Here is a 56,051-nt window from a genome sequence, read left to right as displayed (position 1 = left end):
GGCCCCAGCGGGGCCAGCCGGACGACGTCAGGACAGCAGGCCGGTCAGCTTGGCGGCCAGCCCCTTCGATCCATCCACCTTGATCTTGCCCAGCGCGAAGGCGACCATCGCATCCATCTTGCCATCCATCAGCTTTTCCAGATTGGCCGAGGTGATGATGATGGTGGTGTCCGCCGGGCCATCATCCCGGCTGATCACCGCCGGGGTCTGAGTGGCGTCGATTCGCAGTATACCTTCGCCTTTAAGGTCGAACTTCACCACCGCCCGCAGGGCCCCGATATTGGGCAGAACATCACGGATACGCTCTTCAATCACGTCGATGGACATTGCGCTGCCTCCCGTCTGGCCGCACCGGAACAGCGGCGGCGGCCTCTTCCATGTCTTTGATCCGTGGCGGTTTTTTCTCCCGCCCTGACGGATGGGACCACGGACGTTGATACTTCTGGAACTGTTGTAACGCAGCGTGACGTTAACGTAAATAAAATATCGCAAAGGGAATTAACGCCCCTGCGGTGGACAGCCCCGGCCCCCGCCACCACACTCCGGCCCACCGAAGCGACCACCGCACACAGAAGGGGCCGTGATGCCGACCCTGTTTTACGTCATCGGCCCGTCCGGGGCCGGAAAAGACAGCCTGCTGGGCCACTGCCGCGCCGCCCTGCCCGATGGGGCCCCGCTGGTGTTCGCCCACCGCTACATCACCCGCCCGCTGGAGGCCGGAGGAGAGAACCACGTGGCGCTGACCCCGGCGGAATTCGCCACCCGGCAGGCGCACGGGGCCTTCTGCCTGCATTGGGATGGCAACGGCCTGCGCTATGGCATCGGGACCGAAGTCCGGGACTGGCTGGCCGCCGGGCTGTCGGTGGTGGTCAACGGATCACGCGGCTATCTGGATCAGGCCTCAGCCCGGTTCCCCGATCTGGTGCCGGTGCTGATCACCGTACAGCCGGAAATCCTGCGCGGACGGCTGGAAGGCCGGGGCCGCGAGACGGCGGCGGAGATTGAGCGCCGCCTGACCCGCGCCGCCGCCTTCACCGTCACGCACCCGCGCCTGATCCGCATCGACAATTCCGGCCCGCTGGATCAGGGGGCCGCTGCTTTACTGGCCGTGTTACAGGGACAATCAGGCTAATCGGACCTATTATTTCCTATAAAACAAATAAATCACCCCCAAGATTTTTTTGGCTTCCTTCAAAGTCTATATACGTAACAGCAGATATATCATTACAGAGGTCTTCAGATGAAACTGATCCTCCCAGATACAATATCAAACTTTATCTCTCATGCTCCGCTTCAGGCGGATGATATCGGAGAGTCTCCCTGTGCCGTTTACGCATTCACCCGGGGAAATGACCGCTTTTTCCTGAAAATCTCCCCCGCTGCGTTTGCCCCGACCACGTACAGCGTCAGCCGGGAAGCCGCCGTGCTGCGCTGGCTGGCGGGCCGCCTGTCGGTGCCGGAGGTGGTTGCCACCGCTGAAACCGACCACGGGGCCTTCATGATTACCCGTGCCCTGCCGGGAGACCCGCTGTTCACCCGTATTGACGCCGGAAAACCGGTGGAGGGACTGTTTCTGGAAGCCCTGCGGCTGGTGCAGGCGGTGCCGGTGGCGGAGTGCCCCTTTGACGCCGGGGTCTTCCCCCGCCTGACGGAACTGGACTATCTGCTGGCGCAGGGTCTGGCCGCCGAAGACATCGACCTCAGCCCATGGCCCGGCCTGACCGGACCGGAGGACCTGCGGGCGCACCTGCACGCCACCCGCCCGGCAGAAGATTCGGGGGAAGATCCGGTGTTCAGCCATGGCGATCTTGGCGACAGCAACATCCTGATCGACAGCCGGGAAACCCTGCACTTCATCGACCTCGGGCGCGGCGGACGGGCTGACCGCTGGCTGGATATCGCCTTCCTGTGCCGTAATCTGCGCGAAGAGGTTTCGGCGGAGGCTGAACAGGCGTTCCTCCGGCAGCTCGGCAGACCCGATGCCCCGGACCGGCGGCGCTTCTTCGAACAGCTTGATGAGCTGTTCTGAGCCTCAGGACGGTTTCAGCAACCGGGAGGCCCGCGTACCCCGCAGGGCCAGACCGGCAATCAGCAGGAAAATGATCCACTGCGGGGTTTCCATCAACGTGCCGAGATTACGGCTGCCGTAAGCGATGAACAGGCCCGCATAGGCGGCATATTGTGCGCACACCAGCCAGACCGGCCATGGCCCCATCTCCGTCCGCCGTGCGGCGGCCAGCAGGACAAGGCTGTTAATGGCTAAAATCACCGACACCGCATGCCACAGCACGGTGATGTAGGTTTGCAGGACCACGGACGGCCCGGCAGCCAACAGAGGGTCATGCACCTCCGACCCCCCGGCGAACAGATGGACCGCCAGTGTGACCGACGACAGGACTCCGGCGGCGGCATTCCAGTAATTCATGAGGGGTCCCCTGATCATTTCCATACGGTGCCGTATGGAAGCAGTTTTTCTTGCCCCGGTCAATACGGCAGCGTATGGATTCAGGATGACATCCCGCGACACCCTCTCTGACCAGCACTGGATTGAAGCCGCCTTCCGCGCCCTGAGTGACGGGGGCATTCAGGCCGTGCGGGCAGAAGCCCTTGCCCGCGCCCTGAAGGTCAGCAAGGGATCGTTCTACTGGCATTTCCGTGATGTTCCCGCCCTGAAGACGGCGATGCTGGCACACTGGAAGATCCGGGGAACACAGGAGATCATCGCGGCGATTGCCGATGCTGACACCCCGGCCCCCGCCAGCGCCCGGCTGCATCAGCTGACCCTGCTGGCCACCGACGACCGCAGCCACCCCTATGGGGGCGAGGCGGTCGAGATGGCCATCCGCCAGTGGGCCCGCCACGACCCGGACGCCGCCACCACCCTGCGGGAGGTGGATGACCAGCGGCTGACCTTCCTGACCGCGCTGTTCATCCAGCACGGCCAGACAGCAGAACAGGCGGGACGCCATGCCCGCCTGCTGTATGGTGCGTTAATCGGTCTGCCCTGCCTGCCGCCGGAAAACCCGGCTGACCTGCGGGCCGATCTTCTGGCCCTGCTCGACCGGCTTCTGGCCTGAGCCGCAGGCCCTGCCGGTCAGGTCGGCATGCGCGGCCGCAGACGGCGGGCCTGCGCCAGCAGCGCGAACGGCCCCGGCAGGTGGCTGAAGGTCTTTTCCACCTTCTTCTGGATCGACTGGCGGGTCTTGATGGCGGCCACCATGCCATCGAGACGGCGGTGCAGATAGTCCCAGGTGTCCACCGACTCCTCGGTGCTGTCATCCAGCCAGTACAGCAGGGTGGCGGCATAGATGCCGGTCAGCGAGGCCCGCTTGGTATACCAGTTGAAGTCATTCGAGCGGTCGCCGGCGGCGCGCCAGATGGCATCCGCCGTGCGGGCGGTGGCAGCAGCGGCGCGGGTCAGGTTGGTCGGCAGCGCATAGACCGACAGCGCACGGCGCACCGCTTCCTTATGGTCCTGCCACCGCATCAGCCGGGCCTGAATCACCTTGAACAGCCGGTCCCGCACCTTGTCATCGGCGCTCAACAGGGCTTCGGCATCCTCCGCCATCCGGGCATCGGCAAGGCGGGTGAAGTGTTCCACCGCATCAATCACCCCGTGCGGAAACAGCCGCTCCGGCACCGAGGCATCAAAATCGCAGTCCTGCGCGGCATGGCGCAGGGCGCGCAGGCTCCAGCCATCAAAGGGGATATGCGCCAGCGCCGCCAGCACCAGACGGTCCCGCATATCATCAAGGGTCAGCTCGGTCATAAGCCCCACTCCTTCCATCAGCTCGCCGCCGCCTTCCTGAGTTCCTCGACAAAGCCGAAGGTGGTCAGGTCGGTCATGCGCATGGGATACAGGATGCCGTCGAGATGGTCCACCTCGTGCTGCACCACCCGGGCATGAAACCCATAGGCCTGCACGTCAACCGGGGCGTTGTCCAGATCCACCCCCCGGTAACGGACCGCCGCCGGGCGCCGCACTTTCCCCGCCATTCCGGGCAGCGACAGGCAGCCTTCCACCTGATCGGCCAGATCATCGCCGATGGCTTCAATCACCGGGTTGATCAGGGTGGTCATCGGCACCGCCACACCGTTGTTGCGGTCCGGCGGCGCAAAGAAAATGACAATCCGCAGCGGCACATAGACCTGCGGCGCGGCCAGCCCGACGCCGCCCGCATCGCGCAGGGTGTCCTGCATATCAGCGACCAGACGGCGGATCTCCGGGCTGGTCGGATCTTCGACCGGCTGCGCCGCGGAGCGCAGGACCGGGTGGCCCATGCGGGCAATTTTCAGAATAGCCATATCCTGACTATGGAGTGGCCATGCCCTGCCGTAAAGGGGTACAATAGTGCGGAAAGTTGGTGGCAGGCCCCTTTGCTGACGCAAAAAGGCCGGTGGCTGGCCAATATTACGGTTTATAGACGATATTACGGTTCACAGGCCCGGATCACCGTGGTATAGAACCGCCCTTCGCGAGATCCCGGGTCTGTAAAGACCTGCCGGTCTCGCGGTCGGATCACAGGGTACGCGGGCAACTGCGCATCCTCCCAACCCTGCCGAGAGGGGGTGACTGTAGTGCAGGTTCTCGTTCGTGACAATAACGTCGATCAGGCCCTCAAGGCCCTGAAGAAGAAGATGCAGCGTGAAGGTATCTTCCGTGAAATGAAGCTGCGTCGTAGCTTCGAGAAGCCGTCCGAAAAGAAGGCGCGTGAAGAGGCGGAAGCCGTTCGCCGCTCCCGTAAGCTGGAGCGTAAGCGTCTGGAGCGTGAAGGCTTCTAAGGGTCCCTGATCGCGCTCCGTTGCGCATTGCGTAACGGGCACGAGAGTGCACTCTTGAGATAAAGGCCTGTCCCGGTTTCCCCGGGGCAGGCCTTTGTTTTTGTCTGCTTTTTCCGATCCACCCCTGACCACCCCCTTAGCCACCCCCCCGGATGGTAGGGGGGATGGTAGGGGGGATGGTAGGGGGGATGGTAGGGAGGATGGTATGAGGGGTGGTTTGCAAACCACCCTCCCCCCAGAAGCCAGAAGCCAGAGTCCAGAAGCCAGAAGCCAGAGTCCAGAAGCCAGAGTCCAGAGGCGAGACGCCAGCGCCACAGCGCAACGCTCCCGGCCCGGAGCAATGTGGCCTGCGGCGGCGGCGCTGCTGCTGCGGGATCCGCCCCCCTCTTGACGGTAAGTCTTTCCGCTGGCCTTCAGCCCCCCTGCCCCCTACCCTGTTTCCGCAGCCCATCGCCGGAGACCGCCGCCATGCCCCAGCCCCCGACCGGCTCAGCCCCCATTGACCTTGCCCTGCTGCGGGGCTGGATCGGCCGCAGCGACACCGCCGCCGAAACCGTGACGCCGGAGCTGGCCCGCCGTTTTGCCGCCACACTGGGGTGCGGCTGCGATCCGGCTGCCGGGGCTGCCGCGCCGCTGCTGATCCACCTGTGCATCGCCCCACCGGCTGCGGCAATGACCGATCTCGGCCGCGACGGCCACCCGGCCAAAGGCGGGTTCCTGCCACCGGTGCCGCTGCCGCGCCGGATGTGGGCCGGTGGGGCCTTCACCTTCCACGATGCCCCACGCATCGGCGAGGAAATCACCCGCCGCTCCACCGTCACCGATGTCACCCTGAAGCAGGGCCGCACCGGGCCACTGTGCTTCGTCACGGTTCAGCATGAGATCACCGGCCCCGACGCCCGCCCGCTGCTGACCGAGCGGCAGGACATCGTCTATCGCAGTGAAGCCACCGACACCGCCGCCAAGGCTGCCCCGCCTGCTGCCCCGGCGGGCCACCATCAGCGGCGGATCACCCCGACGCCGACCCTGCTGTTCCGCTATTCGGCCCTGACCTTCAACGGTCATCGCATCCATTACGACGCCCCTTACGCCCGGCAGGTGGAGGGCTACCCCGGGCTGGTGGTGCATGGGCCGATGCTGGCGACGCTGCTGTGCCACTTCGCCGCCGACCTGCACGGCCAGCCGCCGAAAACCTTCCACTTCCGCAGCCTGTCGACCCTGTTTGATGATGCGGACATTATCCTGCACGCCGAGGCTGGCGGCAGCACGCTGCGCCTGTGGGCCGCCCGCGATGGCGGCCCGGTGGCGATGGACGCCCGGGCGGAGTTTTAAAGAAGGGCGGCGTCAACGCCCTCCTCCGTTGGGTTACAGCTTTTCCGAAATCAGCCGCAGACCAAAAGCGGCCAGCAGCGTCCCGATCCCCCGTTCAATCCAGCGCCCGAAACGGTCATAGGCGGCCCGGGCCGGTCGGGTTGACAGCAGCAGGATGACAAAACCGTACCAGATAATTTCCAGCACAAATCCACCGGTCAGGATCACCGCCTTGGCCCAGACAGTGGTCTCCGGAGGGACGGCAACGGCATAAAGACCGATGAAAAAGGCGATGCCTTTGGGATTGGACAGGTTCACCAACGCCCCCATCCGCAACCCGCGCCGAAAACTTCCGGGATCAGCCTGCCGCTGCTGCGGGGCTTTCCCCTGATCAGACCGCCAGGCCATGACGCCGAGATAAAGAAGATAGCAGCCCCCCGCGATCTGGACGAAACCTGCCAGCCACCCGACCCGCGTCAGGATCAGGGCAAGGCCGGTCATCGACAGGGTGGCATAGAGTGTGGCGGCACAGGCCAGCCCGAAAATGGCCCCGGTGGCGGTGGACCGCGCCCCTGAGACCGCCAGACGGCTGATCAGGGCGAAATTCGGCCCCGGACTGACCAGAACAGCGGCGTAGAGCCCAAGGACGGTTATGACCGTGATCAGGTCTGCTTCCATCTGGCAACTCCCTCCGGCAGGCCCGGGCACACCCCCGCCCCTGCCAGAAAGCCACGGCATGACGCCGGAATCAAGGGCCCGGCACAGGCTGACGCGCCCTTTTCCCTACCGGATGAACGGGGGTTCCGTGCCCCCGTCCCTTTTCTCCGCCTCACGCCACAGCGGCGGCGATGGCGTCGGACAGGATGCTGATCCCCTGATCCACCTCGGCCTCCGAGATCGTCAGCGGCGGGGCAATGCGGAACACCCCGCCCATGCCCGGCAGCTTGACGATGTTCATGCTCAGGCCCCGCTGCATCGCCTCTTCCATGATCTTCGCGCCCAGCTCGAACCCGGCGGCCTTGGTGCTGCGGTCGGTAACGATTTCCATGCCCTGCAACAGGCCACGCCCGCGCACGTCACCGATGCAGTCGAAGCGCTGTTGCAGGTCCAGCAGCCCGTCACGCAGACGCTGCCCCCGGCTGACCGCCTGGGCCACCAGCCCGTCGCGGGCCACCACATCCAGCACCGTCACACCGATGGCGGCGGGCAGCGGATCGGAGACATGGGTGGTATAGAACAGGAAGCCGCGTTCAAATGCCGTCTGTTCAATCGCGCTGGTGGTCATCACCGCCGCCAGCGGCAGCCCGGCCCCCAGCGTTTTTGACAGGGTCATAATGTCCGGCGTTACCCCGTCGCGCTGGAAGGCGAACATGTGCCCGGTGCGGCCGATGCCGGTCTGGGCCTCGTCGAGGATCAGCAGCATGCCGCGTTCCTCGCACTTGCGCTTCAGGGCGGCGAGATAGCCGGGCGGCAGTTCCAGAATGCCGCCACTGGAGAGGATCGGCTCGGCGATGAAAGCGGCGAGGTTGCCGGTGGACTGGCGGTCAATCAGCCAGAAGGCATCATCCAGTTCCGTCTGCCAGTCCAGCGAGCCATCGGGATGGGTGAAGCGCGGGCGGTAAGCATTGGGGGCCGGGATCACCAGCGACCCCGCCGCCGCCGGGCCGTAGCCGCGCCGCCCGGCGCTGTAGGTGGCCGAGGCCGCCGAGCCGGTCATGCCGTGCCAGCTCTGGGCGAAGGCCACCACCTCGTGGCCGCCGGTGACCAGCTTGGCCATGCGGATGGCGGCTTCATTCGATTCCGCCCCGGTGGTGAGAAGCTGCACCCGGTCAAGGCCGGGAGCCAGTTCCGCCAGACGCTGCGCCAGATCGACCACCGGGCGGGTGAGCATGCCGCTGAACAGGTGCGCCACCTGTGCCATCTGCCGCTGCACGGTGGCGACGATATCCGGGTGGCCGTGGCCCAGCACCGCGCTCATCTGCCCCGAGGTGAAATCAAGGATCGCCCGCCCGTCGGCGTCATAGACATAGCTGCCCTCGGCGCGTTCGATGATCAGCCGCTCGAAGGCGGAACCGTAGCGGATCAGGTGGCGGTCAGCGGCTTCCCAGAAAGCGGGATCGGCATTGCGGGACATGGGGGCCTCCTTGCGGGCGATGTCAGAACCGGCTTTCAGGCTAGCAATTGCAGTGACTCAAGAAAAATTGATAATCTTGGAAACAGATATCAGAAATATTGATACAAATGTCCGAACCTGATCTGGCCCTGCTACGCCCTGTCAGACGGTCCCGCATCTGAAAGGCCGCCCGGTACCGCGACAGCCAATAGAGGCGCTGCCGACCTAGACCTTTGTCCGCGCGGCCAGATCCACGAGCCCGCGCATGTAATCGGGCCGCTCGCCCGTGCGCAGGCCAAGATGGATGGACTTGGCGATGCCTTGACCAAGGCGTATGCCCCGGACGCCCCTGGCCTCGCGCACCAGCCAGTCCGGCGTCGCGCTGACAGCTCTGCCCGAGGCGACAAGGCGCAGCATCAGATCCGTGGTCTCGACTGTGCGGTGCCGGCGCGGCAGGGCACCTGCCGGGACAAAAAACTGCGTGAAAATGTCCAGCCTCTCACGCGCAACGGGATACGTCACAAGCGTTTCCCCGGCCAGATCCTCAGGCCCGACGCTGTCTTTTCTTGCCAGAGGATGGGCCTCTGCCACGGCCAGCACCAGTTCGTAATCGAACACCGGCAGATAGTCCAGGCCGGGCCGTACAATCGGATCAGGGGTCACCAGCACGTCGATCTCATGACCCAGAAGCGCCGCGAGCCCGCCGAACTGAAAGGCCGAGGTAACATCAAGCTCCACATCCGGCCACTCAGCAAGGAAGGGATCTACGACGCGCATCAGCCAGTCCTGACAGGGATGACATTCCATGCCGATGCGGATCGCGCCGCGACGGCCGCGCGCATAATCCTCGACCACACTCAGGCCATGCTCAAGCTGCGGCAACACCCGGTTCGCCAGCGCCAGCAGGTATTGCCCCGCAGGTGTCAGGCGCAGCGTGCGCCCTTCGCGCTCCCAGACCTTGACGCCATGGCGCTCCTCAAACCGCCGGATCGCATGGCTTATTGCCGATTGCGTGAGACACAGTTTATCGGCAGCAGAGGTCAGGCTGCCCGTGCGGTCAACCTCGCGCAGGATCGCAAGGGGTTGAGTGTCTAGCATGCACATGACTCCCCGTCATGAAACACTGAGATAATCACATTTCCCGTCAAGGGAAAGTTCCGTCATACAGCCATGAAACCGCGCTTGAGAAGCAAAGAGACATGACCATGACGGCCCAGTTCGACTTCACCCTCAAAACACTGCGTTTCGACGAGGACTATACACCCGCCGAAAGCACCCGCCTCACCACCAACTTCGCCAATCTCGCGCGCGGCGAAAGCCGCCGGCAAAACCTGCGCAATGCCCTTCAGATGATCGACAACCGTTTCAACAGTCTGGCCCATTGGGATAATCCTCATGGCGATCGTTACAGTGTCACGCTCGATATCGTCTCGGTCGATCTGTCAGTGAACGGCGTGGCAGGGCGCTTTCCCGCCATCGAAATTCTCCAAACCACGGTTACCGACCACAAGACCGGCACCGAGATCCCCGGCATCGTCGGCAACAACTTCTCGTCCTATGTGCGTGACTACGATTTCAGCGTGCTGCTGCGCGAGCATAACGCCGGGCGCACGGGCTTCAGCGTTCCGGGTGATTTTGGCGATCTGCACGGGCGCATCTTCCGGGCCTTCGTCGCCTCGGAGGCCTACAAGGCACAATTCGCCAGACTGCCGGTGATCTGCCTGAGCGTCTCGGACGCAAAAACCTATACCCGCACCACCAATGCCCACCCGGTTCTGGGCATTGAATACACACCGGGCGAGACCTCGCTGACCGAAGCCTATTTCCGTAAAATGGGAATGGAGGTGCGCTATTTCCTGCCTCAGGGAAGCACCGCGCCCTATGCTTTCTATTTCTTCGGCGATCTCCTGAACGACTACACCAATCTTGAGCTGATCAGCACCATTGCCACGATGGAGACCTTCCAGAAGATCTATCGTCCCGAAATCTACAATGCGAATTCAGTGGCAGGCGAGGTGTTCAGGCCGCGCCTCAACCATCAGGACTTCTCGTACACGCGCATCACCTATGACCGCGAGGAACGCACGCAACTGGCAATCCGGCAGGGCGAACTTGCGCGCGACACCTTCATCGTGCCGCTGCGTGCGGTGCTCAAAGATGGGTCCGCGCACTACGCCGCCGAATGATGCGTCAGACCAAAAACACACTCAAGAAGAGGTAAAACCTGATGACGAAGCTCCTCCCCACCTCGACCGCCGGCAGCCTTCCCAAACCCTCCTGGCTGTGCGAACCCGAAAAGCTCTGGTCCGACTGGAAACTTGAAGGCGACGCTTTGGCCGAGGCCAAGCAAGACGCCCTGCGCATCACGCTGGCCGAACAGCAGTTTGCGGGCATCGACATCGTCAGCGACGGTGAACAGACGCGTCAGCATTTTGTGACAACCTTCATCGAGAGCCTCAGGGGCGTCGACTTCACCAAACGCGAGACAGTGACGATCCGTAAGCGCTATGAGGCGAGTGTGCCTACTGTGGTGGGGGCTGTGGCACGCACCAGACCGGTTTTTGTCGATGACGCGAAATTCCTGCGTGCCCAGACCAAATCGCCGGTCAAATGGGCACTGCCCGGGCCGATGACGATGATCGACACGCTTTACGACGCTCACTACAAAAGCCGCGAAAAGCTGGCATGGGAATTTGCCAAAATCCTCAACGAGGAAGCGCGCGAACTTGAAGCGGCCGGTGTCGACATCATCCAGTTCGATGAACCCGCCTTCAACGTCTTCTTCGAGGATGTGAACGACTGGGGCGTGGCTGCGTTAGAGCGCGCGGCCGAGGGGCTGAAATGCGAAACCGCCGTCCACATCTGCTATGGCTATGGCATCAAGGCCAATACCGACTGGAAAAAGACGCTCGGCAACGAATGGCGCCAGTATGAACAGACCTTTCCGACAATCCAGAAATCCAGCATCGGCATGGTTTCGCTGGAATGTCACAATTCGCATGTGCCACTGGACCTGATCGGGCTGATCCGCGGCAAAAAGGTGATGGTGGGGGCGATTGACGTGGCCTCCAACACGGTCGAGACGCCCGAGGAGGTCGCCGCGACCCTGCGCAAGGCGCTGCAATTCGTTGATGCCGACAAGCTTTATCCCTGCACCAACTGCGGGATGGCACCGCTCTCGCGCGAGGTTGCGCGCGGCAAGCTCAATGCCCTGAGTGCGGGCGCCGAGATCATCCGCAAGGAACTGTCGGCACAAAGACCGGCCGCCTGAAGCCAGCCCGAACACCCTTCAGTCGCCCGCATTGCCCGGCAATGGATCATCGGCGTCTTCGTTACCCCAGAACGGGCCGATGTTCCCTTGTCCGGTCTGATACCGTCTTGGCCAATGACCTGCCCCCGCGGGTCAGGTCATGCCAGACGGTAACGCTCAGGCACAGCATTCATCAGACGGTGATTCCGGCGTGGAAGCGCCAAGCCATCGCGGGAACGGTCGCAATGGTATCGGGAAAAATCAGAACCGGCCTTCAGGCTGGCATCTGGCTCTCCGCAAGAAAAAATGATACTGCTTCGGGCAGATATCAGGAAAGTTGATACTCATGTCCGAACCCGATCTGGCCCTGCTGCGCAGTTTTTCCGTGGTGGCCCGCACCGGCTCCCTCAGCACCGCCGCCGTACAGGTCGGGCGCACCCAGTCGGCGCTGAGCATGCAGATGCGGCGGCTGGAGGACCTGACCGGCCACATCCTGCTGCACCGCACCGGGGCCGGGGTGCGCCTGACCACGGCGGGGGAGCGCCTGCTAGGCCATGCTGATGCGCTGCTGGCCCGCCATGATGAGATGCTGGCCGACCTGCGCGGCACCACCCTGAAAGGCGCGGTCAGCCTCGGCTGCCCGGAGGATTATTCCATCACCTTCCTGCCCGGCCTGCTGAAAGGCTTCTGCGCCCGCAACCCGGAGGTGGAGCTGCGGATGGTCTGCGCCCCGACGCCGGAGCTGCGGCCCCTGCTGCACCGCCGCCAGATCGACATTGCGCTGGTGTCCCTGCCCGATCCGGCCCACCCGGAGGTGATCCGGCCGGAACATTTCGTCTGGGTTGCCGATGCGCCGGAACCCGCCGTGCTGGGGGCCGCCAGCCTGCCACTGGCCCTGACCGCGCCCAGCACGCTGGATTACCGCGCCGCCTGCGATGCCATGGATGCCCTCAACCGCCGCTACCGCGTTGCCTTCGCCAGCAACAGTCTGGCCGGGCTGATCGCCATCGCCCGCTCCGGTCATGCCATCGCCGTGCTGACCCGTACCGCCGTGCCGCCGGACCTGCACATTGTCACCGCCGGAATGCCGCCCCTGCCGACCATCGGCATCGCCGTGGAATACGCCGAGCCCCGCCCCGGCCCCGCCGTGCGCGCCCTTGGCGACCACATCCGGCAGGTGCTGCCGACGCTGGCCGACCGGCAGACGGTGTAGGGGCGCTGCCAGCAAACGTGAAGAACGGGGCTCCGCCCCGCTGGCGTCGCCAGCACCCTTAAAGAACGGGGTTCCACCCCGTGAACCCCGCAAGGAGGCGCGGCCTCCTTGACCTCTTTTTTCCGAAGACTCCCGGGATGGTCCCGGGGACGGCAAAGCAATCGCGGGCGTTGCCCGCACACCAAAAAGCGGAACCGCCCCCTCCGGCTTACGCCAGCAGGCCGCAGGCCAGCGCCCGGAAGGCCTCCTGCGCCTTCGGCAGCACCGCATCCGGGGTGCTGCTGGCGGCAACCCACAGGGCAGCGTTCAGCGCCGCGCCGTTGATCAGGCGGGCAGCGGCCTCCGGGTCCAGTGGCCGGACAATGCCGTCTGCCATCAGGGTGCGCAGCGCCTGCGTTGTCGTTTGCAGGCAGCTGTTCTGACTGGGCCACTGCGACGGGTCGCCCAGCACCGCCGGGCCATCCAGCAGCACAATGCGCTGCACCTCCGGGTCGCGGGCCATGTCGATATAGGCCGCCCCTTCCGCCAGCAGGGCATCCCACAGGCTGCCACACTGCTGGCCGATGGCATGGGCGCGGGCCGCCATCTCGGCGTCCATCTCCGTCACCACCGCCATCAGCAGGCCGCGCTTGTCGCCGAAATGATGGTACAGCGCCCCCCGCGTCAACCCCACCGCCGCCGTCAGGTCATCCATCGAGGCAGCGGCATAGCCCTTTTCCGCGAAGGCCGCCCGGGCGGCAGCCATCAGCCGGGCCCGGGTTTCCTCCATCTTTTCGGCCCGGCGGTTTGCCATGGCGGTTCCTTCCGACGCAAAAATTCACATACGCTGCGTATGCCAATTGACATACGGGCCGTATGCGACGATATAGATCACATACGCCGCGTATATCAACATCCCCCGGACCTGTGAAGCCCCCACACCTCCGGCAGCGCCCCTGTCTTCCCGACGCGCCGGGCCTGCCGGCGGGCGGAGCCTGACCACAGGACCCCACTCAGGACTGCCCCCGATGACCACCCCTGAAGCTGTTTTTCCCGCTGACCGCCATGCCCTGTACCGGCAGCACCGCTATTCCGCCGCCATCCGCTCCGGTGATCTGCTGTTTGTCTCCGGGCAGGTCGGCAGCCGCGCCGATGGCTCGCCCGAACCCGATTTCCGGCGGCAGGTGGAACAGGCCTTTGCCAACCTGTCCGCCGTTCTGGCCGCCGCAGGCTGCACCCTGCGCGATGTGGTCGATGTCACCACCTTCCACACCGACCCGCAGGGGCAGGTGGAGACCGTGATGGCGGTGCGCGACAGCGTCATCCCCACCGATCCGCTGCCCAACTGGACCGCCGTCGGCGTCACCTGGCTGGCCGGGTTTGACTTCGAGATCAAGGTGATCGCCCGGATCCCGGCAGCCTGACGGCATACGGAAAAGGGGCGGCAGGACACCCCGCCGCCCCTTTTTCCGGAGAACGACTCCCCGAAGACCGTTACGCCCCGTATCCAAACGGGTCGTCGATGCTGTGGCTGGGCTGGGTGAACCAGCGCGGGCCGTCTTCGGTCATGTAGAAGTGATCTTCCAGCCGCACCCCGAACCGGCCATACAGGCACAGCATCGGCTCGTTGGAGAAACACATGCCCGGCGCCAGCGGGGTCTGGTCGTTACGGACCAGATAGGGCCATTCGTGGATATCCAGCCCGATGCCGTGGCCGGTGCGGTGCGGCAGCCCCGGCACCGCATAGTCCGGGCCATAGCCCTGCTGTTCCAGATAGCTGCGGGCGGCGACATCCACCGACCCGCACGGTGCCCCGGGGATGGCAGCGGCAAAGGCGCGGGCCTGCGCTTCCTTCTCATGCTCCCACACCCGGCGCTGCTCCGGCGTTGCGGTGCCATAGACATAGCTGCGGGTGATGTCGGAGTTGTAGCCGTACAGCTTGCAGCCGGTATCAATCAGCACCATATCGCCGTCTTCCAGCACCTGCGGGTTTTTCACCCCATGCGGATAGGCGGTGGCTTCGCCGAACAGCACGATGCAGAAGCTGGAGCCCACCGCCCCCACCGCCCGGTGGGCCCGGTCGATAAAGTCCGCCACCTCGGTGGTGCTGATGCCGGGGCGCAGGATCCGCGCCGCCGCCTGATGCACCCGCAGCGTCATATCCTTGGCCCGCTGCATCAGCGCCAGCTCGGCGGCGGATTTCTGCATCCGGCATCCGGCGGTCACCGGTTTGGCATTCACCCACGTCATCGCCGGGGCCGCCTGCCGCAGCGCATCGAACAGGAAGAACGGCGTGCTTTCATCCAGCCCCACCGTGCCCCCGGTGATCCCGGCCTGCGCCAGCAGCCTGGCGAACAGCTCCGCCGGGTTTTCATGCTCCTGCCAGACCGCGATGTCGCCGCCGACCACCCAGTAATCGCGCAGGGTGTTTTCCTCAAACGCCGGGGCGATATAGGTCAGCGGGCCACGGGCCGGAATCAGCACCCCGACCATCCGCTCGCTGGGGTTCCAGCGGGTGCCGGTGAAGTAATACAGGCTGCTGCCCGCGTGAACATAGACCGCATCCAGCCCGTGTTCCTGCATCAGGGCCTGCGCCTTACCGATGCGGGCGGCGTATTCGTCGGCGGTGATCGGGGCAATGCCACCGGTCATGTCCGACAGGGCGGCGAGTTCAGTCTGCGGATCGGAGCCACCGACACCAAGGGCCATGGGGAGTGTCCTCACTGTGCTTGCAAAAGGAAAGGGCCGGAAAACCCGGCCCCCATCCTAGCACGCAGCCCTGCGGCAACAAGATTGTATCCAAAATCCAGAAGTATTACACCCCCGTATCCTTTAGAAAAACCCGCACCGCCGCGCTGACCTGCTGATGCACCTGCGCCCGGCTCTGACCGGCATCGTCGCACAGGAAGCGGTCGGAGGGGTCCGGCTCCTGCGCCAGCAGCGCCTTGCCACCCGGCTTGCAGTCCGGCAGCACACTGAAATGGCCGCCCGGCTGTTCCAGAAGTTTCGCTCCGGGGATCCGCGCCGCCAGCGCCGCCGCATTGGCGGCATGGGGCAGCAGTTCATCCCCGGTCAGGCCAACCACCAGCAGCGGCACCGGCCACGCCGCCAGACTGTCCGCCGCAAAGGCCTGCGCAAAGGCCGGGGACATCGCCACCACCGCCTTGATGCGCGGATCCCGGTACGATCCTTCCAGCTTGGCCCGGTCGAGGCTGTCAAAGCTCAGGCCTGCCGACAGGAAATAAGCGCAGTCACCCTGCTTCGGATTTCTCCGGCACAGGTCCCGGTACGCCTCGCGGTCCAGTCGCGCCCCGCCTGCCGCCAGCACCGTATAGCCGCCCAGCGAGTGACCGACGGCGGCAATCCGCGACGGATCCACCAGCGGGCCGATCTGCGGGTCCTTCAGCACCGCATCCAGCGCCGCCGACAGATCGCCGGGCCGCTGCCACAGCGCCAGCGCCTTCTGCGGCGAGGAATCCCCGGTGGTGCTGCCGGGGTGGGTCAGCGAGGCCACCACATAGCCCGCCTCCACCAGATCCCGCGCCAGCCACGCCTGATTGGTCATGTTGCCGCCGCTGCCATGCGACAGCAGCACCAGCGGCAGCCGCGCCCCCAGCGGGGCCTGCGGCGGGGCATCCAGCCGCACCGCCACCCCGGTCAACAGCGGACCATCGCCCACCATCTGTGTTGCCGGTCCCCGGTCAGCCGGATACCACAGGGCGACGGGAAAGGGACGCGGACCATCCTCCGTCCTCCACTCCACCATGATGCGTCTGGCCGCCAGCAGCGTTTCCGGCAACGGAACCGACTGGGATTCCGCCGCCTGCACCCGCCGCTCCGCCGGGGCGGTGATCAGTACCGCCCCCGCCACCGCCGCCCCCACCGTCACCGACAGCGCCAACCCCAGCAACGACCGCTTCATCCGGTTCATTCCCTGTACCCTTTCACGCTCTGCGCCCTCCGCACGGGCGCCCTCATTTCGGTTCCCCCTTCAGCACAGCGCGTGCCAAATGCAAAACCCCTGCTTCTGGCCGGTTCCGGCAGAGGCAGGGGTTTTGATTACAGCGAATTTCGCCACACTCAGCGAATTCCGTCAGCGAAAATCGCTATTCTATCATCTCAGACCGGAAATCCCGGCTCCGCCTGCTGGAGACGCCCGGCGATGCGCAGCGGCTGCACCGATACCGCCTTACCGCTGCGGTCGGTTTCCACCACCACCCCGCAGACGGTGGCATCGCCTTCCGCCGGAGACAGACGGTCCCCCGGAATCTTGCGGACGAAGCGGGCCATCGCCGCTTCCTTCTTCATGCCGATCACCGAGTTGTAGTCGCCGCACATGCCAAGGTCGGTGATATAGGCGGTCCCGCCCGGCAGCACCTGCGCGTCGGCGGTCGGCACATGGGAATGGGTGCCCGCCACCAGCGAAGCCCGGCCATCGCAGAAATGGCCCATCGACATCTTCTCGCTGGTCGCCTCGGCGTGAATATCAACAATCACCGCCTGCACCGCCGCCCCCAGCGGATACTTCTGCAAAATTGCCTGCGCGCTGGCAAAGGGGCAGTCCAGCGGATCCATGAACAGCCGCCCCATCACCTGCACCACCAGCACCTTACGGCCATCGGGCAGACTGTACAGCGTCGCCCCCCGGCCCGGGGTGCCATCCGGGTAATTGGCCGGGCGGACGATGCGCGGGTCGCGGTCGATATAGGCCAGCATCTCCCGCTGGTCCCACGCATGGTTGCCCAGCGTCACCACATCAACCCCGGCATCATAGAAATCCTGCGCGATGGCGGCGGTCAGGCCAAAGCCATGGGCGGCGTTCTCGCCGCAGACGGCGACAAAGTCCAGCTTCAGGTCCTTGCGCAGGCGCGGCACTTCCCGCACCACCGCATCCCGGCCCGACCGCCCGACCACATCGCCCAGATACATCAGCCGCATCACATGGTTCCCTTCACCGTTGCCCGCAGGCAACCACCGCCAGTTCCGTCACAATCCAGTCCAGAGGTTCATCATGGCCCTCTGTCGGCACCTCGGCAAGCGCCTGACCGGAAAAGGCCGCCCCGATGGTCAGCGGGGCCGATCCCGCCGCCCGCAGCCCGTGCAGGGTGCGGTCATAAAATCCGCCGCCATAGCCCAGCCGGAAGCCGGAAGCGTCAAAGGCCAGCAGCGGCACAAGCACCGCCGTCGGCGTCACCTCTTCCGCCGTTTCCGGCGGATGCACGGTCTTGAACGGGCCATCGGTCAGCCCCTGCCCCGGCTGCCAGCGACGGAAGCGCAACGGATCCCTCCGCCCGGTGACTTCCGGCAGGGCGGTGGTCACCCCGGCTGCCGCCAGCCGCGACAGCAGCGGCAACACATCCATTTCCGTCGGCAGCGGATGGTATCCGGCCACCACCGCCCCCGGGGCGGTCAGCTGCCCCCACAACAGCGGGTGCGCCGCCACCAGCGACGCCAGATCCTGCCCGGCCATCGGCGCCGCCGCTGACAGGGCGCGGCGCTGTGGGCGCATCGCCCGCCGCAGGGCATCTTTCAGAGGGTTCATTGCTGTCGGGTTCTCCGCGCGTCAGACTGTCTTCTGACAGACTTTCCGATGACAGGGGCCAGAGCCCCCAGAAAAGACAGGCTTAAAATGCCCGGAAATACAAAGCACCCGGAAACACAGAACACCCTGTAACGAAAAACCGGCAACCGCCACGAAAGGCCATTGCCGGTTTCAGTCACCGGATTTTCGCCGGTAGGATCACATCAACACCGGAGCAGCATCAGGATGCCGGTCCGGTCAGTAACAGTGCGAAGCCACCGTAGGCCGTTGGTCCGCAGACCCTCCACTAAGGCCGCGAGCACAAAGTGGGCGCCGTGTATAAAGGCCAGAGCCCTTACAGGGACAGCTCCCTCGTTTGAATATTATAGCCCCCGGGAGTAGTGCACCTGACGCACCGGGCAGCCTCGCACCCTATACTTAGGACGCCGCGAGGCTTCTTGCAACTGTTTCGATGCGCGCCGCCATTCTTTCCAGCGCAGAAGCAATGTCATCCTCGGCCTGACGCAGGCTCTGGTGTTCGTTACGGCGCTGTTCCAGATGGCTGCGGGCGGCTTCCAGCGCCTGTTTGGCGTCGGCCAGCTGCTTCTTCAGGGCGCTGCCCTCTTCCTCCAGCCGGGTCAGTTCAGCCTTGCTGCCATCGCCCAGACGGGCCGCTTCGGCCTGCGCCTCGGCAATCTGGCGGTCGGCGCGGGCCCGCACCTCCATCACCTGTTCCTGCGTCTGGGCGCGCAGGGCGTCCAGCTCCGCCTGAATCTCGGCGACCGAGCTGTCGGTTTCCTCGCGGATGGCGGTGATGGTGGTCTGCGCCTCTTCCCGCACGGCGGCGATGGCGGCTTCCGCCTCCGCCTGCGCTTCGGCGATCTTTTCCTCGACCATCGCCTCGGCTTCATGCGACAGGGCGTTCAGGGTCTCCTGCGCCTTGTCACGGGTGCGGCGGGCGTCGCCCAGCTCGTCGGCCAGCGTCAGGCTGGTCAGGACCAGAATCAGCCCCTCAGACACCGCACCGGTGGCTTCCGACAGTGACCGCGCCCGGCGGTCAAGCTCGTGCCCCAGCGCCTGAAGCTGCTGTTCCTGACCGTCCTCGCAGCCAATGCCGTAGGACCGCCCGTTGATCGTCAGTGTAACCTGAGCCATACCGCTCACATCTCCAGCACCGCCCGCAGGCGGCCAATAGCAGCATCAATACGCCCGGAAGCCTGCTGACCGGTCAGCTTCAGGGAGTGGTAATCGGACCGCACCGCCGACAGTTCCGCCGTCAGGGCAGCCAGACTGCCGCTGTCATGCCCTGACATCTCCATCCGGTCAAGCGCGGCCTGACCGACCTGCTCCAGCAGATCAACGGCATCACCCAGACGGGCAAGGGCCAGATCAATCCGGCGCGGTGCGGCAGTCGACGGCGTATCCATGGCAGCCTCTTCCAAAATCTCTTTTCTCATCCGGTGCCTTCATCCCCTCAGCACAGGCCCATAACACAGGCGTGACTCAGGAAGGGCACCCGAGCCTACTCTGCCCCAGCGGAACTTAAGGAAGTATGAATCGCCGGGTGGAAGCCTCCGGCGGTGCTTCGGTATTTTTCAAGCTGTTTCAGCATGCTATATAGCGACGTTAAAACAGGGTATAAGAATAGGCCTGTCCCCCGCCCCGGTCAACAGCGCCTTTGCCCCCGCCCCACACCTGCCCCACAGCGGAGTCCCCGCCCTGTCCGCCCAGCCCTGCCCGACCCTGCGCCTGCGGGTATGCAGCCACGACGATATCCGCACCGCCCTGCGGGAGGCGGCCGCACAGGGCTGCCCGGCGGAACTGTGGAGCGCCCCCGGGGCCGCCCGCTGGCTGGGTCCGCGCTGGCTGCGGCTGGCGGTGGCCGATGTCGCCGCCGGACTGCCCGATGCCCCGGCATGGACCACGGTGCTGGACTGCGGCGACGCCCCCGGTCTGGCGCTGGCGGCCTGGGCCGACGGGCAGACGGCGGTTGCTCTGTCCGCCACCGTGCCCGCCCCGGCCTGGCCGCGCCTGTCCGACATCGCCGCCCGCCATGGCGGCACCCTGCTGCGGGCCGAGGATGGCCCTGCCCCCGCCGGATTTTCCCCCGGCAGATGCCCCTGATCCACGGTTTTCCGTGATCCACAATTGAAGCGACGGCCAGAGCGGGCTATGAAAGGGGGACATGTCCGCTGTTTCAGCGCGTTTCCGCCCTCTGCCTGCCCTTCTGCCTGTATTGGACCCTGCCTGATGGCCAAAGCCCGTTCCTCTTCCTCCTCCGCCACCGATCCCCGGGACTGCCGCCTGTATCTGATCACCCCGCCCGCGTTGCCGGATGTGGAAGCCTTCGCCGCCACCCTCGCCGCCGCGCTGGATGCCGGGGACGTGGCCGCCCTACAGATCCGCCTGAAGGATGTGGATGACGATACCGTGCGCCGCGCCGTCGATGTGCTGCGTCCGGTGGCGCAGGACCGGGGCGTCGCCCTGATCCTGAATGACAACCCGGATCTGGCCAAGGAGACCGGCTGCGACGGCGTCCACATCGGCCAGAAGGACACTCCCTATAAGCAGGCGCGCGCCATTATGGGGCCGGATGCCATTGTCGGCGTCACCTGCAACGACAGCCGCCATCTGGCGATGATCGCCGCCGAAAACGGTGCCGACTATGTCGCCTTCGGCGCTTTCTTCCCCACCACCACCAAAGAAACAACCGCCGAGGCCGACGCCGACCTGCTGGAATGGTGGCAGGCGATGATGACCACCCCCTGCGTCGCCATCGGTGGCATCACCGTCGATAACGCCCGCCCGCTGGTGGAAGCCGGGGCCGACTTCATCGCCGTCTCCAGCGGCGTCTGGGGGCACCCCGACGGTGCCGCCGCCGCCGTCAAGGCCTTCGGCCCGGTGCTGGCACTGTAAGGGTCGCTTTGCGTGGAGAGTGCGGGTCCCCGGCCCGCACCCTGACAGGAGAGGGAAACGCGGGCCCGGCCCGCACCCGCCAAGGGCCATTGGCCCTTGGATCCCTTGCTATAAAGCCGAGCTTCCGCCCGGCAGGGGCCATTGGCCCTTGGATCCCTTCCCATAAAAAAGCCGGGCTTCCGCCCGGTTGGGGCCATTGGCCCTTGGATCCCTTCCCATAAAGACGGGCTCCCGCCCGGCTGGGGCCATTGGCCCTTGGATCCCACTTTTGGGCGATCCCGTTACTTGGGAGCCTGAGCGGCAAATCAAGGTCCCATCCCCATCCTGTTTGGTTCCGCAGGGCTTTGCCCTGCAAACAAAGTCTTCACAGCCCTCCGGGATCTCATTTCTTCTTAAAACAGAGGTCAAGGAGGCCGCGCCTCCTTGTGGGCCAGCGGGCAGAGCCCGCATGGTTTTTACATCTGCTGGCAAAGCCAGCGGGGGGCAAAGCCCACATAATTTTACGCCTTCTGGCAAAGCCACCGGGCGGGAAGCAGAGCCCGCCGGTTTTACGCCCGGTGCGGGCACAAAAAAGCCCCGGCGCGTTGGCTCCGGGGCTTTTTTGGCGTAAAGGCTTCAACCGGATCAGATCAGGTCGAAGCGGTCGGCATTCATCACCTTGGTCCAGGCGGCGACGAAGTCGGTGACGAACTTTTCACGGGCGTCATCCTGAGCGTAGACCTCGGCATAGGCGCGCAGGATGGAGTTGGAGCCGAACACCAGATCGACACGGGTGGCGGTGAAGCGGGTTTCGCCGCTCCTGCGGTCGCGGATATCATAGCTGTTGCGACCGGTCGGAACCCATGTGTAGGCCATATCGGTCAGGGTGGTGAAGAAGTCGGGGGTCAGCGCCCCGACCCGGTCGGTGAACACGCCGTGGCGGCTGCCGCCATGGTTGGTACCGATCACCCGCATGCCGCCGACCAGCACCGTCATTTCCGGCGCGGTCAGCCCCATCAGTTGGGCGCGGTCAAGCAGCAGCTCTTCCGGCGTCGGGGTGTAGGCGGCCTTCTGCCAGTTGCGGAAACCGTCATGCAGCGGCTCCAGCACCGAGAAAGAGTCGGCATCCGTCATCTCGGCCGTTGCATCGCCCCGGCCCGGCAGGAACGGAACGGTGACAGAGACCCCGGCAGCCTGCGCCGCCTGCTCCACCCCGACATTACCCGCCAGCACGATCACGTCAGCAACGCTGGCCCCGTGGGTGGCAGCAATCGGTTCCAGCACCGCCAGCACCCGGGCCAGCCGCTCCGGCTCATTCCCGGCCCAGTCCTTCTGCGGGGCCAGACGGATGCGGGCCCCATTGGCCCCGCCGCGCATGTCGGAAGCGCGGAAGGTGCGGGCACTGTCCCACGCGGTGGTGACCAGATCGCTGACGCTCAGGCCACTGGCGGCAATCGCCGCCTTGACGGCGGACACATCGTAATCGGTGCGGCCAGCGGGGACCGGATCCTGCCACAGCAGATCCTCCGCCGGAACATCCGGGCCGAGGTAGCGGGCCTTCGGCCCCATGTCCCGGTGGGTCAGCTTGAACCATGCCCGGGCAAACACCTCGGAGAAATAGGCCGGATCCTGATAGAACCGTTCAGAAATGGCGCGGTAGGCCGGATCCTTGATCATCGCCATATCGGCGTCGGTCATGATCGGGTTGCGGCGGACCGTCGGATCCTCCACATCCACCGGGCGGTCTTCCTCGCGGATCGACACCGGTTCCCACTGCCACGCCCCGGCCGGGCTCTTGCGCAGCTCCCACTCGTGGCTGAACAGCATGGTGAAATAGCCGTTGTCCCAGCGGGTCGGATGAGTGGTCCACGCCCCTTCGATGCCGCTGGTGACGGTATCGCGGCCCACGCCACGCCCGGACCTGTTCAGCCAGCCGAAGCCCTGATCCTCGACATCGCCGCCTTCCGGGGCCGGGCCGAGCTTCGCCGCATCGCCGTTGCCATGCGCCTTGCCGACGGTATGGCCGCCAGCGGTCAGGGCGACGGTCTCTTCGTCATCCATGCCCATACGGGCGAAGGTTTCCCGCACGTCCTGCGCGGTGCGCAGCGGATCCGGCTGACCGCCCACCCCTTCCGGGTTGACGTAGATCAGGCCCATCTGCACGGCGGCCAGCGGGTTTTCAAGGCTCTGGCGGCTGTCGTCGCCGTAGCGCTCGGCCCCCATCCAGTCCTTTTCATTGCCCCAGTAGATATCCTTTTCCGGGTGCCAGATGTCTTCCCGGCCAAAGCCGAAGCCGAAGCTCTTCAGCCCCATCGACTCATAGGCCATGGTCCCGGCCAGCACGATCAGGTCAGCCCAGCTGATGCGGTTGCCGTACTTCTTCTTGATCGGCCACAGCAGACGGCGGGCCTTATCGAGGTTGCCGTTATCCGGCCACGAGTTGAGCGGGGCGAACCGCTGGTTGCCGGTATTGGCCCCGCCGCGCCCGTCAGCACTGCGATAGGTCCCGGCGGCATGCCACGCCATGCGGATCATCAGGCCGCCGTAATGGCCCCAGTCGGCGGGCCACCAGTCCTGACTGTCGGTCATCAGCGCTTTCAGGTCGCGCTTCAGGGCCTCCACGTCCAGCGTTTTCAGGGCCTCGCGGTAGCTGACATCCGGCAGCGGATTGGTCTTGGTATCGTGCTGATGCAGGATGTCGAGATTAAGGGTGTTCGGCCACCAGTGGGTCGGGGTCGAGCCGGAAGCGGTGTTCGCGCCGTGCATCACCGGGCATTTTCCGGAAGAAGTGGTGTCCATTGTACACTCCGATCGTGGCTGAAAGTGGCTGGATACGGGGAAAATGGTCATGCCACAGGGGGCGCGCGCAGCGGCGTGCAGCCTGAAAGCGTGGAGACAAGTGTACTCCATCAACCGATTTTCCGCCTGAGCGGAAGAGGATATTGCGGGGAATTTCAGGCTTTACAGACGTCAGACCCCGGTTCATCCGGGGATCAGGGGGCCGGACGGCGGCTGAAAACCGCAGCACATCCGGCCCCTTTTTTCTCTCTTTGAGACAGACAGCGGATCTGTTTACGCCGGGTAGGCGGTGCGCAGCTTCTTCAGGATCGGTTCGGCATAGGCCGACAGATTATCCCAGCCACCGATGACATGGCCGTCGATCAGGATCTGCGGCACGGTCTTCGCACCCGGAACCCGCTCCTGCATCGCCGAGAAAGCAGCGGTGGTGCCGACGTCCTTCTCTTCGTAGGGGATGTTGTGTTCCGCGAACCAAGCCTTGGCCTTGTGGCAGAACATGCAGGTTTCCTTGGTGTAGATCTCGACCTTCATCGTCGGTGCCCTCTCTGATGTGCGGTGTGTCGCGGTGCGCCTCAGCGCGGTGAGAACACCATACCCGATTGAGAAAACCATTCCAGACGATAGTTCCGATACTTTCAATCGGTTTTGACGATTTTTAGAATTCCCCTGCAAAAACAAACCCCTCCCCCGGTGTGCCGGGAGAGGGGTCTGGTCTTTTCAACCGGAAAACCGGATCAGCCGAGCGACTGAACGATTTCTTCGGTCATTTTCTTGGCATCGCCGAACAGCATCATGGTGTTGTCGCGGAAGAACAGCTCGTTCTCCACCCCGGCATAGCCCGATGCCATCGACCGCTTGATGAACAGCACGGTCTTGGCCTTTTCGACGTCGAGGATCGGCATCCCGAAGATCGGGCTGGCCGGATCGGTCTTGGCCGCCGGATTGGTGACGTCATTGGCCCCGATGACATAGGCGACATCGGCGGTCTGGAAGTCGTTGTTGATCTCTTCCAGCTCGAACACTTCGTCATAGGGCACATTGGCTTCGGCCAGCAGCACGTTCATGTGGCCCGGCATACGGCCCGCCACCGGGTGGATGGCGTACTTCACGTCCACGCCTTCCGCCTTCAGCAGGTCAGCCATTTCCCGCAGGGAATGCTGGGCCTGCGCCACCGCCATGCCATAGCCCGGCACGATGATGACCTTGGAGGCATTCTTCATGATGAAGGCCGCATCTTCCGCCGACCCGGCCTTGACCGCCCGGTCGCCGCCCGGACCACCGGCAGAGGCCACGGCGCTTTCGCCGCCGAACCCGCCGAGGATGACGTTGAAGATGGAGCGGTTCATGCCCTTACACATGATGTAGGACAGGATCGCCCCGGAGGCCCCGACCAGCGCCCCGGCGACGATCAGCAGCGAGTTGCCCAGCGTGAAGCCGATGCCACAGGCCGCCCAGCCGGAGTAGGAGTTGAGCATGGAAATGACCACCGGCATATCCGCCCCGCCGATCGGCAGGATCAGCAGGAAGCCGAGGGCAAAGGCCAGAATCACCAGCAGGGTGAAAGCGAAGTAGCTTTCAGTGCTGACAAACCACACGATCAGGACCAGCAGCAGGATCCCCAGCACCGCGTTCAGCGGATGCTGCATCGGGAACTGCAACGGCTTGCCGGAAATCAGGCCCTGCAATTTGCCGAAGGCGATGACCGAGCCGGAGAAGGTGATCGCCCCGACGGCGACGCCGAGGCTCATTTCCACCAGCGACCCGGCCTTGATGTGGCCGACGGTACCGATGCCATAGCTTTCCGGCGCGAACAGGGCGGCGGAGGCCACCAGCACGGCGGCCATACCGACCAGCGAGTGGAAGGCGGCGACCAGCTGCGGCAGGGCCGTCATCTGCACCCGCAGGGCGACGACGGTGCCGATGGTGCCACCGATGACGATGGCGACGATGATCAGGGCATAGCTCTGGACCACCGGTGACACCAGCGTGGTGACGATGGCCAGACCCATGCCGATCATGCCGAGCATGTTGCCCTTACGGGCGCTTTCAGGGTGCGACAGTCCGCGCAGGGCGAGGATGAAGCAGACGGCGGCGATAATATACGCCGCCATGGTGAAATCCGTGGCGCTCATCTGATGCGGTTCCCCTTACTTGCCCTTTTTCTTGAACATCTGGAGCATCCGCTGCGTCACGATAAAGCCGCCGAAGATGTTCACCGCGGCCAGAAGCACGGCAAAAAAGCCGAGAATCTTCGAGCCGGTGAAATCCACCGGGCCGGTCGCGATCAGGGCGCCGACGATGATCACCGAGCTGATGGCGTTGGTCACGCCCATCAGCGGCGAGTGCAGGGCCGGGGTCACCGACCACACCACATAGAACCCGACGAAACACGCCAGAATGAAGATGGTGAACAGATACCAGAACTCATTCCCGCCATGGGCGGCCCCGGCCTGCGCCGAGGTGGCGGCGGCCTGCGCCGCCAGAACCTGCGCCTTCATCGCCAGTTCGCTGGCCTGCTGGGCCACCACCTTGGCGGCTTCCTGAATGGCCTGAACAGATTGATCCATTATCCCTGTCCTCCCTGTCAGCCTGCGGCGGCGGGCGTTGCCGCCAGCGCCGGATGCACCACCGCGCCGTCGCGGGTGACGCAGGTGCCCTTCACCAGATCATCGTCCCAGTTGATCTTCAGGGTCTTGTCCCCCTTGTCGGTCAACAGCTGGACGAAGTTGAACAGGTTGCGGGAAAACAGGGCGGAAGAATCCCCCGGCAGGCGGCTGGCGACATTGGTATGGCCGACCACCTTGACACCGTGGCGGATCACCACCTCCCCCGGCACCGTGCATTCGCAGTTGCCGCCCTGCTCAGCGGCCAGATCGATGATCACCGAGCCCGGCTTCATCGTCTTCACCTGCTCTTCGGTGATCAGGGTCGGGGCCTTACGGCCGGGAATCAGGGCGGTGGTGATCGCGATGTCGGCCTTCTTCAGGAACTCGCCGACCACCTGCTTCTGCTTGACGAAATATTCCGGCGGCATTTCCTTGGCGTAGCCACCGGCGGTTTCCGCCTCTTTTTCCATGGCTTCGTCAACGACGACAAACTTGCCGCCCAGGGATTCCACCTGTTCCTTGGTGGCCGGGCGCACGTCGGTGGCATGCACCACCGCGCCGAGGCGCTTGGCGGTGGCAACGGCCTGAAGACCGGCCACCCCGGCGCCGAACACCAGCACCCGGGCCGGGGCCACGGTGCCCGCCGCCGTCATCATCATCGGGAACGCCCGACCGAATTCCGCCGCCCCATCAATCACGGCACGGTATCCGGCAAGGTTGTTCTGCGATGACAGGATATCCATCGACTGGGCGCGGGTGATGCGGGGCATCAGCTCCATGGCGAAGGAGGTGACCTTGCGGGCCTCCAGCGCCTTGACCACACCCGGCTGGGTCAGGGCATCCAGCTGGCAGAACAGCACCGCGCCTTCTTTGTACGAGGCGGTTTCATCGGTGCCTTCCTCTGCGGTCAGCGGACGGCGGACCTTCAGGATGATATCGGCGTCAGACAGCGCCGCCGCATCGGCGGCGACGGTGGCTCCGGCTTCGGCGAACTGGGCATCGGGGAAGGAAGAACCCTCCCCGGCACCGGCCTCGATCACAACGCTGTAACCAAGGCCGATCAGCTTCTTCACCGTCTCCGGGGATGCGGCCACGCGCAGTTCTCCGGCGCGGCGCTCCTTCGGTATGGCGATCTTCATTTGGGCGTATCCCTTGTGCCTGTTCCAATTGTGTTGGAGTTGCAGCAATATGGGGGTAACCATGCCTGTAACGGGGGGCGGTTGTGAAGCCCTCAACGACAGGAAATTCCGATCTCCCCTAAAAAAACCGATAGAATATTACCTGTGGGTGGGTTCCGCGCGAAACAGGCCTACACTTTCCCTACCCCTCCCCCTACCCGGCGCTGGGGATAACCTGCGGTTCTGTATCCAATATGCGCGGCTTATACCGGAAAATCATCAGCAAACCTCTCTGTTTGTTGATGATTGATCAGGAGTCTGCGCCCCTCAGCTGACTTTCCCCCGCCGTCAATCCCCTGTACCATACGCCTGCCCGGGGATCCTCCGGCGGACTTTATCCTCCGCCGGAGGATCCCCGTTGTTTTGCGAAACCCCATTGTTTTGCAAAACACGGTCTGGGGGCAGGCCGGGCATCAGCGCGACTTTGGTGGGGGACCGGGATCTGATGTTTTCAGGGCACCGCAGCATTACCTGGACCGGCGAGTTCCGGAACCGCAGCCGGGAAAAGATCTTCCTGACCGTCTCGGTGCCCCGGGCGCTGGGCACGGCCAAACTGTGCGTGGCCGCCACCACCCTGACCAGTCTGGGCTTCCTGCCGTTTGACCTGCTGATGCTGTCCGGCGACACCCTGCTGTTCTTCACCTTCGACCGGCTGCTGATCGCCCTGATCGGCCTGTCGGCGCTGCTGGCCCTCAGCCGGGCCCGCACCAGCCGGGCCATCATCTGGACCACCTATCTTCAGCAATATGCCTTCCTGACCCTGAACGCGCTGATCTTCAACCATCCGGCGCTGGAACGGCACGGCGGCATCCTGCTGCCGCTGATGTCCATCGCCCTGTTCATCTGCCTGCCCGGCAGCTTCCGGGCGGCGGCGGCGGTGTCGGCCTATGGCCCGGTGATCAGCCTGCTGTTCTGGGGAGTGCTGCGCCCCGACCCGGAAAGTGCCTCCGATCTGGCGGTGATCGGCATGATGATCGTCGCCGCCTTTGTCGCCGGATGGGTGACCCGCAGCCAGTTCAGCCGCCTGCAACGGGAAGAATACCTCCAGATTGAGCGGGAGCGCCGCACCAACCACATCCTGAAGGAAGCCAAGGAGGCCGCCGAGGCCGGGGCCCGCGCCAAATCGGAGTTTCTCGCGGTGATGAGCCACGAGGTCCGCACCCCGATGAACGGCGTGCTGGGGATGATCCGGCTGGTGCTGGACTCTCCCCTGCCGCCGGAGGACCGGCGACGGCTGGAAACCGCCTGCCAGTCGGCGGAAGGGCTGCTGACGGTGCTGGATGACGCGCTGGATTATTCCCGTCTCGACAGCGGGCAGCAGACTGACATGGAAAAAGCCCCGCTGTCGCTGCGCCAGACCATACAGGCGGTGGTGGACCTGATGGAACCGCGCGCCCGCGACAAAGGACTGGTGCTGACCACCGATCTGCCGCCGCAGGGGCCGGACTGGATTCTGGGCGATGCTGCCCGGCTGCGCCAGATCCTGTTCAACCTGCTGGGCAATGCCGTCAAGTTCACCCTCAACGGCGGAATCAGCCTTCAGCTGCGGTCCGAGCCAACCGCTGACGGGCGCACCCGGCTGGACCTGACCGTCGCCGACACCGGCATCGGCATCGCCCCGGAGCAACAGGACCGGATTTTTCAGGCTTTCAGTCAGGCCGACACCTCGATCAGCCGCCGCTTCGGCGGTGCCGGTCTCGGGCTGGCGATCTGCCGCCGTCTGGCCGAGCAGATGGGCGGTGGCATCACCGTCACCAGCACACCGGGGGCCGGCAGCCGCTTCACCCTCAGCCTGCCGCTGGAAACCGTCGATGCCCCGGCGCCCGGTGCCCCCCTGACCGCAGCCGCCAGCCCCCCGGCCCTGCGACTGCTGGTGGTGGAGGATGACCCAGTCAACCAGCAGGTGACTGCCGAAGTGCTGCGCCGCGCCGGTCACCGGATTGATGTGGTCGCTTCCGGGGCCGAAGCGGTGGCGCTGGCCGGAGAGAACCGCTACGACGTCATTCTGATGGATATGCAGATGCCGGGGATGGACGGACCGGAAGCCACCCGCCGCATCCGGGCCCTGCCCGCCCCGTTCGGGCAGGTGCCGGTGGTGGCGCTGACCGCCAATGCCATGCAGGAAGACGTGCGCCGCTGCCGCGAGGCCGGGATGAACGCCCATGTCGCCAAACCGTTCAATCCGGCGCATCTGCTGGACACCCTGCACCGCACCCGCGCCGAAACCCCGGCTCCCGCAGCCGCAGCGGGGACTGAGACCGCATCAGATCCGGCAGCGGATCCAGAGACCACACCCCGCACGCTGGATATCCTGCTGCGCTGTGGTCCGGCGGATCAACCGGACTGGTCTGCCGCCCTGCACCGCCACGGCGACCGGGTCTTCCCCTGCCGCAGTGATCAGGCCGCGCTCTCCATGCTGGCGGCCCGTTCCTTTGATGCCATGCTGATCATCCCGGAGGGCGACCCGGCGGCACTGGTTCCGTTCCTGCGGCATCTGGCCACCATCAACCACAGCCACGCCCTGCCGGCGGAAATCATTGTTGTCCCGGGCGGGCAGGACACCGGGCATGGTCTGGAGGATCTGCTGATCACCGCCGGCGCCCATCAGGTCCTGCCTGCCGGGATCCTTCCGGATGACGCCCTGCCCCTGCTGCCACGCACCGCCCTGCCGGGGATGCCGGATCCGGTGGACGAACCACTGGATGTGCTGATGGGGCCGGAACAGGCCCGCCGCCTGCGTCACCTGATGCTGGACGGTCTGCGCGACCTGTCGGACCACCTGACCACCCCCGGGCTGGACCGCGACACCCTGCACCAGATTGCCCACCGCCTGAAAGGCAGTGCCGGAAACATGCGGTTCCGCGATGCCGCCGCCCGCGCCGATGCGGTGATGCGGGATCTGGCCCCCGCCACCCCCGGCCCTGACGGAGATCCGGGCGAGACAGCCGCCCTGACCCTGATCCGCTGCCGCCAGTCGTTACAGGCGACGATCACGGCGCTGATCACCGATGTTGAACAGACCCTTGCGGCCCCCGCCGCAGCCGCCCCTGACCTCCCCCCCAGCCGAAAGGCCGCCGGACCGTGAACACCATCCTTGTTGTCGAAGATTCTCCCGAAAGTCTGGAACTGGTTGCCGGGTATCTGGAAAATCAGGGCTTCCGCTGCCTGCGCGCCCGCTCCGCCGCCGAAATGCGCGATGTGCTGCTGCGGCAGGCCCCGGCCCTGATCATTCTGGATGTCAACCTGCCTGATGCTGATGGCATCGAACTGGCGCGATCGCTGCGGCTGGCGGAAACCAGCCGCCTTATTTTCCTGACCAGCCGCACCGGCGATGACGATGTGATTGCCGGTCTGGATGCCGGGGGGGATGATTACGTCACCAAACCGGTCAACCTGCGCGCCTTGCTGGCCCGCATCAACAGCGTGATGCGCCGCAGCGCCAGTGCCGAAACGGTTGTGACCTTCAACGGCTGGATCCTCGACACCGTGCGGCGGGAGCTGTTCCGCCCCAACGGCCAGATGCTGGAACTGACCTCCGGCGAGTTCAACATCCTCGCCGCCATGGCCGCCCAGCGCCCGCAGGCGGTCAGCCGGGATTTCCTGCTGGATGTGATCAGCAACCGCGATCCCCGCAGCGTCAGCAGCCACACCGTCGATACACTGGTCGCCCGCCTGCGCCGCAAGATGCGCACCGAGACCGAGGACGCCCCGATCATCACCGTGCGCGGGGTCGGCTATGCCCTGACGCAGGGATAACCCCCCTCTCCGGACACCCCCTTCAGAGAAAAACCGCCCGCCGGAGGACCCCGGCGGGCGGTTTTCTGTTCTCAGGACCGGCTGTTTCCGGGGCTTACCCGGCGCGGATCTGGGCAAGGAAGACGTTCATCTTTTCCGACAGGGTTTCCGCCTGACTGGACAGTTCGCCCGCCGCCGTCAGCACCGAGGCCGAGGCCTCGCCGGTCTGCTGGGCTGCCCGGGTCACCCCCTGAATATGTTCCGCCACACCCTGCGTGCCATCGGCGGCACGGTGGACGTTGTGGGTGATTTCCCGCGTTGCCGCCCCCTGCTCCTCCACCGCGCTGGCGATGGTGCTGCTGATCTCGTCAATCTGGGCGATGATGCTGCTGATCGCCTGAATGGCCGAGACCGCCTCGCCGGTTGCCGCCTGAATCCCGCCGATCTGCGAGGAAATTTCCTCGGTGGCGCGGCCGGTCTGGGTGGCAAGGCTCTTCACTTCATTGGCGACCACCGCGAAGCCCTTACCGGCATCTCCGGCACGGGCGGCCTCGATGGTGGCGTTCAGGGCCAGCAGGTTGGTCTGGTTGGCGATGTCGGTGATCATCGCCACCACTTCGCCGATCTTCTGGGCGGAGGTGGCAAGGCCCTGCACCATTTCATCCGTGCGCTGGGCCTGCTGCACCGCCTGATGGGCGATCTGCGAGGAATGGGTGACCTGCCGGGCGATTTCGGAAATCGATCCGCCCAGCTCTTCCGCCGCCGCCGCCACGGTCTGCACGTTGGTGGTGGCCTCCTCCGACGCCGTGGCGACCGACGTGGCAAGGGTCGACGCATCGTTGGCGCTGCCGCTCATCAGTTCCGCCGTGTCCTTCAGCTGGGCGGCGGAGGCGCTGACCGCCTCGATGATGTGACCGACGCTGTCCTGGAAATCGTTCGCCATGGTCTGCATCAGCTGGCGCCGTTCCTCCTCAGCCCGGACAGCCGCTTTCTGCTGCTCTTCCTCCAGCTCGCGGGCGCGCAGGGCGTTGTCCTTGAACACCGCCATCGCCCCGGCCATCTCGCCGATTTCATCGCCACGCCCCATGGCCGGGATCGCCACCGACAGGTTACCCCGCGCCAGTTCCTGCATGGCGGAAGTCATCCGGCCAATCGGGCGGGACAGACCGTTGCCCAGCACCACCGCCAGCACCACGCCCAGCCCCAGACCGGCAGCGGCCGCGGCAATCAGGGTGGTCTCGGTGGCGGTCATGGTCTTGCCCATGCTGTCCTGAATCTCACCCTGCTCAGCCACCGACTGCTGGACGATATCGTCAAACAGGGTATCAAGCTTGTCAGACAGGATTTTCATCGGGCCATCCAGCAGGGTGCGCAGGGTGACCAGACGGGTCGAGGCTTCGGTGAAGGCCTCGCGGAATTCGGTGTAATGGGATTTGGCGTCGTCGAAGAACACCCGGGCCGAGGAATCCTTGGGGATGGCATAGCCGATCAGGTCCATCGGCGTTTCCATATCCTTCAGCAGGGTATTGGTACGGTCCGACAGTTCCCGCTTGTAGCGGCCAAGGTACATGGTGCCATACAGGCGGGCCTGAAGCGCCTTGTCGGTGGCGGCGCGGACGTAGGAAATCGCCTCGTACTGATTGGCGGTTTCCAGTTCCGTCTGAAGCACCGACAGGTTTTCCACCATGTTCTGCCCGGCCGGATCAAAGGTCAGGGTGGTGGTGGCCTGAAGCTGGGTCTGATGGCGGACCACGTCGCCGAAATAGCGCATGTAGGTCTGAAGGTCGCCCTGGATTTCCTCCAGAACCTTGGCCTTCTCCGGGATGGCCCGGGCTTTCAGGGCATCAAGGGCATCGTTGATTTCAATGAACCGCTTGCGGGCATCGGCCGCATCGGCGTCCCGGCCGCTGACCACAAAATCGCGGATACTGAGCCGCATGGTCAGGAAATCAATCTTAAGCTTCTGAATGGCCGCCGCTTCTGTCGCGGCGGTTTCATAAGTTTTGACCGCGGTGCGGGTGGTGCGGGATGACGAAACCGCAATGGCAGCCAGAACGGCCACCAGCAGAAGCAACGTCACGAATCCGAGGAAAATCTTATACTTAATCCGCAGAGAGCTGAAAATGCCTCCACTCCCTCCGGACCTGACCCCGTTTTGACCACCTGCGTTGGTACGAACCGCTTTCATCATGCCTTTCAAGGCTATCCCTCCTGCCGGTCTGAGAAAAAGGCGTACCCCCTCGCTCCTCTCACCAGACGTGTCCTGCGCGACATATCATCGACGACTGGTTTAGAATTCCCCAATGCGCCACGGAGACGCAATATAATTCTCATTTTGCAGTGCAATATCAGAGCAATATTCACCGAATGTGCCGATCATCATACCAAAGCGCCGCGAATTTTATCGACCCGGCGCACCGACCTTAAGCCTTTTGGTGAATATGGCATCTATTTATGCGAGTAAGTCCCCCTATAAAATCAGTTTATAGTGGGTATTTCCCGACTCCGCCCCTCAGGAACCCCCTTGCAGAGTCTGAAAGACCGCTGCACCGGCCTGCGGCGGACGCCACAAAAAACCCCCGCCACAGGGCGTGGCGGGGGCATCGGCAGGCAACAGGCGGTATTTTCTTAGACCTCAGACCCCAGCCCTCAGACCTCCGCCTGCGGATGGCCAAGGTGATAACCCTGCCCGAAATCCACGCCGATCTCACGGATGATCTCGGCGCTGGCCTCGTCCTCGACAAATTCCGCCACTGTGCGCAACCCGAACTCCCGGGCCATGGCGTGAATGTGTTCGACCATAATGCGGTCCCGCGGATCGGTGGCCAGATGGCGGACGAAGGACCCCTCGATCTTGACGTAATCCACCGTCAGATACTTCAGGTACAGGAAGGAGGAGAACCCGGAGCCGAAATCATCCAGCGCAAAGGCAATCCCTTCCGCCCGCAGGCCTTCCATCAGCTGGATCACCGTATCAAACTGCGGCAGTGCCTCGCGCTCGGTGATTTCCAGCACCACCTGCGACGGGGCCAGCCCTTCGGCGCGGATCAGGTCCGGCAGGCTCCGCATCCAGCGGGTATCGCCGATGGTCCGGGCCGACAGGTTGAAGAACAGCTTACAGCCCGGAGGGAAGGTCGCGGCCTTCTGCAACGCTTTCAGGAACACCGCCTTGTCGATTTCCTGCGCCAGCCCCAGTTCCTCGGCGGTCTCAATGAACTGACCGGCGGACAGGATCACATCCCCCTCCCGGATCCGGGCCAGAACCTCGTAACCGAAGATATCGCGCTCCTTCATGCCACAGATCGGCTGGAAGTACGGCAGCACCCGGTCCTCATCCAGCGCCCGCTGTACCTTGCGGCCCTGCCGGAAGGCATCCTGCACCAGATCTTCTTCGGTGGAATCCAGGGTGGCGACGCGGTTTTTACCCAGCCGCTTGGCCTTGTACATCGCCACATCCATGGCAATGCTCAGCCGCTCGACGTCCTGCCCGTTTTCGGGGAAGGACACCACCCCCATACTGGCATGCAGGCGGGTGTTACCGACCGGCAGGTGGATGGTGCTGCGGGTCAGGTCCTCGCGCAGGCTTTCCGCCAGCACCCGCGCCGCCTCCACCGGGGTGTCGGACAGCAGAACCGCGAATTCATCCCCGCCCAGACGGGCGATCAGATCGGTCCGGCGCAGACGCCGGTTCAGCACCGCCGCCAGCTCCTTCAGGGCCAGATCGCCGACCGGATGGCCGTAGCTGTCGTTGATGGTCTTGAAGTTATCGACATCCAGCAGCAGCAGCGAGAAATGGCGGCTGTGGCGGCGGCCCCGCTCCACTTCCAGATTCAGGAATTCATCAAACTTGCGGCGGTTGTACAGGCCGGTCAGGGGATCCCGCTCGGAATAATTCTGCAACCGGTCCTGATAATCCTGAAGGGTGGACAGCAGGCGGTTGAAGTGCTCTGACAGCTTGCGCACTTCCCGCAGGTGGCTGCCCTGCGCATCCACCCGCCGTGACAGGTCGGTGTTGCGGATGATCTCGTCGATGATCTTGACGAACTCGGCGATCGGGAACGCGACGAAATAGCGCAGCTTGAAGTACAGGGCGATGCACATCGCCCCGATCACCACCATGAAATACACAATCACTGACTGAATGACAAAACCGAGGGAGACTTTCAGGTTGGTGACCGGGAAGGTGATATCCACCACACCGTTGACATCCCCCACCTGCGCCTCGTGGCACTGCTGGCATTCCGGCTTGACCCGCACCGGATAGAGATACCGCAGGGAGTCAAGCTCGGTGCGCATCTGCTCCTCACCGGTGGTCAGGGCGGTGCGCAGCATGGTGTCCTGCATGCGGATATCCGCCTCGCCGGTGATTTCGCCGTACTGGCGGATCACCGGGGTCCCCCGGAACACCCGGATCGTCGCATCGGGGCGGGTCTCATTCAGGCGCTGGATGATGTCGGCGATTTCCGCCTTGTCCCAGCCCTTGCGCATGGCGGAATACAGGGACTGGAAGATCAGCTCGGATGTCTGGCGGGCGTCTTCCCGCGCCAGATCCTCCACCGCCTTGCGTTCGATAACGCCTGACAGCAACAACACCGTCGATATCGCCAGCGCCATCGCCAGACCGGATACAACCAGCATAAACTGACCGATCGTAAGCACCCGAAAAGGGTGCATTATCCGTAAGACCATCCCCTGCCGTCCCCTGTGCGCCCTCCCCCGGAAGGCGTTTCTGCCCGGCGGTGCCCATCCCTATGGCAATCCGCCTGCGCTCAATACAAAACAGCCGGATCAGGCTCTTCCGCCGGATCCGGCAAGACCATATCAACAAAAGGGATAAGACGGTATCCCCAATTCCACTTTCCGCTACACTTCGGGGTCAGACCATTGTCGAGCCCGTCAGCAGGCAGAAAACTGGGTCGGACGGCTGGTTCCGCCCCGGCAGTCCGGCACCAGATACCCCGAAAGCTGGAACAGCACCGCTTTCGCCGCCGGGGCCTGCGCCCCGCCCGGGAACGCCAGATCCGGGCCGGAAGCCCGGACCTGCCGCAGGGACTGCCCCTTGTAACAGAAGCTGGCCAGCAGATCGCCGCCCTCCGCCGCCGGAAGTTTCGCCGGGGTGCCACCCGCCTTCAGGGCACAGGCATCGTCGCCGTCGAAGGCCACCGGGGCCGAGAACACCAGCACAAAGCGGTAATCGGCCAGCTCCTTGCGCGCATCGGCGGGCAGTGCGGTGACGAAGCGCACCGGGCTGAAACCGGCAGGCGGCGGAAACGCCGCAGCGATATCGGCAGCGGTGGCCGACGGCGGCGGGGCATAGACCTCCAGCAGCATCGGCCCCCCGACCGAGCTGACATAGCGGTAGGCCGAGGCCGCCTCGATCGACGGCGCGACCGGAATGACGTGGGTATAGCGGGTGGCGTCGCAGGCCGACAGCACGACGGTGGCCGTCAGGGCCAGCAACGGAACGGAAAACCGGGTTTTCATTGACAACGCACCTGCCGTAAGACCGGATCAGGGGAAGGGCTAAAGGAATAGTTCTAAAGAACCTTTGGGCCCTTCGGCTTTGTCCGGCGGTCAAAGACACTGTAGCATGCAGGTATAGCATGCCGGACCGCTGACAGCCACCCTGTGTCACAGCCCGGCTGCCAGCCCGGTCCCCCCAGCAGCCGGAAGACAGACCGTGCCCCATTCGCCCCTGCCGCCCCCGGCTGAAGATCCGCTGGCCCTGAACACCAAGGCCTACGACTGGTGCGTCCGCGCCTTCCGGGCGGTGGAAGGCTACCTCGGGCTGGGGGTGACCCTGCACGACCCGGAGCACGACACCGGGGCCGGGGACGGCGGCACCGGAGTTCTCGGGCGCGGCCATATCTTTCTGTTCAACCACTTCGCGCGGTTTGAGACGATCATTCCGCCCTACCTGATCTACAGCCGCACCGGGGCCTTCTGCCGCACCATCGCCGATACCGCCCTGTTCGGGCCGCCGGGGTCATCGTTCGGGGCGTTCCTGCGCGGGGTCGGGGCGGTGCCCAATGCCCTGCCCGGCCTGCTGCCGTTTCTGGCCGCCGAGATCCTGCGCGGGCGCAAGGTGGTGATCTTCCCCGAAGGCGGCATGGTCAAAGACCGCCGCGTCGTCGATGACGGCGGCGACTTCATGGTCTATTCCCGCACCGCCAGAGAGCGGCGGAAACACCATCGCGGCGCTGCCGTGCTGGCCCTGATGCTGGATGTGTTCAAGGAACGCCTGCGGGAGCTGGACACAGACGGCGATACCGCCCGGCTGGAACGCTGGCGCGCCGCGCTGGGGTTTTCCTCCACCGGGGCCCTGCTGGCCGAGGCCCACACCCCGACACTGGTGGTGCCGGGCAATATCACCTTCTATCCGCTGCGGATCGAAGACCACCCGCTGCCCCGGCTGATCGAACGCTTTGCCGATACCCTGCCGCAGCAGTTTTCCGAAGAACTGCTGGTGGAAAGCAACATCCTGTTCCGCGATACTGACATGGATATCCGGCTGGGCGCCCCCCTGCCGGTGCAGGCTGACTGGAACTGGTGGGAACGGCTGCTGCTGCGCCGCGCCTTCGAGGACACCGCCAGCCTGCATGACCTGTTTGACCTGAACCGCAAGGCCTCCGCCTGGTTTGACCGCCTGCTGGCCCGGCGGCTGGATGCCGCCAGCGATGCGGTGCGCGAGGCCTGCACCTATGGCATTTACCGGCAGGTGACGGTCAATATCGGCCACCTGACGGCACAGGCGATCCTTGACCGCATCGAGGACGGGGAAACCGGGGTTGACCGCGCCGTTCTGGGGCGGCAGGTCTATCTGGCCCTGAAAGGGTTGCAGACGGTACCGGAGGTGCACCTGCACCGCACGCTGGCCGAACCGGACCGTTACCGGGGCCTGCTGCGCGGCGTTAACCCTGACTTCAACCGGGTGCTGTCCACCGCCGTCAGCGCCGGACTGCTGGCCGAAGACGGCCCGTTCCTGCGGTTTCTGCCCAAACTTCTGGACACCCATGATTTTGACCGGGTGCGGCTGGAAAACCCGCTGCTGGTCGCCGCCAACGAAATCACCCCGATGCCGGAGGTGCTGGCCCATGTCGCCGCCAGCCGCCGCGACGCGCTCTCTCCGCCGGGAACGGCACTGGCCGCCCTGCGTTTTGATGACGAGGTCCGGGCGTGGCAACGGGCCCGGCTGGCGTTTTCAGGGCCCGACCACACAGCGGTGAATGCCGCCGAAACCGCCACCCGCGACCCCGCCCCCTATCTGCTGATCCCGGAGAACCACAACGGGCTCGGGGTGGTGCTGGTGCATGGTTTCCTCGCCTCCCCCGCCGAGCTGCGGGATCTGGGTGACAGGCTGGCCGCGCGGGGGCACCCGGTGATCGGGGTCCGCCTGCCCGGCCACGGCACCAGCCCGTGGGATCTGCGGGAACGGGGCTGGCCGGAATGGCTGGATGCGGTGCGGCGGGCCGATGACATTCTGGCCGCCCACTGCCCGCAGCGGGTGGCGGTCGGGTTTGCCACCGGCGGGGCGCTGGCGCTGGCCTACGCGGCGGAAGCCCCGCCCGGACTGGCCGGGGTGGTGGCGGCTTCGGTCCCGATGACCTACCGCAACAAGGCCCTGATCTTTGCCCCCTTGATGCACGGCATCAGCCGTCTGGCCGAATGGGTTCCGGCGTGGGAGGACAAGGCCCCGTTCCGGGAAAACACCAGCGAACACCCCGACATCAATTACCGCCATGTGCCGCTGCGCGGCCTGCATGAGGTGGCGGACCTGATGTCAGAAGTCCGCCGTCGCCTGCCGCTGGTGCGTTGCCCGGCGCTGATCCTGCAAGGGGATCAGGATCCGGTGGTCGATCCCGCCGGAGCGGTCACGCTGATGCGGCGGCTGGGCAGCCACCGTCGCCGTCTGGAAACAATTCCCTCCACCCGCCACGGCATCCTTAACGAGAACACTGCGGGATGTCACGATCTTGTCGCCCAGTACATCGCTTCCTTTTTACACCTTAAGGATTAGATTTACAGTCGATTACGGTTCTTTTCCATCCTGATAGCAGGAACGAACAAAATTTTATTCTCCTGTCATCTTGAAAACCGTTGGATCCGGCCTGCGAAATGGTAAGGTAACCGCCATTGGATTAAGCCCCCCTCTTAACCGGTCCGGACTACTGGGTTCCCCCGCCAACATGATGTTACATGTCCCGACACTGGCGATTGTTGCCGGTTGCATCAGCATTGGCTTCGCCCTGTGCCTGCCGCTGTCGTGGCGTCTGGCCAAGGCGGTGCCCGGCCTGCGCTGCCTGACCCTTGGCATGGCGATTGCCGGGCTGTCCCTGTTCCTGCTGCCGGTCTATGACCTGCCGCTGCCCCGGTTTATGCTGCTGGTGGCCAGCATCCTGATGATTCTGTCGGGTGTTCTGTCGTGGTATGGCCTGCGGGTGATGCTGCTGCCGGGGCGCCCCCCGGTGCTGCCGCTGATCCTGCTGATGATCATTCATCCGCTGCTGATTCTGTATTTCTCGGTGCTGTCCCCGCTGGTTGCCGGGCGGCTGGTGGTCAACAGTCTGGTCCTTGCCGGTCTGGCCCTTGCCATTGTCGTGGTGCTGGTGCGGTCGCGGGAAAGCTCCCCCGCCGTGCAGTGGGTGATGGCCGGGGTCCAGACCGTCCACGCCGTTCTGTTGCTGGGCCGTATGGGGCTGATGCTGCTGGAAGACACCCTTCAGCCCTACCCGGTGCCCTATGTGCTGATCGACCGCATCCTGTTTCTGGAAGTGGTGCTGCTGCTGTTCATCACCGCGCTGTGTACGGTGATTCTGGTGGCCGAACGCCTGCAAAAGGAACTGACCTATCAGGCCCGCACCGATCCCCTGACCGGCACCCTGAACCGGCGGGGCTATCAGGAACTGGCAGAACGGGAACTGCTGAAGGCCAGCCGCAGCGGGCGGCCCTTTGCGGTTCTGGTGGCGGATATTGACCACTTCAAACGCCTGAACGACACCTACGGCCATGCCGCCGGGGATATGGTGCTGCAATACTTCTGCGCCCTGCTGAACCGGGTGCTGCGCCAGACCGACATCCTCGCCCGCCTCGGCGGTGAAGAATTTGTCATCATGCTGCCGGAAACCCCGCCGCTGGAAGCGATGGACGTGGCCGAGCGCCTGCGCCGCACCGTGCAGGACACGCCGATGACCTTTCAGGAATTCATGATCCCGATCACCGTCAGCATCGGCGTCGCCCACTTCCCCGATGCCTCTGACAGCCTCGACGGCCTTCAGGCCTTTGCCGACAGCGCCCTGTACCGCGCCAAGAAAAGCGGGCGCAACAGTGTGTCGGACCAGCCGCTGGCCAGCGAACCGCATTCGACCCCCCTCCCCCGGGATGACCAGCCTGCGGTGTTTCTGTAAGACCTGCCCCGTTTTCTTAACCCTGCGGCCCCGGCATCACTGATCCTGCCCGACAGACGGAAAAAAGGCCCGGCGGAGGGAAAGCCGCCGGGCCTTGAAGGTGTCTTCTCAGTCGAAGAGGAGGGAGCGGAACGGACCGGGCCCGACAGGGACGAGGAGAGAGGGGAGAGAAGACCCCGCCGGACCCGGCAGCATTCAACGGCACCACTATCACCCCAACCACCTGAACCCGGCCTGAACAGGGCATTCAGGGTGCCAAAGGCAAACCCCGCCGGATGGGATCATCCATCCGGCGGGGAAGCGGGGAAACAGAAACCTGATCTTAGGCCGCCTGCGCCGCAGCCCAGCGCCCGGCCAGACCGGCCACCCGCTGGCCCAGCACCGCAGCGGTGCGGCGGTCAGCCTCCGGCGGGGCAACATCAGACCCCTCGTCGGCATTGGCCTGCGCCATCACCCCGAGGAAGCTGCCGAGACGGTTCAGGTCACTCTCGCTGCCCTTGCTGCTGTTGTTGCCCGGCAACAGATCCAGACCGACCCAGATCATGCCATGCTGAGCGGCAAAAACCGAAAGCTGCACCAGCGTACCCATTTTATCGCCGCTGCGCGAAGCGGAGACGGTGAACCCCGCCGCCAGCTTGCCGGACCACTTCCGGCCCATCCAGCGGCCCGAGGTGGCATCCATGAACATTTTGAACGGACCGGACACGCTGCCCATGTAGGTCGGGGACCCGAAGATAATGGCATCAGCGGCATCAAGGGCATCGCCATGGTCTTCAAAGGCATCCACCGACACCAGCAGGGCCTTGGCGGTGCCATCGGCCTCAACGCCAGAGGCAACGGCCTCGGCCAGAACTTTGGTGTGGCCATAGCCGCTGTGATAGACAACGGCGACAGTGGTAACTGGGGTGGTCATGATCGGGGATCTCCGTCGGGGCCATCCGTCGGCTGGTACGGCCCGGTTTGCTGTTGACCCCACACTGCCGATTTCAGATCATGAAAGAAACAGCATCGGCGTCATACCAATCATGAGAAAGCTTCATTACCTTGATCTCGATGGCCGGTCGCTGCGGCTGCTGCTGTCGCTGCTGGAAACCCGGTCAGCCACCGCCACCGCCCGTCAGACCGGGTTGACCCAGTCGGCGGTCAGCCATGCGCTGGAGCGGCTGCGCGGTGTGCTGGGGGATCCGCTGTTCGTCCGGGCCGGGCGCGGGCTGGAACCGACCGAGCACGCCCTGTCGCTGGCCCCGCTGGCGCGGGAAGCCCTGACAGCTCTGGAAAGCATGGGGCAGGAACCGGCGTTTGACCCCGCCACCTCCACCCGGAAGTTTGTGATTGCCGCCAACGATTACCAGCGTGACATGGTGCTGCCGCCGGTGTTCCACCGCCTTCAGCAGGAGGCCCCGGGGGTGCGCCTGCGCATCAAGACCTCGGGCAACAGCGGCGGAGAGATGCTGCGCAACCGTGACTGCGACCTATTGATCACCCCCAAGGGGCCGGACTACCCCGACCTGATGCGCAGCCTGCTGTATGAAGACCGGATGGCCTGCTTCTACGATCCGGCCTGCCGCCCGGCACCGGAAACCCTGCCGGATTATCTGGCGGCCCGGCACGTGACCGTTGTCTATGGCGATGATGAGGCCACCGCCATTGATGCCGCGCTGGCCCAGCAGGGGCACCGGCGGCAGGTGGTGCTTCAGTTGCCGAATTTTTCCGCCCTGCCCGCCTTTCTGCGCGGCAGTGATCTGGTGGTCGCCACCATGGAGCTGTCGCGGCACTTCAGCCTTGCCGGGTTCGGGGTCTGCCCGCTGCCGTTTCCGGTACCGCTGCTGTCGATGCATATGATCTGGCATGTGCGTGACACCGCCTCCCCCGCCCATCGCTGGCTGCGCGATCTGATCCGCAGCACGGTCCACGCCGCCTGCCCCAACCACGCCTGACGCTCTGCCCGGAAGCACGAAAAAACGGCTCCGGAGGGGGACCGGAGCCGTCTTCTGGGGACAGGATAAAATAACAGACAGATGTCATCAGACAGGGAGGAGAGAGCAGTCAAACACACAAGAAGTCAGGGATAAGATGTGTTCCGTAAGCGCCAGACAGGGAAGGGAGGGGAAGCGCTTACAGGACTGAAATTACCCCTGTCCGCCTGAACGCTGTCTGAACGGATTGCGGCGAAATCCGGGCAGCGGATTTTTTCTTCCCCTCTCCGGTTTTTCTGCCGGTCAGGGGCCATCCAGCCGCCGCCCCCAGTCTTCCACCCCGCCACTGTCAAGCCGCCGGGCCGCCAGTGCCCGCCAGTTTTCCGCCAGCGGAGTCAGCGCGGCAATCCGCTGCAACTCTCCCCGGTTCAGCGGATCGGCATACAGGGTCCGCCACAGGCGCGACAGCGGCCATGCCGGGGCAATCCGGTCCACCAGAGCCAGAGTGTCGCCGGGGGAAACAGTGCCCGGCTCCAGCACCCGGTAATACCAGCCGGTGCGGCCGCTGCCCTGCACCCGCCGCGCCATATCGGCCCGCCCGAAGCGCAGGTTCAGCCGGAAGCACGGCTGCCGCCCCTGCGACACCTGCACCAGCGCCGCACCCAGACGGAACACATCCCCCACCGCCACCGTGGTTTCATCCAGCCCCAGCGTTGACAGGTTCTCGCCGAAGGCCCCGGCAGCCCGCAGCAGCGGGTGTGGCCCCAGATCGGCCTGCCAGCGCGGATAATGGTCGAAGGGGTAATGATGCACCGCCTTTTCCGGCCCGCCGTGGTGCCGGATATCGCCCTGACCGTCGCCGCTGAACCCGGTCGGCCCCAGCCACAGCGGGGATGACACCGGGGTTTTGGCGATGCCGCTTGGCACCGTGCGTGTGCCATCGGGGCTGCTGAGGGGCGCAACCGGCCCGGTCAGCAGGGCAGAAAGCGGGGTGATAACCGGCGTCTCTGTCATGGATCCAGTCCTTCCAGCCACTCTTTCAGCATCGCCTGCCCGGCCTGCCGCAGGGCCGCCCCGCGCCATCCGGCCTGTTCCCGCAGGTCACGCGGATCAATCCCTGCCGCCGCCAGCTCCGCCGCATGGCCGATCAGCCAGTGTTCCAGCCGGGTGGCATCGGCCTCCGGGTGAAATTGCAGGCCAAGGGTGTTCTTCCCCGCCGCAAACGCCTGATTGGCACACAGCGGCGTGCTGGCCAGCCGCACCGCTCCGTCGGGAATATCGAACATATCGCCATGCCAGTGCAGCACCGGCACCCCGTCCAGATGCCGCAACGGGCCGTACCGTCCGGCATCGGTCAGGGTCAGGGCGGAAAACCCGATCTCCTTGCGGCCGGTCGGGGCCACCCGTGCCCCCAGCGCCGCCGCCATCAGCTGCGCACCCAGACAGATGCCCAGCGTCGGCGCCCCGGCCTGTATCCGGGTGCGCAGCAGGGCGATTTCTTCCGCCAGCACCGGATAGGCTGCGGTATCCCCCACCCCGACCGGGCCACCGAGCACGATCAGCAGCGGAGTCTTCACCGGGTCCAGCGTCCACAGATCATCGACCCCGGCATCGTAGTAATGCACGGTATACCCGGCGGCGGCCAGCACCGGGGCAAAGGTGCCAAGGTCTTCAAAGCCAACATGGCGGATGGCAACGGCGGTTTTCAGCATCGGCGGATCCTGTCAGGACATATCAGGGAGAACATTCCCACTGCTACCCGGCCACCGGCCTGTGATAAAGTGCCGGTTCTGATATTTCTGACAGGCCGGTTGCATGCATCTGATTCAATTTGACCTGTCCGCAACCGGCCCCGGCAGCAGCCGCCCGGTGTTCGTGCGGCTGTGTGATGCCATCATCGCCGCCATCACCGACGGACGGCTGAAGCCGGGAGACCGTCTGCCCGGCAGCCGGGCTCTGGCGAGGGATTTGGGGCTGCACCGCAACACCGTTGATGCCGCCTTCCGGGAAGCCATCGCCCAGGGCTGGCTGACCCCGCAGCCGTCGCGCGGCACCTTTGTCACCGCCACCCTGCCCGACAGTCAGCCGCCCCGGCCCCGGACCACACCGCCGGAACCGCCGGACGACACCGCCCCCCCGGCCCGGCTGCACCTGTCCGACGGGGTGCCCGATCCCCGCCTGATGCCCGCCGCCGATCTGGCCCGCGCCTTTCGCCGTGCCCTGCTGTCAGGACGGGATCCCTACGGTGACGGCTACGGCGATCCGCGTGGCCTGCCACAGGTCCGTCAGGCCGTGCAGCATCTGCTGGCCACCGACCGCGGCCTGTCGCCGGACCGGTATGATCTGCTGATGACCCGGGGCAGCCAGATGGCGCTGTATCTGGCTGCCAGTGCCGCAGTCTCCCCCGGCGGGGCGATTGCGGTTGAGGACCCCGGCTACCCGCAGGCCACCGCCGCCTTCCGCGCCGCCGGGGCCCGGGTTCTGCCGGTGCCGGTCGATGCCGCCGGACTGGATGTGGAAACCCTTGCCCGGCTGGCGGCAAGCGATCCGGGGTTACAGGCGGTTTACGTCACCCCGCACCACCAGTATCCGACCACGGTGACACTGGCCGCCGACCGCCGCCTGCGCCTGCTGGAGGTCGCCGCCCGCCACCGTCTGGTTCTGATAGAGGACGACTACGACCACGATTACCGCTTTGACGGCCGCCCGGTGCTGCCGCTGGCCGCCCGCAGCGGACCGGGGCAGGACGCGGTGGCGGTGATCTATGTCGGGTCGCTGTCAAAGGTGCTGGCCCCGACCCTGCGGCTGGGCTATGCCGCCGCCCCGCCCGCCCTGCTGCACCGCATGGCGGAACGCCGCGATGCCATCGACCGGCAGGGGGATACCCCGCTGGAAGCCGCCGTTGCCGCCCTGATCCGCGACGGTGAGCTGGCCCGCCATACCCGCAAGGCGCGGCGGATCTATCAGGCCCGCCGCGACCACATGATCCGGCGGCTGGAGGAAACGTTCGGCACAGTGCTGGAGGTGCGTCCCCCGGCGGGCGGGCTGGCCCTGTGGGCCACAGTCACCGACGGCAGCCCGGCGCAGGACTGGGCAACGGCGGCGCGGCGGCTGGGGCTGGCGGTGCGGCCGGGGGCCTCGTTCTGCCTTGATCCGGCAACACCGCCGCCACAGGCCTTCCGCATCGGCTTTGCCGCCCTGACCGAAGCCGAGGCTGACCGCGCCGTCACCCTGCTGGCACAGGCCCACCGCATGCTTGCCTGACCGGTCCGGACAGGGCAGTGTGGCGGCCATAGCAGGGGAAAAACAGACATGGGTTTTGCGAAACATCTCGGAATCCGGATCAGGCTTCTTCCCGGCATCCGCGCCCTCAGGCTGCTGCGGTCCCACCATTTTGGCCGGAGTGCCGAAGAGCGGGAAAGCGCCCGCCTGCAACGGATCCGGCCCGACAACCTGTTCCAGCCGTCCGGCTTCACCGTCCCCAACCGCTACCCCCATATTCTCAGGGAAGTGAAAGCGCTGGTTCAGGACGCCCCCCGGCCCCTGCGTCTGCTCTCCTTCGGCTGCTCCACCGGGGAGGAACTGCTGACGCTGGACAGTCACTTCCCCGGCAGCCTGATGACCGGGATCGACATCAGCGCCCCCCGTCTGGCCATCGCGGCGGAGCGGCTGTCATCCCTGCGGCAGCAGGGGCGGCTACAGCTGTTTCAGGGGGCCTCAGCCGACTGTCTGCCGCCGGACCTGCCGCCGTTTGATATCGTCCTCGCCATGTCAGTCTTCCGGCACCACGATCTGGAAGCCGCCCCTGCCCGCTGTTCCCACCGCCTGCGCTTCGCTGACTTTGAGAAAACGGTGACCGGGCTGGCCGGACGGGTGCGGCCCGGTGGTTTCCTGTGCATGACCAATAATCATCTGGACTTCACCGAGACCGCTGTCGCCGCAAAGTTCGAGCCCTGTGCCACCACCCGCCACGATCCCCGGAATCCGCTCTATGGGGCCGATGATCGCCTGAAGCCGCAGCCGGAACGGGATATCGTCCTGTTCCGGCGCAAAGAGCAGACAGGCCCCGTCTCTCCGGGGCCTGCCGTCGCCGATCACCGCCGCGACATCTCCAGCGGCGGCATCACCTCCGGCCCCACCGGGCAGACATAGGGGGTTTCCGCCGTCTGCGCCGCCAGCGCCGCCTTGGCCGCCGTGATCAGGGCCGGATCGCGGACAGCCGCCAGTCCGGTGGCCGCCATCGCCTTGGCGGCGTGAACCATTGCCTTATGCGCCCCCGGGGACTTCCCCTGCGCCACCACCTGCCAGGTATGGAACGGCGTACCGATCGCCACCGTCGGGGCATGCACCTGCACCGTCGGCACCACCCAGCTGACATCCCCGACATCGGTGGAGCCGATCAGCGGCTTGCGCGGTGTATCCAGCGGCACCAGAAAATCAGCCAGCGGCACAGCGCGCCGGGGCATGCCGATCGCCTGATAGACCGAGGCGATATCCTTGTCCGACAGGGTGGCGCGGATGCCTTCGGCATAGGCGCGGTCCTGATCATCAAACGGCGGCGGCCCCAGCTCCGCCATCACCGCATGCAGGGCTTCCTCCAGCGGGCGGTTGCCCAGTGTGTTGGACACCGCGCTGATAATCTGCATCCGCACGCTGGTTTCGGTCATCAGGGCCGCCCCCTGCGCGATCTTGTGGACCCGCTCCACCAGATCCAGCATGCCCTGAAGATCCATCGCCCGGATCGAATAGCGGACATGGGCGCGGGCCTGCACCACATTGGGGGCAATGCCCCCGGCGTCGAGCAGGGCATAATGCACGCGGGCGTCAGACGGCATATGTTCCCGCATGTAATTGACACCGACGTTCATCAGCTCCACCGCATCCAGCGCACTGCGGCCCAGATGCGGCGAGGCTGAGGCATGGGCCGTCCGCCCGGTGAAAAAGAAATCGGCGCGGGTATTGGCCAGCGACAGCGCCGGAGCCACTTCCCAGAAGCTGTAGGGATGCCACGAAATGGCGATATCCACATCCCGGAATGCCCCGTCGCGGACCATGAAAGTCTTGGCCGCCCCGCCTTCCTCCGCCGGGCAGCCGTAATAACGCACCCGCCCGGGCAGGCCGTTTTCCGCCAGAAAATCCTTCAGGGCCACCGCCGCCAGCATCGCGCCGGATCCCAGCAGATTATGGCCGCAGCCATGGCCGTTGCCGCCGGGTTCCACCGGCTGATGCTGGCACAGCCCGGCCTGCTGGCTCAGGCCCGGCAGGGCATCATATTCCCCGAGGAAGGCAATCACCGGGCCGCCCTCCCCCGCCTCGGCGATCAGGGCGGTTTCAATCCCGGCAACGCCCTGCGTCACCCGGAACCCATGGTGCAGCAGCTCGGCCCGATGGGCGGCAGCGGACTGCACTTCGGTGTAACAGACTTCCGGCGTGCTCCAGACCTGATCACTCAGGGCGGTCAGCCGATTCTGATGGGCGTCCACCGTCTGCCACAGTGCGGTATGATCCTGCGCGGTCATGATGATGCCAATGTCCCTTCGTGGGTTTGGATGTTTGTTTCTCAGCGCCCTCACCCTCCGGACGGGGGGGCAGCCGCCCCCTTCGCCCGAAGCTGCGGGTTACAGCTGCGGGTTAAAGCTGCCCGGCGGCACCGGACACCAGCTCTTCCGCCGGGGGGATCCGGCCACCTTCAAACCAGAAGGCCGCCGCCGCCCGCGACATCGCCTCGCCATCGTGGCCGACGCCGGGCACTTCGGTCAGGGTCCAGTTGAACTCCATCCCCAGTGCCGCCGCCTGCGTGCGGGCAAACAGGAACATGAATGTCGCCCGGGCATAGCGGTGCGGCCCCTGTTCCAGCGCCTCCGGCTGGGCCGGCAGGTTGGGGTCGTTTTCCTCGATATCCTGATCCCCGGCGAAGATCTGCATCGGATAACGGAACCAGTCCGCCAGCCGGGAGTCATCAAACCCGGTGCCGCCCAGCCCTTCCGGGAAGCGGCGGGACAGGTCCGGCAGGGTGTACCAGCCGGGATTGGCGGCAATCACCGCCGCAAACGGGGCATGGCCCTGCGTTGCCAGCAGGCGGTGGGCAAACTGCCCGCCGGCGGAATGGCCGTACAGCATCGCCTGCTGCCGGGTGGTTGCCCCCCCGGCCCGCAGCGCCGCCAGCACCCGGGCCGGAACCGCATAGGCCCACTGCTCCGGCGGGGTGATGCTGCCATCCGCCGCCACCACCAGCCCGTTGTTGTAGCCGTCCACGGTCGGGAAGGCGGCATCCGAGAACGTCGGCGCGGCAATCAGCAGGCCGTGCCGGTCGGCAGCCGGAATCCAGAAGTCGCGGTACTCATCACCATTGCGCAGCATGCCATGCTGGACCAGCACCACCGGGTTTTCCGGGCGATGGTTTTCCGGGCGGTAGCAATGCACCGTCAGCGGGCGGTCCGGGTGGCAGGCATCAAGGAACGGCAGGGCGCTGCGCCCGAAAGCCGGGGAAAGGGTCTGGGTCGTCATACGGGCTCCGGATGATGCAGATGGCAGGCGGCGCTCTGGCCGGGCGCCACCTCTTTCAGGACGGGAAGACGCTCGCGGCAGACCGGCAGGGCCTGCGCACAGCGCGGATGGAACGGACAGCCCGACGGCGGCGACAGCGGCGAGGGCAGATCGCCCTTCAGCGGCTCGAACACCCGGCGGCGGCGGCTGAGGGAGGGGCTGGCATTCAGCAGGGCCGCGCTGTAGGGGTGGGCCGGGGCGGAGAACACCGCCGCCGCCGGGCCGATTTCAACAATGCGGCCCAGATACATGATGGCGATGCGGTCGCTGATGTGGCGGACCACGCCCAGATCATGGCTGACGAACAGATAGGTCAGGCCGTAGCGGCTGCGCAGGTCCATGAACAGGTTGATCACCTGCGCCTGCACCGACACATCCAGCGCCGACACCGGCTCGTCACAGACCAGAAACTCCGGCCGCACTGCCAGCGCCCGGGCAATGCCGATGCGCTGCCGCTGCCCGCCGGAAAACTGATGCGGGTAGCGGTCGCGGTAGGCGGCATCCAGCCCGACATCCTCCAGCGCCTGACTGACCCGGTCGGCGATTTCCGCCTTCGGGGCCAGCCGGTGAACCTCCAGCGCCTCGCTGATGATGCGGTGGACCCGCATGCGGGGATTGAGCGAGGCATAGGGATCCTGAAAGATCATCTGGACCTTCAGCAGAAAGTCCAGCTTCTCGCGGTCCTTCAGGGCGAAGACGCTGCGGCCGTTGTACATCACCTCCCCGGCGCTGGGGGTGTGGATGCCGGTGGCCATCCGCGACAGGGTCGATTTGCCGCAGCCGGATTCCCCGACCAGTCCCAGCACCTCGCCACGCCGCACCGCCAGATCAACCCCGTCCACCGCCCGCAGCACCGGCGGCGGCTTGGCCTGCCCGGTCAGGCGCAGCAGACGGTCCGCCACCTTCGGGCGGGACTGGAAATACTTACGGACGCCGATCATCTCAAACAGGGTATCGTTCACGGCAGGACCTCCCCGGAGGTGGCGGGCGCAGCAGGCACCGGATTATGGCAGCGGAAGGCCCGGTCCCCGTTCTCCTGCCGCAGCGGGTAGGTCTCGCTACAGAGCGGAACCACCCGGTCACAGCGGGTGCGGAACGGGCAACCGGACGGGCGGGCATCAATGCGCGGGGCGTTGCCGTCAATCTGGTGCAGGCGTTCCCCCGGGCGGACCGTTCCGGTCGAGGACTTCAGCAGGCCGAGGGTGTAGGGATGGCAGGGCCGGTCCAGCACATCATCGACCGCGCCGCTTTCCACGATCTGCCCGGCGTACATCACCGCCACCCGGTCGGCCAGCTCCGCCACAATCGCCAGATCGTGGGTGATCCACAGGATGGCGGTGCCGGTTTCCCGGGCCAGTGTCTGCACTTCGTACAGGATCTGGCTCTGGATCGTCACATCCAGCGCCGTCGTCGGTTCATCGGCGATGATCAGGTCCGGGCTGTTCAGCAGGGCAATGGCAATCGCCACCCGCTGCCGCATACCGCCGGAAAATTCGTGCGGATACTGCCGCAGCCGCACCTCCGGCGACGGGATGCCGACCCGGGCCAGCGCCCGCACCGACTCTTCGGTGATCTGCGCCTTGGTACAGCGGCGGTGGGCGGTGATCGCCTCCGCCATCTGCTCGCCGATGGTCAGTACCGGGTTGAGGGTGGACAGCGGATCCTGAAACACCATGGCAATGCGGTTGCCGCGCAGGGCGCGCAGCTCTTCGTCCGAGGCCTGCCGCAGGTCTTTGCCATCAAACAGGATTTCGCCTTCGACGATCTCCCCCGGCGGGTCGATCAGCCGGACGGTGGAAAAGCCGGTCACCGACTTCCCCGATCCGGATTCCCCGACCAGACACAGCACCTCGCCGCGCCGGATGGTCAGGTCAACCCCATCCACCGCCGCCCAGGCCCCTTCCGGGGTGTGAAAAACCGTCCGCAGTCCGCGGATATCGAGCAGGCCGGTCATGACGAGGCCCTCACGTTGAAGCTGCGGCGCAGACGGTCACCGACAAAGTTGAGGGACATGATCAGCAGCACCAGCGCGATACCGGGGAACACCGCGATCCAGTATTCGCCCGACAGCAGGTATTCAAAGCCGTTGGCGATCAGCAGCCCCAGCGACGGCTGGGTCACCGGCACCCCGACGCCAAGGAACGACAGCGTCGCTTCCAGCGTGATGGCACTGGCGACACTGATGGTGGAGACCACCAGCACCGCGCCGACCGAGTTGGGCAGCAGGTGCGCCAGCATGATGTGGCGGGTCGGCAGGCCGAAGTTGACCGCCGCCTCGATGTATTCCTTGCGCCGTTCCACCAGCGCCGAGGCCCGCATCAGCCGCGCATACTGCGCCCACTGCACGACGATAATCGCCAGAATCACCTTGTCGATGCCGCGCCCGACCGAGGCCAGCAGCACCAGCGCCACCAGAATGGACGGAAAGCCCAGCATGAAATCGACAATGCGCATGATGATGGCATCGACCGCCCCGCCGATCTGGGCGGCAAACAGCCCGGCGGTGATGCCGATCAGCATCGCCCCGCCGGTGGACAGCAGGCCGACCAGCAGGCTGGTGCGCAGCCCGTAAAGAATGGCGCTGATCATGTCGCGGCCCTGCGCGTCGGTGCCCAGCCAGTAGGTGGCCCCGCTCATCGCCGCCGCCCCCGGCGGCAGGCGGTTATCCATCATGTTCAGCGTGGCAAGGTCATAGGGGTTCTGCGGGGCGATGAACGGGGCCAGCACCGCCAGCAGCACCATCACCCCCAGCAGAATCGCGGCCCCGCGCAGGGTCGGGCGGCTGCGGATCACCTTCAGAACCCGCCGCCGCAGCGGCGTATCGGCATAGGCCGGAACCGGAAGACCGGGCTTGCTCATGTCATCCCTCCGGAGAGTTTGACCCGTGGGTCCAGCGCCGCGTACAGCACATCGACCAGCAGGTTGACGCCGACGAACAGCAGGGTCGTCAGCATGACGTAGGCCACCACCACCGGGCGGTCGAGCTGGTAGATGCTGTCGATCAGCAGCTTGCCCATGCCCGGCCACGAGAACACCGTCTCGGTGATGGTCGAAAAGGCGACCAGACTGCCGAATTCAATCCCCACCACGGTCACCACCGGAATCAGGATGGTGCGCAGGATGTGGCGCCTGACGATGCGGCGGCGGGAAATGCCCTTGGCGCGGGCGAATTTGACGTAATCCTGCGTCGTTGCCTCCGCCGCCCCGGCGGCAATCAGGCGGACCATCAGCACGGTGTTGGGGATGGCAAGGTTCAGGGTCGGCAGGATCAGGTGCTTCAGCCCGTCAAGGGTGAACAGACTGGTCTGCATCCCCAGGGCCGTCACCGTCTCGCCACGCCCGGCGGTCGGCAGCCAGCCGAGCCAGACGCTGAACAGCAGCACCAGCATCATCCCTTTCCAGAAACTGGGCAGGGAAAAGCCGATCACCGTTCCGGCCATGATGATGCGGGACGGGCGGCTGTCGGGATTCAGCCCGGCATACAGCCCCAGCGGCACGCTGACCACCGTGGCGGTGATCATCGACAGCAGCACCAGCTCCAGCGTTGCCGGCAGCCGCCCGAGGATCAGCGACACCACCGGCACCCCATGCACGAACGAGGTGCCGAGATTGCCGCTGAGGGCGTTGCCGAGGAAGGTGAAGTACTGGCTCCACACCGGCTGGTCCAGCCCCAGCCGCTTGATCAGCGCCAGCCGCTCCGCCGCGCTGGCCTGCGGCGGCACCAACAGCTCAATCGGGTCGCCGATGCCATAGACGGCAAAGAAAACCACAACCGAAACCGCCAGCAGCACCGCGATGCTCTGGATCAGTCTCTGTAGGAAATAGGAGGTCATCGCGTTACCCCGGACCCATGATACCGGACCGATGATACCGGATCACTCCCCCGGCCCGGCGCACGGCCGGACCGGGGAGGCGACCGGTACGGTTACTGCGCCGGACGGGCCGACATGGCGAGGGTGAACTGGTCGGACCGACCGGTGAAGGTCATCCCGGCCTTGTGCGCCCACACCCCGGCCTCGAAGTGCAGCGGAATGAAGGCGTAATCCTTCATCACGGTCTTGGTGGCTTCCTGCAACAGGGTCGCCCGCTGCTTGTCATCCATGGTTTCAACGGCGGTATAGATCAGCTTATCGAAGGCTTCGTTCTTGTAGCCGCCGTAGTTGGAACCGCCGAGGGTGCCCGCCGCATTGGGGGTGGCCGCCCACTGGCGCAGGAACGAGGAGGCCTCGCCGCTGGCGGAGGTCCAGCCGCCGACCGACATGCTGAATTCCTTCTTGGCACGGCGCGGGAAGTACAGCGTGCGGGTCATCGCATCAACATCGGCCTTGATGCCGACCTGATTGAGGTACTGCGCCACCGCCTGCGCAATCTGGCTGTCGTTGATATAACGGTCATTGGTGGTGGACAGGGTGAGCTGGAAGCCATCGGCGTACCCGGCCTCCGCCAGCAGCTTCTTCGCCGCCGCCGGATCGTAGCGCAGCACCGGCTGGGTCGGCAGGGACCCGAACATGCCGCTCGGCAGGAATTCCCCGGCCTGCGCCGCCATGCCATCCATCAGGCGGTCGATGATCGCCTTGCGGTCAATCGCCAGCGAGATCGCCTCGCGCACCCGCACATCCTGCAACGGGTTCTTGCCGTTGGCGGCCTTGGCGAAGGGGCTCTGCTCCCGCGCCACATCCAGCTGATAATAGATCACCCGGGTGCTGGGGGTGATGGCGATGCCAAAGCGGTTATCGCCTTTGATGCGGCCAAGGTCCCGCGCCGCCGGGTTTTCGATCAGGTCATAATCCCCGGCCAGCAGACCGGCCAGACGCGGCCCGGCATTGGGCACCGGCACCAGCTGCACGGTTTCCCACGGCTCCTTGCCGCCCCAGTAGGTTTCGTTGCGTTCCAGCGTGACGCCGGTGCCGCGCACATAGCTCTTCAGCTTATAGGGGCCGGTGCCCAGCGCCAGCTTGCCATCGTTGAAATCACCGACCACCGGCCACGGCCCGGTGACGCCGCAGTTGTTGGCGACGTCAAAGGTGATCTTGTCATGCTTGACGATGGAAGCGCTGAGGATGCGCACGGTGCTGAGGAAATTGGCCAGCAGCGGTTCCGGGGCCTTGGTGGTGATCACCACGGTCTTGGCATCCGGGGCTTCGACACTGGCGAAGCTGGCGGTGACATCGGCAAAGGACCCGGCGATGGCGGTTTCGTTCTTCAGGGTGCGGCAGAAGGTGAACACCACGTCTTCCGCGGTGAAGGGGGTGCCGTCGGAGAAGGTCACGCCATCGCGCAGCTTGAAGGTCCAGCGGTTCTTACCGTCATTTTCCCACGACGCGGCAAGGGCCGGGTGAATCCCCTGCTTTTCATCCTGACGGGTCAGCCCTTCAAAAATATGCGAGGTCATCGCGTTGTTGGGGGTCAGGTCGTGGTAGTGTGGATCAATCGCCGTCGGCTCCGACGACAGGGCAATTTTCAGGCCCTGCGCGTGGGCGCCACCGGCCAGGAATGGGGTGCTCAGAAGGGTCGTGGCCAGCAGGCTTGCGGCAAAAAGCTTATACTTAGGGGACATGATGGGGTGCCTCTCTGTTTTTGATGCCGGAAAATGTTTGATGACAACCGGTTAGTTTTTTGATAGATTTTTTTTCATAAGATTATCATATGAAAATAATGTGCCGTCAGCAATGGGGAATTCATCATGGCCGCAACCCTGAGCCCGAAGTCTGAATTCGCCACCCGGATTGCCGCCGCCTACCCCACCCTGAGCAAGTCGCACCGCAAGATCGCCGATTTCGTGATGAGCCACCCGCTGGAGGTGGTCGCGCTGTCGATTGAGGGGGTGGCGGACGCCAGCGGAGCCTCCACCGCCACCATCACCCGCTTCGTGCGGGCGGTCGGCTACAGCAGCTTCAGCGAGTTCCGTGAAAAGATCGTGGCGGATTACCAGACCCCGTCCGGCCCCGGGACCGCCGCCGCCGGGAATGCGGGCGATGCCGGGTCCACCGCCACCCTGCTGCACGGTTTTCTGGCCGATACGGTGCAGAACATCCGCGATGCCGCCGCCAACATCGACACCGCGACGGTCACCCGCTTCGCCGATATCCTGCTGGGGGCGCGGCGGATCCTGATCCTCGGCACCGGGGCCAGCCATTATGCGGCATCGTATCTGGAAGAAGGGCTGGCGCTGTATACGGAAAAGAACGTCACCAACCTGCTGCTGCGCGGGGCGACCCCGTATTCCAACGGCCTGATCCGCACCATCGGGGCGGAGGATGCGGTGATCGCCATTTCCATGCCGCGCTATTCCGGCAGCACGGTGGAATTCACCCGGATTGCCAAGGCGCAGGGGGCGCAGATTCTGGCCCTGACCGACAGCCCGACCTCGCCACTGGCCCAACTGGCCGACGCAACCCTTTTTACCCCGGCAAAAAGCCGCCTGCTGCCGAACTCTCCGGCGGCCATTTTCGCGGTGGCCGACGCCCTGATCGCCACCATCGCCGCCCAGCGCCCCGACATCGTCGCCGCCACCCTCGGCACCCTGCCGGAAGATGTGCATCGGTAAGAAATCGGTTCCGGCGATTTTCTGGGAGCCCTCTCCCTGTACTTTCAACACAGACCAAAAAACAGCCTCGCCGGAGAAATCCGACGGGGCTGAATATGAACACTTGACACCTCCGGAAACAGAGAAAACACGGTTTCCGGAGGCATCCACATCGAAGAACGCTAGAGCGCCGAGCCTGAAACCCGAATCAAAGTGATTCCCATGTGGCCTGTTTTGTGATTCACCTTTCTTGGAGGTGGATCATGGGCAAGAGCTA

At 65.1% G+C, this 56,051-nt stretch carries 52 protein-coding genes and 1 other RNA gene; 19 read left to right on the top strand and 34 right to left on the bottom strand.

The genetic code is table 11. The features are described 5' to 3' along the window. Positions 1-27 precede the first annotated feature (27 nt). Entirely contained in the window at positions 28-327 is a 300-nt protein-coding gene (locus tag FHS48_RS09355) for an SCP2 sterol-binding domain-containing protein (protein WP_184263307.1), read from the bottom strand. A gap of 256 nt (positions 328-583) precedes the next feature. On the opposite strand from FHS48_RS09355, the gene phnN reads away from it, so the two are divergent. Continuing rightward, on the top strand, positions 584-1,132 hold the full coding sequence (phnN, locus tag FHS48_RS09350) for a phosphonate metabolism protein/1,5-bisphosphokinase (PRPP-forming) PhnN (RefSeq protein ID WP_184263306.1): 549 nt from the start codon (positions 584-586) through the stop codon (positions 1,130-1,132). A 108-nt stretch (positions 1,133-1,240) separates the two neighbouring features. Beyond that, positions 1,241-2,029 carry an APH(3') family aminoglycoside O-phosphotransferase gene (locus FHS48_RS09345; RefSeq protein ID WP_184263305.1) on the top strand — a complete coding sequence of 263 codons (789 nt, stop codon included), beginning with the start codon at positions 1,241-1,243 and terminating at the stop codon, positions 2,027-2,029. A gap of 3 nt (positions 2,030-2,032) precedes the next feature. On the opposite strand, the gene FHS48_RS09340 is transcribed toward FHS48_RS09345, so the two are convergent. Continuing rightward, positions 2,033-2,425, bottom strand: a complete 393-nt coding sequence (locus FHS48_RS09340) for a hypothetical protein (RefSeq protein ID WP_184263304.1) — start codon at positions 2,423-2,425, stop codon at positions 2,033-2,035. Positions 2,426-2,510: 85 nt separating this feature from the next. Between FHS48_RS09340 and FHS48_RS09335 the strand changes: the two genes are divergently transcribed. After that, a complete protein-coding gene (locus FHS48_RS09335; RefSeq protein ID WP_184263303.1) occupies positions 2,511-3,077 on the top strand; it encodes a TetR/AcrR family transcriptional regulator in 567 nt (188 codons plus the stop codon). Positions 3,078-3,094: 17 nt separating this feature from the next. Here the strand turns inward: FHS48_RS09335 and FHS48_RS09330 are convergent, their stop codons facing one another. Together FHS48_RS09330 and def are read right to left on the bottom strand one after the other, a co-directional pair. Then, positions 3,095-3,769 (bottom strand): COQ9 family protein, encoded by a 675-nt coding sequence (locus FHS48_RS09330; protein WP_184263302.1) that lies wholly within the window; start codon positions 3,767-3,769, stop codon positions 3,095-3,097. 17 nt (positions 3,770-3,786) lie between these two features. Further along, positions 3,787-4,305, bottom strand: coding sequence for a peptide deformylase (gene def / locus FHS48_RS09325; RefSeq protein WP_184263301.1), 519 nt, complete (start codon positions 4,303-4,305; stop codon positions 3,787-3,789). 273 nt (positions 4,306-4,578) lie between these two features. Between def and rpsU the strand changes: the two genes are divergently transcribed. Beyond that, positions 4,579-4,782: a 30S ribosomal protein S21 gene (rpsU, locus tag FHS48_RS09320; RefSeq protein WP_019646161.1), complete on the top strand. Its 204-nt coding sequence runs from the start codon at positions 4,579-4,581 to the stop codon at positions 4,780-4,782. 468 nt (positions 4,783-5,250) lie between these two features. Beyond that, positions 5,251-6,114, top strand: coding sequence for an HTD2 family dehydratase (locus tag FHS48_RS09315; RefSeq protein ID WP_184263300.1), 864 nt, complete (start codon positions 5,251-5,253; stop codon positions 6,112-6,114). A gap of 33 nt (positions 6,115-6,147) precedes the next feature. Here FHS48_RS09315 and FHS48_RS09310 read toward each other — a convergent pair whose 3' ends face one another. The 3 genes from FHS48_RS09310 to FHS48_RS09300 all read right to left on the bottom strand — a co-directional run bounded on the left by FHS48_RS09310 (position 6,148) and on the right by FHS48_RS09300 (position 9,304). After that, positions 6,148-6,771, bottom strand: a complete 624-nt coding sequence (locus FHS48_RS09310; protein WP_184263299.1) for a LysE family translocator — start codon at positions 6,769-6,771, stop codon at positions 6,148-6,150. Positions 6,772-6,922: 151 nt separating this feature from the next. Continuing rightward, a complete protein-coding gene (locus FHS48_RS09305; RefSeq protein ID WP_184263298.1) occupies positions 6,923-8,227 on the bottom strand; it encodes an aspartate aminotransferase family protein in 1,305 nt (434 codons plus the stop codon). Positions 8,228-8,431: 204 nt separating this feature from the next. Beyond that, a complete protein-coding gene (locus FHS48_RS09300) occupies positions 8,432-9,304 on the bottom strand; it encodes a LysR family transcriptional regulator (protein WP_184263297.1) in 873 nt (290 codons plus the stop codon). Positions 9,305-9,405: 101 nt separating this feature from the next. Here FHS48_RS09300 and FHS48_RS09295 point away from each other — a divergent pair, with 101 nt between their 5' ends. The 3 genes from FHS48_RS09295 to FHS48_RS09285 all read left to right on the top strand — a co-directional run bounded on the left by FHS48_RS09295 (position 9,406) and on the right by FHS48_RS09285 (position 12,669). Continuing rightward, a complete protein-coding gene (locus tag FHS48_RS09295; protein WP_311769115.1) occupies positions 9,406-10,392 on the top strand; it encodes a putative oxygenase MesX in 987 nt (328 codons plus the stop codon). 41 nt (positions 10,393-10,433) lie between these two features. After that, on the top strand, positions 10,434-11,477 hold the full coding sequence (locus FHS48_RS09290; protein ID WP_184263295.1) for a methionine synthase: 1,044 nt from the start codon (positions 10,434-10,436) through the stop codon (positions 11,475-11,477). A gap of 325 nt (positions 11,478-11,802) precedes the next feature. After that, positions 11,803-12,669 carry a LysR substrate-binding domain-containing protein gene (locus tag FHS48_RS09285; protein WP_184263294.1) on the top strand — a complete coding sequence of 289 codons (867 nt, stop codon included), beginning with the start codon at positions 11,803-11,805 and terminating at the stop codon, positions 12,667-12,669. 208 nt (positions 12,670-12,877) lie between these two features. Here FHS48_RS09285 and FHS48_RS09280 read toward each other — a convergent pair whose 3' ends face one another. Continuing rightward, a complete protein-coding gene (locus FHS48_RS09280; protein WP_184263293.1) occupies positions 12,878-13,462 on the bottom strand; it encodes a TetR/AcrR family transcriptional regulator in 585 nt (194 codons plus the stop codon). A gap of 214 nt (positions 13,463-13,676) precedes the next feature. Between FHS48_RS09280 and FHS48_RS09275 the strand changes: the two genes are divergently transcribed. Further along, positions 13,677-14,072 carry a RidA family protein gene (locus tag FHS48_RS09275; protein ID WP_184263292.1) on the top strand — a complete coding sequence of 132 codons (396 nt, stop codon included), beginning with the start codon at positions 13,677-13,679 and terminating at the stop codon, positions 14,070-14,072. Between the two features lie 70 nt (positions 14,073-14,142). Here FHS48_RS09275 and FHS48_RS09270 read toward each other — a convergent pair whose 3' ends face one another. The 8 genes from FHS48_RS09270 to FHS48_RS09235 all read right to left on the bottom strand — a co-directional run bounded on the left by FHS48_RS09270 (position 14,143) and on the right by FHS48_RS09235 (position 19,936). After that, on the bottom strand, positions 14,143-15,357 hold the full coding sequence (locus tag FHS48_RS09270; RefSeq protein WP_184263291.1) for a M24 family metallopeptidase: 1,215 nt from the start codon (positions 15,355-15,357) through the stop codon (positions 14,143-14,145). Between the two features lie 106 nt (positions 15,358-15,463). Next, positions 15,464-16,579 (bottom strand): alpha/beta hydrolase family protein, encoded by a 1,116-nt coding sequence (locus tag FHS48_RS09265; RefSeq protein ID WP_184263290.1) that lies wholly within the window; start codon positions 16,577-16,579, stop codon positions 15,464-15,466. Positions 16,580-16,767: 188 nt separating this feature from the next. Then, positions 16,768-17,586 carry a TIGR00282 family metallophosphoesterase gene (locus FHS48_RS09260; protein WP_184263289.1) on the bottom strand — a complete coding sequence of 273 codons (819 nt, stop codon included), beginning with the start codon at positions 17,584-17,586 and terminating at the stop codon, positions 16,768-16,770. 13 nt (positions 17,587-17,599) lie between these two features. Then, positions 17,600-18,190: a 5-formyltetrahydrofolate cyclo-ligase gene (locus FHS48_RS09255; RefSeq protein ID WP_184263288.1), complete on the bottom strand. Its 591-nt coding sequence runs from the start codon at positions 18,188-18,190 to the stop codon at positions 17,600-17,602. Between the two features lie 247 nt (positions 18,191-18,437). Beyond that, positions 18,438-18,598: non-coding RNA, 6S RNA (ssrS, locus tag FHS48_RS09250), on the bottom strand. A 9-nt stretch (positions 18,599-18,607) separates the two neighbouring features. Further along, positions 18,608-19,324, bottom strand: a complete 717-nt coding sequence (locus tag FHS48_RS09245; RefSeq protein ID WP_184263287.1) for a cell division protein ZapA — start codon at positions 19,322-19,324, stop codon at positions 18,608-18,610. A gap of 5 nt (positions 19,325-19,329) precedes the next feature. Further along, positions 19,330-19,596, bottom strand: coding sequence for a hypothetical protein (locus FHS48_RS09240; protein WP_184263286.1), 267 nt, complete (start codon positions 19,594-19,596; stop codon positions 19,330-19,332). Between the two features lie 199 nt (positions 19,597-19,795). Then, positions 19,796-19,936: a hypothetical protein gene (locus tag FHS48_RS09235; protein WP_184263285.1), complete on the bottom strand. Its 141-nt coding sequence runs from the start codon at positions 19,934-19,936 to the stop codon at positions 19,796-19,798. A gap of 111 nt (positions 19,937-20,047) precedes the next feature. Between FHS48_RS09235 and FHS48_RS09230 the strand changes: the two genes are divergently transcribed. Together FHS48_RS09230 and thiE are read left to right on the top strand one after the other, a co-directional pair. Further along, positions 20,048-20,293, top strand: coding sequence for a hypothetical protein (locus FHS48_RS09230; RefSeq protein WP_184263284.1), 246 nt, complete (start codon positions 20,048-20,050; stop codon positions 20,291-20,293). 126 nt (positions 20,294-20,419) lie between these two features. Next, positions 20,420-21,085: a thiamine phosphate synthase gene (gene thiE, locus FHS48_RS09225; protein WP_184263283.1), complete on the top strand. Its 666-nt coding sequence runs from the start codon at positions 20,420-20,422 to the stop codon at positions 21,083-21,085. Between the two features lie 624 nt (positions 21,086-21,709). Here thiE and katG read toward each other — a convergent pair. The 5 genes from katG to FHS48_RS09200 all read right to left on the bottom strand — a co-directional run bounded on the left by katG (position 21,710) and on the right by FHS48_RS09200 (position 27,608). Continuing rightward, the gene (katG, locus tag FHS48_RS09220; protein ID WP_184263282.1) at positions 21,710-23,863 is read right to left on the bottom strand and encodes a catalase/peroxidase HPI; all 2,154 of its coding nucleotides are present in this window, start codon (positions 23,861-23,863) and stop codon (positions 21,710-21,712) included. A gap of 273 nt (positions 23,864-24,136) precedes the next feature. Beyond that, a complete protein-coding gene (locus tag FHS48_RS09215; RefSeq protein ID WP_019646145.1) occupies positions 24,137-24,394 on the bottom strand; it encodes a glutaredoxin domain-containing protein in 258 nt (85 codons plus the stop codon). Between the two features lie 203 nt (positions 24,395-24,597). After that, on the bottom strand, positions 24,598-25,995 hold the full coding sequence (locus FHS48_RS09210; protein ID WP_184263281.1) for an NAD(P)(+) transhydrogenase (Re/Si-specific) subunit beta: 1,398 nt from the start codon (positions 25,993-25,995) through the stop codon (positions 24,598-24,600). 15 nt (positions 25,996-26,010) lie between these two features. After that, positions 26,011-26,430, bottom strand: coding sequence for an NAD(P) transhydrogenase subunit alpha part 2 (locus FHS48_RS09205; RefSeq protein ID WP_019646143.1), 420 nt, complete (start codon positions 26,428-26,430; stop codon positions 26,011-26,013). A gap of 17 nt (positions 26,431-26,447) precedes the next feature. Beyond that, positions 26,448-27,608 carry a Re/Si-specific NAD(P)(+) transhydrogenase subunit alpha gene (locus FHS48_RS09200; protein ID WP_184263280.1) on the bottom strand — a complete coding sequence of 387 codons (1,161 nt, stop codon included), beginning with the start codon at positions 27,606-27,608 and terminating at the stop codon, positions 26,448-26,450. A gap of 484 nt (positions 27,609-28,092) precedes the next feature. Here FHS48_RS09200 and FHS48_RS09195 point away from each other — a divergent pair, with 484 nt between their 5' ends. Together FHS48_RS09195 and FHS48_RS20445 are read left to right on the top strand one after the other, a co-directional pair. After that, positions 28,093-30,732, top strand: coding sequence for an ATP-binding protein (locus FHS48_RS09195; protein ID WP_184263279.1), 2,640 nt, complete (start codon positions 28,093-28,095; stop codon positions 30,730-30,732). Then, positions 30,729-31,403, top strand: a complete 675-nt coding sequence (locus tag FHS48_RS20445; RefSeq protein WP_184263278.1) for a response regulator transcription factor — start codon at positions 30,729-30,731, stop codon at positions 31,401-31,403. Before FHS48_RS09195 ends, FHS48_RS20445 begins: the two co-directional genes overlap by 4 nt. A 94-nt stretch (positions 31,404-31,497) precedes the next feature. Here the strand turns inward: FHS48_RS20445 and FHS48_RS09185 are convergent, their stop codons facing one another. The 3 genes from FHS48_RS09185 to FHS48_RS09175 all read right to left on the bottom strand — a co-directional run bounded on the left by FHS48_RS09185 (position 31,498) and on the right by FHS48_RS09175 (position 36,866). Further along, positions 31,498-33,462, bottom strand: coding sequence for a methyl-accepting chemotaxis protein (locus FHS48_RS09185; protein WP_184263277.1), 1,965 nt, complete (start codon positions 33,460-33,462; stop codon positions 31,498-31,500). A 569-nt stretch (positions 33,463-34,031) separates the two neighbouring features. Beyond that, positions 34,032-36,020 (bottom strand): putative bifunctional diguanylate cyclase/phosphodiesterase, encoded by a 1,989-nt coding sequence (locus FHS48_RS09180; RefSeq protein ID WP_260402416.1) that lies wholly within the window; start codon positions 36,018-36,020, stop codon positions 34,032-34,034. 258 nt (positions 36,021-36,278) lie between these two features. Then, positions 36,279-36,866, bottom strand: a complete 588-nt coding sequence (locus FHS48_RS09175) for a hypothetical protein (RefSeq protein WP_184263275.1) — start codon at positions 36,864-36,866, stop codon at positions 36,279-36,281. 196 nt (positions 36,867-37,062) lie between these two features. Here FHS48_RS09175 and FHS48_RS20440 point away from each other — a divergent pair, with 196 nt between their 5' ends. Both FHS48_RS20440 and FHS48_RS09165 read left to right on the top strand, forming a co-directional pair. Next, positions 37,063-39,399, top strand: a complete 2,337-nt coding sequence (locus tag FHS48_RS20440) for an alpha/beta fold hydrolase (RefSeq protein WP_184263274.1) — start codon at positions 37,063-37,065, stop codon at positions 39,397-39,399. A gap of 169 nt (positions 39,400-39,568) precedes the next feature. Continuing rightward, a complete protein-coding gene (locus FHS48_RS09165; protein WP_184263273.1) occupies positions 39,569-40,786 on the top strand; it encodes a GGDEF domain-containing protein in 1,218 nt (405 codons plus the stop codon). A 322-nt stretch (positions 40,787-41,108) separates the two neighbouring features. On the opposite strand, the gene FHS48_RS09160 is transcribed toward FHS48_RS09165, so the two are convergent. Then, complete coding sequence (locus tag FHS48_RS09160; protein WP_184263272.1) at positions 41,109-41,699, bottom strand: flavodoxin family protein; 591 nt, start codon at positions 41,697-41,699, stop codon at positions 41,109-41,111. Between the two features lie 112 nt (positions 41,700-41,811). Between FHS48_RS09160 and FHS48_RS09155 the strand changes: the two genes are divergently transcribed. Then, the gene (locus FHS48_RS09155) at positions 41,812-42,723 is read left to right on the top strand and encodes a LysR family transcriptional regulator (protein WP_184263271.1); all 912 of its coding nucleotides are present in this window, start codon (positions 41,812-41,814) and stop codon (positions 42,721-42,723) included. A 282-nt stretch (positions 42,724-43,005) separates the two neighbouring features. Here FHS48_RS09155 and FHS48_RS09150 read toward each other — a convergent pair whose 3' ends face one another. Next, on the bottom strand, positions 43,006-43,716 hold the full coding sequence (locus tag FHS48_RS09150; RefSeq protein ID WP_184263270.1) for an MOSC domain-containing protein: 711 nt from the start codon (positions 43,714-43,716) through the stop codon (positions 43,006-43,008). Beyond that, positions 43,713-44,414: a glutamine amidotransferase gene (locus FHS48_RS09145; RefSeq protein WP_184263269.1), complete on the bottom strand. Its 702-nt coding sequence runs from the start codon at positions 44,412-44,414 to the stop codon at positions 43,713-43,715. Before FHS48_RS09145 ends, FHS48_RS09150 begins: the two co-directional genes overlap by 4 nt. A 103-nt stretch (positions 44,415-44,517) precedes the next feature. Here FHS48_RS09145 and pdxR point away from each other — a divergent pair, with 103 nt between their 5' ends. Further along, positions 44,518-45,966, top strand: a complete 1,449-nt coding sequence (gene pdxR, locus FHS48_RS09140; protein WP_184263268.1) for a MocR-like pyridoxine biosynthesis transcription factor PdxR — start codon at positions 44,518-44,520, stop codon at positions 45,964-45,966. A 48-nt stretch (positions 45,967-46,014) separates the two neighbouring features. Further along, positions 46,015-46,854, top strand: coding sequence for a class I SAM-dependent methyltransferase (locus FHS48_RS09135; protein WP_184263267.1), 840 nt, complete (start codon positions 46,015-46,017; stop codon positions 46,852-46,854). Here the strand turns inward: FHS48_RS09135 and FHS48_RS09130 are convergent. The 7 genes from FHS48_RS09130 to FHS48_RS09100 form a co-directional block, all read right to left on the bottom strand. After that, entirely contained in the window at positions 46,797-48,221 is a 1,425-nt protein-coding gene (locus FHS48_RS09130; RefSeq protein WP_184263266.1) for a M20 family metallopeptidase, read from the bottom strand. The genes FHS48_RS09135 and FHS48_RS09130 overlap by 58 nt on opposite strands. 112 nt (positions 48,222-48,333) lie before the next feature. Further along, on the bottom strand, positions 48,334-49,209 hold the full coding sequence (locus tag FHS48_RS09125; protein WP_184263265.1) for an alpha/beta fold hydrolase: 876 nt from the start codon (positions 49,207-49,209) through the stop codon (positions 48,334-48,336). Continuing rightward, positions 49,206-50,210 (bottom strand): ABC transporter ATP-binding protein, encoded by a 1,005-nt coding sequence (locus FHS48_RS09120; RefSeq protein ID WP_311769114.1) that lies wholly within the window; start codon positions 50,208-50,210, stop codon positions 49,206-49,208. Before FHS48_RS09120 ends, FHS48_RS09125 begins: the two co-directional genes overlap by 4 nt. Next, positions 50,207-51,202 carry an ABC transporter ATP-binding protein gene (locus FHS48_RS09115; RefSeq protein ID WP_184263264.1) on the bottom strand — a complete coding sequence of 332 codons (996 nt, stop codon included), beginning with the start codon at positions 51,200-51,202 and terminating at the stop codon, positions 50,207-50,209. The genes FHS48_RS09120 and FHS48_RS09115 overlap by 4 nt, the downstream gene beginning before the upstream one ends. Next, positions 51,199-52,107: an ABC transporter permease gene (locus FHS48_RS09110; protein ID WP_184263263.1), complete on the bottom strand. Its 909-nt coding sequence runs from the start codon at positions 52,105-52,107 to the stop codon at positions 51,199-51,201. Before FHS48_RS09110 ends, FHS48_RS09115 begins: the two co-directional genes overlap by 4 nt. Continuing rightward, the gene (locus tag FHS48_RS09105; protein WP_184263262.1) at positions 52,104-53,081 is read right to left on the bottom strand and encodes an ABC transporter permease; all 978 of its coding nucleotides are present in this window, start codon (positions 53,079-53,081) and stop codon (positions 52,104-52,106) included. Before FHS48_RS09105 ends, FHS48_RS09110 begins: the two co-directional genes overlap by 4 nt. A gap of 92 nt (positions 53,082-53,173) precedes the next feature. Beyond that, the gene (locus FHS48_RS09100; protein WP_184263261.1) at positions 53,174-54,805 is read right to left on the bottom strand and encodes an ABC transporter substrate-binding protein; all 1,632 of its coding nucleotides are present in this window, start codon (positions 54,803-54,805) and stop codon (positions 53,174-53,176) included. A gap of 126 nt (positions 54,806-54,931) precedes the next feature. Between FHS48_RS09100 and FHS48_RS09095 the strand changes: the two genes are divergently transcribed. Continuing rightward, complete coding sequence (locus FHS48_RS09095; protein ID WP_184263260.1) at positions 54,932-55,795, top strand: MurR/RpiR family transcriptional regulator; 864 nt, start codon at positions 54,932-54,934, stop codon at positions 55,793-55,795. Positions 55,796-56,051 lie beyond the last annotated feature (256 nt).

It is taken from the genome of Novispirillum itersonii (assembly GCF_014205675.1).
Lineage (GTDB): Bacteria > Pseudomonadota > Alphaproteobacteria > Rhodospirillales > Rhodospirillaceae > Novispirillum > Novispirillum itersonii_A.
Note: the sequence above shows the minus strand (reverse complement) of the source record. Positions and strands in the feature narration are given on the sequence as shown.

What these genes read in the sequence shown, in the direction of transcription:
- FHS48_RS09355 (WP_184263307.1), bottom strand. Translation starts at nt 327, where the DNA reads ATGTCCATCGACGTGATTGAAGAGCGTATCCGTGATGTTCTGCCCAAT.
- phnN (WP_184263306.1), top strand. Translation starts at nt 584, where the DNA reads ATGCCGACCCTGTTTTACGTCATCGGCCCGTCCGGGGCCGGAAAAGAC.
- FHS48_RS09345 (WP_184263305.1), top strand. Translation starts at nt 1,241, where the DNA reads ATGAAACTGATCCTCCCAGATACAATATCAAACTTTATCTCTCATGCT.
- FHS48_RS09340 (WP_184263304.1), bottom strand. Translation starts at nt 2,425, where the DNA reads ATGAATTACTGGAATGCCGCCGCCGGAGTCCTGTCGTCGGTCACACTG.
- FHS48_RS09335 (WP_184263303.1), top strand. Translation starts at nt 2,511, where the DNA reads ATGACATCCCGCGACACCCTCTCTGACCAGCACTGGATTGAAGCCGCC.
- FHS48_RS09330 (WP_184263302.1), bottom strand. Translation starts at nt 3,769, where the DNA reads ATGACCGAGCTGACCCTTGATGATATGCGGGACCGTCTGGTGCTGGCG.
- def (WP_184263301.1), bottom strand. Translation starts at nt 4,305, where the DNA reads ATGGCTATTCTGAAAATTGCCCGCATGGGCCACCCGGTCCTGCGCTCC.
- FHS48_RS09315 (WP_184263300.1), top strand. Translation starts at nt 5,251, where the DNA reads ATGCCCCAGCCCCCGACCGGCTCAGCCCCCATTGACCTTGCCCTGCTG.
- FHS48_RS09310 (WP_184263299.1), bottom strand. Translation starts at nt 6,771, where the DNA reads ATGGAAGCAGACCTGATCACGGTCATAACCGTCCTTGGGCTCTACGCC.
- FHS48_RS09305 (WP_184263298.1), bottom strand. Translation starts at nt 8,227, where the DNA reads ATGTCCCGCAATGCCGATCCCGCTTTCTGGGAAGCCGCTGACCGCCAC.
- FHS48_RS09300 (WP_184263297.1), bottom strand. Translation starts at nt 9,304, where the DNA reads ATGCTAGACACTCAACCCCTTGCGATCCTGCGCGAGGTTGACCGCACG.
- FHS48_RS09295 (WP_311769115.1), top strand. Translation starts at nt 9,406, where the DNA reads ATGACCATGACGGCCCAGTTCGACTTCACCCTCAAAACACTGCGTTTC.
- FHS48_RS09290 (WP_184263295.1), top strand. Translation starts at nt 10,434, where the DNA reads ATGACGAAGCTCCTCCCCACCTCGACCGCCGGCAGCCTTCCCAAACCC.
- FHS48_RS09285 (WP_184263294.1), top strand. Translation starts at nt 11,803, where the DNA reads ATGTCCGAACCCGATCTGGCCCTGCTGCGCAGTTTTTCCGTGGTGGCC.
- FHS48_RS09280 (WP_184263293.1), bottom strand. Translation starts at nt 13,462, where the DNA reads ATGGCAAACCGCCGGGCCGAAAAGATGGAGGAAACCCGGGCCCGGCTG.
- FHS48_RS09275 (WP_184263292.1), top strand. Translation starts at nt 13,677, where the DNA reads ATGACCACCCCTGAAGCTGTTTTTCCCGCTGACCGCCATGCCCTGTAC.
- FHS48_RS09270 (WP_184263291.1), bottom strand. Translation starts at nt 15,357, where the DNA reads ATGGCCCTTGGTGTCGGTGGCTCCGATCCGCAGACTGAACTCGCCGCC.
- FHS48_RS09265 (WP_184263290.1), bottom strand. Translation starts at nt 16,579, where the DNA reads ATGAACCGGATGAAGCGGTCGTTGCTGGGGTTGGCGCTGTCGGTGACG.
- FHS48_RS09260 (WP_184263289.1), bottom strand. Translation starts at nt 17,586, where the DNA reads ATGCGGCTGATGTATCTGGGCGATGTGGTCGGGCGGTCGGGCCGGGAT.
- FHS48_RS09255 (WP_184263288.1), bottom strand. Translation starts at nt 18,190, where the DNA reads ATGAACCCTCTGAAAGATGCCCTGCGGCGGGCGATGCGCCCACAGCGC.
- FHS48_RS09245 (WP_184263287.1), bottom strand. Translation starts at nt 19,324, where the DNA reads ATGGCTCAGGTTACACTGACGATCAACGGGCGGTCCTACGGCATTGGC.
- FHS48_RS09240 (WP_184263286.1), bottom strand. Translation starts at nt 19,596, where the DNA reads ATGGATACGCCGTCGACTGCCGCACCGCGCCGGATTGATCTGGCCCTT.
- thiE (WP_184263283.1), top strand. Translation starts at nt 20,420, where the DNA reads ATGGCCAAAGCCCGTTCCTCTTCCTCCTCCGCCACCGATCCCCGGGAC.
- katG (WP_184263282.1), bottom strand. Translation starts at nt 23,863, where the DNA reads ATGGACACCACTTCTTCCGGAAAATGCCCGGTGATGCACGGCGCGAAC.
- FHS48_RS09215 (WP_019646145.1), bottom strand. Translation starts at nt 24,394, where the DNA reads ATGAAGGTCGAGATCTACACCAAGGAAACCTGCATGTTCTGCCACAAG.
- FHS48_RS09210 (WP_184263281.1), bottom strand. Translation starts at nt 25,995, where the DNA reads ATGAGCGCCACGGATTTCACCATGGCGGCGTATATTATCGCCGCCGTC.
- FHS48_RS09205 (WP_019646143.1), bottom strand. Translation starts at nt 26,430, where the DNA reads ATGGATCAATCTGTTCAGGCCATTCAGGAAGCCGCCAAGGTGGTGGCC.
- FHS48_RS09200 (WP_184263280.1), bottom strand. Translation starts at nt 27,608, where the DNA reads ATGAAGATCGCCATACCGAAGGAGCGCCGCGCCGGAGAACTGCGCGTG.
- FHS48_RS09195 (WP_184263279.1), top strand. Translation starts at nt 28,093, where the DNA reads ATGTTTTCAGGGCACCGCAGCATTACCTGGACCGGCGAGTTCCGGAAC.
- FHS48_RS09180 (WP_260402416.1), bottom strand. Translation starts at nt 36,020, where the DNA reads ATGCTGGTTGTATCCGGTCTGGCGATGGCGCTGGCGATATCGACGGTG.
- FHS48_RS09175 (WP_184263275.1), bottom strand. Translation starts at nt 36,866, where the DNA reads ATGAAAACCCGGTTTTCCGTTCCGTTGCTGGCCCTGACGGCCACCGTC.
- FHS48_RS09165 (WP_184263273.1), top strand. Translation starts at nt 39,569, where the DNA reads ATGATGTTACATGTCCCGACACTGGCGATTGTTGCCGGTTGCATCAGC.
- FHS48_RS09160 (WP_184263272.1), bottom strand. Translation starts at nt 41,699, where the DNA reads ATGACCACCCCAGTTACCACTGTCGCCGTTGTCTATCACAGCGGCTAT.
- FHS48_RS09155 (WP_184263271.1), top strand. Translation starts at nt 41,812, where the DNA reads ATGAGAAAGCTTCATTACCTTGATCTCGATGGCCGGTCGCTGCGGCTG.
- FHS48_RS09150 (WP_184263270.1), bottom strand. Translation starts at nt 43,716, where the DNA reads ATGACAGAGACGCCGGTTATCACCCCGCTTTCTGCCCTGCTGACCGGG.
- FHS48_RS09145 (WP_184263269.1), bottom strand. Translation starts at nt 44,414, where the DNA reads ATGCTGAAAACCGCCGTTGCCATCCGCCATGTTGGCTTTGAAGACCTT.
- pdxR (WP_184263268.1), top strand. Translation starts at nt 44,518, where the DNA reads ATGCATCTGATTCAATTTGACCTGTCCGCAACCGGCCCCGGCAGCAGC.
- FHS48_RS09135 (WP_184263267.1), top strand. Translation starts at nt 46,015, where the DNA reads ATGGGTTTTGCGAAACATCTCGGAATCCGGATCAGGCTTCTTCCCGGC.
- FHS48_RS09130 (WP_184263266.1), bottom strand. Translation starts at nt 48,221, where the DNA reads ATGACCGCGCAGGATCATACCGCACTGTGGCAGACGGTGGACGCCCAT.
- FHS48_RS09125 (WP_184263265.1), bottom strand. Translation starts at nt 49,209, where the DNA reads ATGACGACCCAGACCCTTTCCCCGGCTTTCGGGCGCAGCGCCCTGCCG.
- FHS48_RS09115 (WP_184263264.1), bottom strand. Translation starts at nt 51,202, where the DNA reads ATGACCGGCCTGCTCGATATCCGCGGACTGCGGACGGTTTTTCACACC.
- FHS48_RS09110 (WP_184263263.1), bottom strand. Translation starts at nt 52,107, where the DNA reads ATGAGCAAGCCCGGTCTTCCGGTTCCGGCCTATGCCGATACGCCGCTG.
- FHS48_RS09105 (WP_184263262.1), bottom strand. Translation starts at nt 53,081, where the DNA reads ATGACCTCCTATTTCCTACAGAGACTGATCCAGAGCATCGCGGTGCTG.
- FHS48_RS09100 (WP_184263261.1), bottom strand. Translation starts at nt 54,805, where the DNA reads ATGTCCCCTAAGTATAAGCTTTTTGCCGCAAGCCTGCTGGCCACGACC.
- FHS48_RS09095 (WP_184263260.1), top strand. Translation starts at nt 54,932, where the DNA reads ATGGCCGCAACCCTGAGCCCGAAGTCTGAATTCGCCACCCGGATTGCC.